Below are 57671 nucleotides of genomic sequence, written 5' to 3'. Positions count from 1 at the left end.
CGAGGACTTCGAGATCTGCGCGACGGCGCAGGTGGTCATCACCGACGATCGGGCGGCCGCGTTTGCCGGAATCAAGCCGTTCCTGGCGCTCTACATGGGCGGGATGGGCGCCGAAGAGACCAACTTCCACGCCGACGTCTATCGCCGGATGGGGTACACGCAAGTGGTCGATGAGGTCACCAAGTTATTTCGGTCTGGCCGCAAGGACGAGGCCGCCGAGATCATCCCGGACGAGCTCGTCGACGACGCCGTGATCGTCGGTGACATCGACCACGTGCGTAAGCAGATGGCCGTCTGGGAGGCCGCCGGGGTCACCATGATGGTGGTGACCGCCGGCAGCGCAGAGCAGGTCCGCGACCTTGCCGCCCTGGTCTGATCGATCCTTGCCAGCGGGCTAGAACGCGTTCTAGATTGGGCTGATGGCTTCGCTTTCTTGCGGTTCAGATCGGGTGACCGTCGCCGAAGGTCATTTCTACGTTGGCCGCCGACTGGGACAACAGAGCCCGCTTCGGCAGGCCCAGCGATGCCAGTTCTTTGGCGTAGGGATGGTCTCCCAACCGCAGTCGGGCGCCGCCGAGCCGGGCGCGCAGGCCCGAGACTTTCATTTCCCAGGGAATCTCGCGAGTTACGCCGTCATGGTGGGAGTAGGTCTTCAACATTTGCCACCCGAGGGTCGGCACCGGCAGGCCGGTGCTGAACTCGATCCCGGCGATCAACCGTCCGTCGGCGCTGACGTCGAAGCCGAACCTCCGGCCGTCGGTGACGTTGAAGTCCGCCATGATCTTCGGGAAGCCCCAGATGGTGCGCCCGGCCTCAAGCGTGAACACCTGATCTACCGGCAGATGATGGATGAACGCGGCGGCTCGGGTGAGGGCTCTGGGCCCGCGGCGTTGGGTGCCGGGCGGGTTCACCATGATCGCGGTGCCGTACTCGTGGTATCGCCCCAAATCCCCGTCGACGTAGCGCACCAGCATCTGCATCACGATTGCCTTACCGGGCAGGTATTCGCACACCCGCAGCCCGCTGTAGTCGATGAGGCGCTGCGCTGGGTCGGCGGGCACCGAGAACATCGCGGAATGCAGGTTGGCGGTGCGAATGCGCACCGGCATGGTGAGCACCGTGCCGGCGATGGTGTGTTGCGAGACGGGCATATCGCCCACTGTAGTGCGGAGGATCGCGATGACTGAAGCTCCGGACGTGGATCTGGCCGACGGCAACTTCTACGCCAGCCGCGAGGCGCGGGCCGCGTACCGGTGGATGCGGGCCAACCAACCGGTGTTCCGCGATCGCAACGGCCTGGCGGCCGCGTCGACGTACCAGGCGGTGATCGACGCCGAACGTCAACCCGAGCTGTTCTCCAACGCCGGCGGCATCCGCCCCGACCAGCCCGCCCTGCCGATGATGATCGACATGGACGATCCCGCACATCTGTTGCGGCGCAAGCTGGTTAACGCCGGCTTCACCCGCAAGCGGGTGAAGGACAAGGAGGCGTCGATTGCCGCGCTGTGTGACACCCTGATCGACGCCGTGTGCGAACGCGGCGAGTGTGACTTCGTGCGGGACCTGGCCGCGCCGCTACCGATGGCGGTGATCGGCGACATGCTCGGGGTGCGTCCAGAGCAGCGGGACATGTTCTTGCGGTGGTCCGACGATCTGGTGACATTCCTCAGTTCGCATGTGTCTCAAGAGGATTTCCAGATCACCATGGACGCCTTCGCGGCCTACAACGACTTCACCCGGGCCACCATTGCGGCACGGCGAGCGGACCCCACCGACGACCTGGTCAGCGTGCTGGTGAGTTCCGAAGTTGACGGCGAGCGGCTAAGCGACGACGAGCTGGTCATGGAGACGCTGCTGATCCTGATCGGCGGCGACGAGACCACGCGGCATACCTTGAGCGGTGGTACCGAGCAGCTGCTGCGCAACCGTGACCAGTGGGACCTGCTGCAGCGCGACCCGTCGTTGCTGCCCGGGGCCATCGAGGAGATGCTACGTTGGACCGCCCCGGTAAAGAACATGTGCCGGGTGTTGACCGCGGATACCGAGTTTCACGGCACGGCGTTGTGTGCCGGCGAGAAGATGATGCTGCTCTTCGAGTCGGCGAACTTCGACGAGGCGGTTTTCTGTGAACCGGAAAAGTTTGATGTTCAGCGAAATCCAAACAGCCACTTGGCGTTTGGCTTCGGCACGCATTTCTGCCTGGGCAATCAGCTGGCCCGGTTGGAGCTGTCGTTGATGACGGAACGGGTGTTGCGGCGGCTACCCGACCTGCGGTTGGTCGCCGATGACTCCGTGTTGCCGCTGCGGCCGGCGAACTTTGTCAGCGGCCTGGAATCCATGCCGGTGGTGTTCACGCCGAGCCCGCCGCTGGGCTGAGCCACGCCGAACGTGAACTGAGGGCGGAATATCGGCCGAATCTCCGCCGTGAGTTCACGTTCGGCGCTGCCAGGCCGCTGACACCCGCCAGATGATGCCACCCTCGGTGTCCTCGACCGTCACGCGTACGTCGGTCCACCCAAGCTCGGTCAACGCTTCGGCACGCTTGATGTCCTTGTTGAACGTTCTGCGGTCGGTCCGGTGATGGTCGCCCTCGTAATCCACGCCGACCTTGATTCCTGCCCAACCCATATCGATAACCGCGACCAGCTGGCCGTACTCGTCGTAAACCGGGATCTGGGTCTGTGGTCTTGGAAAGCCCGCTCGGATGAGTAGCAGACGCAGCCACGTCTCGCGAGGTGACTCGGCACCTGGATCCACCAGATCCAATGCGATACGAGCATTTCGGATGCCGCGGCTTCCCCGGTAGCGTTCGGCGAGCATCTCGACATCGGCCAGCTTGAGGTCCGTCGCGCGGGCGAGCGCATCGATGGCCGCGACGGCCTTGCCGACCGGATAGCGGCGGGCGAGGTCGAGGGCGGTGCGCGCCGGTGTGGTCGTATTCATGCCGGAGATTGGCTGGATCTCGTCGTCGGCGACACGGTCCGACCAGGTGTGGATGCCGGCCGGCGGGCGACGGTGGTCGTAGAGCAGCTCGGCCGCCTGTCGCGCGTCGACCCATTTGGCGCCGTGCATCGCCGCCGCCGACTGCCCGGCGATGACGCCGCGCCGCCGCGACCATAGCCAGGCGGCCTGAGCGCGACTCCATGCGGTCAGGTCGGCGCCGGGGGAGACATAGACGTCGGGGTGGATCGTGGCGTATGCGCTTCGCAGCCGGTGCCGCGTCAACGCGCCGGAGGCAATCGCTTCGCTGCCGAGGAATGGTTCGATCACGATCGCAGTGTGCCGTCGTGCACCGACACCGCCGTCCAACGTGAACTGAGGGCGGAAAATCGGCCGAAATCTCGCCCTCAGTTCACGCTCGGCGCCTAGCGGTTCTGGAAGTTGGGTGCGCGCTTCTCGGCGAACGCGCGCGGGCCTTCCTTGGCGTCGTCGGACAGGAAGACCTTGATGCCGATCTGGGTGTCGATCTTGAACGCCTCGTTTTCGGGCATGCACTCGGTCTCGCGGATGGACCGCAGGATGGCCTGCACGGCCAGGGGTCCGTTAGCCGAGATGGCGTCGGCAAGTTCTAGAGCCTTGGTCAGCGCCTGGCCGTCGGGCACCACGTGGCCGATCAGGCCCATTTCCTTGGCCTCGGCGGCGGTAATGTGCCGTCCGGTCAGCAGCAGGTCGCAGGCCAGAGTGTAGGGGATCTGCCGGACCAGCCGCACGGCCGAGCCGCCCATCGGGTACAGGCTCCACTTGGCCTCGGAGATGCCGAACTTCGCACTTTCACCGGCGACCCGGATGTCGGTGCCCTGCAGGATCTCGGTGCCGCCGGCGATCGCGGGCCCCTCGACGGCGGCGATCAGCGGTTTGGTCAAGCGGCGCCCTTTGAGCAGGGCATCGATGCGCGACGGGTCGTAGCTGCCGTCCTTGAAAGAGTCGCCCGGCGGTTTCTGGGTTGCCGCCTTGAGGTCCATGCCGGCGCAAAAGTAGCCACCGGCTCCGGTGAGGATGCAGCAACGGATGTCGGGATCGTTGTCGACGCGATCCCAGGCCTGCACCATGATTCGCATCATTTCGGTGCTCAGCGCGTTGCGGGCGGCCGGCCGGTTCATGGTCACGATCAGGGTGTGGCCGCGCCGCTCCACCAGCGCGTCGGGTCCGGATTCCACGGTTGCCACGGCCGCCACCTCTTTCTGCCCGTCGGGTGTGAGCTTGTCAAGAAATGTAACACGTTCTAGTTTGGTGGCCGTGGCCCTGAATATTGCCGATCTCGCCGAGCACGCCATCGACGCCGTGCCTGACCGTGTCGCCGTTATCTGCGGCGATGAGCAGTTGACCTACGCCCAGCTGGAGGATAAGGCCAACCGCCTCGCGCACCACCTGATCGATCAAGGCGTGCAAAAGGACGACAAGGTCGGCCTGTACTGCCGCAACCGCATCGAGATCGTGATCGCGATGCTGGGCATCGTGAAGGCGGGCGCCATCTTGGTGAACGTCAACTTCCGTTACGTGGAGGGCGAACTTCGCTACCTGTTCGACAACTCCGACATGGTCGCGTTGGTGCACGAACGCCGCTACGCCGACCGGGTCGCCAACGTTCTCCCCGACACGCCCCATGTAAGGACGATCTTGGTCGTCGAGGACGGCTCGGACCAGGACTATCGGCGCTACGGCGGCGTCGAGTTCTATTCCGCGATCGCGGCGGGCTCGCCGGAGCGTGACTTCGGCGAACGCAGCGCCGACGCCATCTATCTGCTCTACACCGGCGGCACCACCGGTTTCCCCAAGGGTGTGATGTGGCGTCACGAGGACATCTATCGTGTGCTGTTCGGTGGAACCGACTTTGCGACAGGAGAGTTCGTCAAAGACGAATACGACCTGGCCAAGGCGGCCGCGGCGAATCCACCGATGATCCGCTACCCGATCCCGCCGATGATCCACGGCGCCACCCAGTCGGCCACCTGGATGGCGCTCTTCTCGGGCCAAACCACGGTACTGGCACCGGAATTCAACGCCGACGAGGTGTGGCGCACGATCCACAAACACAAGGTGAACCTGCTGTTCTTCACCGGTGATGCGATGGCCCGCCCGCTGGTCGACGCGCTGGTCAAGGGCAACGACTACGACCTGTCGTCGTTGTTCCTGTTGGCCAGCACCGCGGCGCTGTTCTCGCCGAGCATCAAGGAGAAACTCCTTGAGCTGCTGCCGAATCGGGTGATCACGGACTCAATTGGCTCGTCGGAGACGGGTTTTGGCGGTACCAGCGTCGTTGCTGCCGGGCAGGCGCATGGCGGCGGGCCCCGGGTGCGGATCGACCATCGCACCGTCGTGCTCGATGACGACGGCAACGAAGTCAAGCCCGGCTCGGGGATGCGGGGCGTCATCGCCAAGAAGGGCAACATTCCCGTCGGCTACTACAAGGACGAGAAGAAGACGGCCGAGACGTTCCGGACGATTAACGGTGTGCGCTACGCCATTCCGGGGGACTACGCCCAAGTCGAGGAGGACGGCACGGTCACCATGCTGGGTCGTGGCTCGGTGTCGATCAACAGCGGCGGCGAGAAGGTCTACCCCGAAGAGGTCGAGGCCGCTTTGAAGGGGCATCCCGACGTGTTCGACGCTCTGGTGGTCGGGGTGCCCGATCCGCGTTACGGCCAGCAGGTGGCCGCCGTGGTGGAGGCCCGGCCGGGTTGTCGGCCGTCGTTGGCCGAGTTGGACTCGTTCGTGCGCTCCGAGATCGCGGGCTACAAAGTGCCGCGCAGTCTGTGGTTTGTCGACGAGGTGAAGCGTTCGCCCGCCGGTAAGCCGGACTACCGCTGGGCCAAGGAGCAGACCGAGGCGCGGCCAGCCGATGACGTGCATGCGGGACACGTGACGAGCGGTGGGTGATGGGTGCGGCTGCGACCGGCTCCGGACACCCCGCACGGAAGGTCGACATGGGTCGGCTGTCGTGCCTCTCGGGGGCCGAGCCGACATCGATGTGGATGGAAGTAAGGCACGGGTGTTCTCGCGCGTCGCGAAATAGCTGCGGAGGGTTCGCCGAAGCCGGACCGCACTTGATCGACGGCCATCGTGCGGCACTCCCTGGGGTAGCCATCGGCTAGGCCGGCCGGAGTCCGTCGGGGACATCCGCTTACGGGTGTCGGGCGCGCTGCCCACGGAGGGCAGGAGAACACATCCGCTTGCGGGGCCGGGCGATCGCCTGGGCTTGGCGACGATGCAGGTGACATGTTGCCGCTGACGGTTCGGTCGGGGAGCTGCGGCGGCCATTCGGTCAGCCAGCCCAGGGTGTCCGTCGAACCTACCGTGTATGCATCCACTGCGGCGCTGGGACGGTCGCTCGGCATGAGTCGAACCAGGTAATCACCTGGCTGGTCAGGATCGCACCGATTTGCCTTGCGCACGCCGGAGCGCCACATCGACGGCGTTGTCTGGTGGCAGGTGGTGCTTCAGCTGCCGTTGTTGCCGGGTTGGCCGTCGTCGCCATCATCGCCGTCGGCTCCGCCGCCTGCACCGGCGCCGCCGAGGCCTCCAGTGCCTCCTGCCCCGCCGAGGCCGCCGGGCGAGCCGACGCCCGTGCCGCCGTTACCACCGTTACCACCGTTACCACCGTCGCCGCCGTCGCCGACGCCGGTGGCTGCCCCTCCGTCGGCGCCATCGCCGCCGTCACCGCCGGCGCCGCCTTTGCCGCCGGTGCCGCTGCCGGTGGGCGCGCCGCCGCTGCCGCCGGGCCCGCCTGTGCCGCCGGTCCCGCCGCTGCCGCCGTTGCCGTTGGTGCCGCCTTTTCCTCCGACCCCGGCGTTGCCGCCGTCACCGCCGGGCCCGCCGTCGCCAGCGATGCCGCCCATGCCGCCTTTGCCGCCGGTGCCGCCGGTGCCGCCGGTGCCGCCGGTGCCGCCGTTGAAGTTGGCCCCGCCGCTACCGCCGGCCCCGCCGCTGCCGCCGGTGCCGCCGGTGCCGCCGGTGCCGCCTTTGCCGGGGTCGCCGGCGCCGGTGCCTGCGTTGCCGCCGTCGCCCCCGGTGCCGCCCACGCCCCCGGTGCCGCCGGTGCCGCCGTTGCTGCCGTTGCTGAAGCTGATGCCAGCACCCCCGGCGCCGCCTTGTCCGCCGGCCCCGCCGGCGCCGCCGGAGCCGTTGGTGCCGCCGGTGCCGGCGTTGCCGCCGGCCCCGCCTTTGCCGCCGGGGCCGCCGGCAAAGCCGGGCTGGCCGCCCAATCCGGAACCGCTGTCTCCTTGGCCGCCGTTACCGCCTTGGCCGCCGTCACCGCCGATGCCCGCGTTGCCTGCGGTGCCGCCGGTGTTGGCTAGGCCGCCGGCGCCGGCGTTGCCGCCGGCCCCGCCTGTGCCGCCGGTCCCGCCGGCGGAGTCGTCGCCGGCCCCGCCGGTGCCGCCTTTGCCGCCGGTGCCGCCGGTGCCGCCGGTGCCGCTGGTGGCGCTGCTGAGTCCGTCGGTGTTTAGGCCGCCTTTGCCGCCGGTGCCGCCGGTGCCGCCGGTGCCGCCGGTGCCGCCGTTGAAGTTGGCCCCGCCGCTACCGCCGGCCCCGCCGCTGCCGCCGGTGCCGCCGGTGCCGCCGGTGCCGCCTTTGCCGGGGTCGCCGGCGCCGGTGCCTGCGTTGCCGCCGTCGCCCCCGGTGCCGCCCACGCCCCCGGTGCCGCCGGTGCCGCCGTTGCTGCCGTTGCTGAAGCTGATGCCAGCACCCCCGGCGCCGCCTTGTCCGCCGGTGCCGCCGGCGCCGCCGGAGCCGTTGGTGCCGCCGGCACCGCTGCTACCGCCGGCCCCGCCGGCCCCGCCGGCTCCACCGGCGAACCCGGTGCCGCCGGTGGCGCCGGGCTGGTCGGCGTCGGCGCCGGCCCCGCCGGCTCCGCCGTCACCGCCTTGGCCGCCGGCCCCGCCGACACCGGCGTTGCCTGTGGTGCCGATCATGCCGCCGGTGCCTCCGGTGCCGGCCGCTCCGCCGGCCCCGCCGGCTCCGGCCGCTCCGCCGGTGCCGCCGTCACCGCCGGTGCCGCCGATGCCGGTGGGGTTATCGGCGCCGGCCCCGCCAGCACCCCCGGCGCCGCCTTGTCCGCCGGTGCCGCCGGCGCCGCCGGAGCCGTTGGTGCCGCCGGCACCGCTGCTACCGCCGGCCCCGCCGGCTCCGCCGGCTCCACCGGCGAACCCGGTGCCGCCGGTGGCGCCGGGCTGGTCGGCGTCGGCGCCGGCCCCGCCGGCTCCGCCGTCACCGCCTTGGCCGCCGGCCCCGCCGACACCGGCGTTACCGGCCGCTCCGCTGGCGCTGAAGAGCTGGCCCGCGGCACCACCGGCCCCGCCCTCACCGGCGCTACCGCCGGTGCCGCCGTCACCGCCGGTGCCGCCGATGCCGGTGGGGTTATCGGCGCCGGCCCCGCCAGCACCCCCCATCCCGCCTTGTCCGCCGGCGCCGCCGAGGCCGCCCTGTCCGCCAGCGCCCAGCAGCAGTGCGCCGCGACCGCCGGCGCCACCGGCGCCGCCGGTACCGCCCGTCCCGCCGGTACCACCCAACGCGCCACCATCGCTGCCGGCACCACCTGCCCCGCCTTGCCCGCCGGCCCCGCCGGCCCCGCCGGGTGCCAGCCATCCGCCGTCGCCGCCGACTCCGCCGTGTCCGCCGGTCCCGCCGGTAGCACCGGGCCCGCCGTCGGTGCCCGCCCCACCCGCGCCGCCCGCACCGCCGGCGCCGAACAGCAGCTCGGCGCGGCCGCCGGCCCCGCCGGTGCCGCCACCGGCCCCACCGACACCGCCGGCCCCGCCGCCGCCCCAGATCAAACCACCGGGCCCACCCGCCCCGCCGGTGCCGCCACCGGCCCCACCGACACCGCCGGCGCCGCCAACCCCGAACAGCCACCCACCGGCGCCGCCGGCACCGCCGGTGCCCCCACCGCTGCCGCCGGCCCCGCCGGGCCCGCCGTTGCCCCACAATCCGGCGGGCCCGCCAGGCCCGCCGGCCTGGCCGGGCGCCCCGGCTGCCCCGGCCCCGCCGTTGCCGAACAGCAGACCGCCGGCCCCGCCGGCCCCGCCGGGAGTCGTCGCATTGGCGCCGTCACCGATCAACGGGCGCCCCAGCAGCGCCTGGGTGGGCGCATTGATCACGCCCAGCACGATCTGCTCAGCGGCGGCGGCCTCGGCCGAGGCATATGCGCCCGCGCCGGTACTCAAGGCCTGCACAAACCGCTGGTGGTAGGCCGCCACCTGCGCACTAATCGCCTGGTACTCCAGGCCAAACCCGCCGAACAGCGCCGCAATACGGGCAGACACCTCATCGGCGCCCGCAGCCAGCACCTGCGTGGTCGCACTGGCTGCCGACGCGTTGGCCGCGCTAATCGACGAACCCAGATTCGTCAGATCCCCCGCGGCTGCTGTCACGAATTCCGGTGCGATCAACACGAACGACATGGGCGAACTCCCAACCATCTTTGCGCCGGTGCAACCACGGCCGATATGGCGGCATCTTTAAGTGAGAACCTTAGTTGCCACTCATCTAATATGTGCCGGCTTTCTGGTAATGCCGCAACGAACCTGGAGCGCCCTGGGGAGGAGCCGCCCGGCGACCGGTGCACCAGGCGCCAAGCAGTGCGACCCGCGCGCACGCTCGCCAAGAAGGGCAACATTCCCGTCGGCTACTACAAGGACGAGAAGAAGACGGCCGAGACGTTCCGGACGATTAACGGTGTGCGCTACGCCATTCCGGGGGACTACGCCCAAGTCGAGGAGGACGGCACGGTCACCATGCTGGGTCGTGGCTCGGTGTCGATCAACAGCGGCGGCGAGAAGGTCTACCCCGAAGAGGTCGAGGCCGCTTTGAAGGGGCATCCCGACGTGTTCGACGCTCTGGTGGTCGGGGTGCCCGATCCGCGTTACGGCCAGCAGGTGGCCGCCGTGGTGCAGGCCCGGCCGGGTTGTCGGCCGTCGTTGGCCGAGTTGGACTCGTTCGTGCGCTCCGAGATCGCGGGCTACAAAGTGCCGCGCAGTCTGTGGTTTGTCGACGAGGTGAAGCGTTCGCCCGCCGGTAAGCCGGACTACCGCTGGGCCAAGGAGCAGACCGAGGCGCGGCCAGCCGATGACGTGCATGCGGGACACGTGACGAGCGGTTCCTGATTGCGCGGGTCGCGGCTATGGCGCCGCGGCTGGGGGATACCGCTGGGTCGCCGTTTGTCGTCAAATCTGGCTGGACCACTCGCCGGCGGACGCCCGGCGCACCATCGCGGCCGCTGGGCCCATCGCGACTAGACGCCGCCGCTGCCGCCCTTGCCGCCCGCTCCGCCGTCGCCGCCGGCGCCGCCGGTGCCACCGGCTGGTGCCTTACCACCGTCTCCGGCGCCACCGCCGCTGCCGGTGTCTCCCTTGCCGCCATTCCAGCCGGTGCCGCCGTTCCCACCACCGCCGCCGGTGCCGCCATCGCCGCCGGTGCCGCCCGAGCCGGTGCCACTGCCGTTGCCGCCGGTGCCACCCTTGCCGCCGGTGGTGCCGGCGCCGCCAGCACCACCGGCTCCCGGGGGCACTCCGGGCTCGGCGTCGCCGCCATTGCCGCCGGTGCCGCCGATACCGCCGGCCCCACCGGTGCCGCCGTTGCCATTGCCTCCCGCGCCGGCGTTGCCGCCGTTGCCGCCATTGCCGGCCGCACCGCCGCTGCCGCCGGTGCCGCCGTCGCCGCCGGATCCGCCGACCCGGGGGTCGCCGAGGCCGCCGGTGCCGCCGGTGCCGCCGGTGCCGCCGGCGCCCCCGTCCCCGCCGCCGGTGCCGCCGGTGCCGCCATCGCCGCCATTGCCGGCCGCACCGCCGGTGCCGCCGGCGCCGCCGACCTCGCCGCCCTCGCCGCCGGTACCGCCGTTGCCGCCGTTGCCGCCATCGCCGCCAGTGCCGCCGCCAAGGCTGCCGATGCCCGCGCCGCCGGTGCCGCCGGTGCCGCCGTTGCCGCCGGTGCCCCCGTTGCCGCCGGGGTCGTCAGTGAGTGGGCCGTGGCCGCCGATGGCCCCGTTGCCGCCATCGCCGCCGGCGCCGCCTTGCCCGCCGGTGCCGTTGGCGCCAGCGGTCAAGCCACCGCCGCCGGCCCCGGCCCCGCCGCCGAAGCCACCGTCGCCGCCGTTGCCACCGTCACCGCCCGCCTGCGCAGTCATGTTTGCGGTGTTATCTGCTCCGTTGCCGCCGTTACCGCCGTCACCGCCGGTGCCACCGCTGCCGCCGGTGCCGCCAGTACCGGTGAGGCCGCCGTCGCCGCCGGTGCCGCCCGTGCCCGCCGCGCCGCCGTTCCCGCCGGCACCGCCGTCGCCGCTGCCGGTGCCGCTGTTGCCGCCCATGCCGGCGTTGCCGCCGTTGCCGCCGCTGCCGCCGTTGCCGCCGTTGCCGCTGCCCGTCCCGGCACCGCCGTTGCCGCCCATGCCGGCGATGCCGCCGTTGCCGCCGTTGCCGCCGTTGCCGGTGCCGTTGCCGTTGCCGCCGTTGCCGGCGTCGCCGGCGTCGCCGCCAGCGCCGCCGTTGCCGCCGGTGCCGCCGCCGCTGCCCCCAGCGCTGCCGGCGCCACCGTTAGCACCACCACCACCGTTGCCGCCAGCGCCGCCGGTGCCATTGCCGGAATTACGGTTGCCGCCGTTACCGCCATTGCCACCTGTGCCGGCGTCGCCGCCGTCGCCGCCGCTGCCGCCGTCGGCTCCACCCTGCCCGCCGGCCCCACCACCGCCAGCGTTACCGCCTTGTCCACCGGAGCCGGCGGGGACCGTGCCACCGCCGACGGTGCGGTCGCCGCCGGTGCCGCCGGCACCGCCGTCGCCGCCGGCGCCACCCTGACCCCCGGTCCCGCCACCGGTGCCGCCTTGGCCGCCGGCGCCACCCTTTCCGGCGGCGCCGCCGTTACCGGCGGCCCCCGCGGTGCCCGCGGTGCCGCCGGTGATATTGCCGCCGTTGCCGCCGGTCCCGCCGGCACCGCCGGCACCACCTTGACCACCGGCACCGCCGCCGGCGCCGCCCTGGCCACCTTGTCCGCCGTCGCCGGCCGCCCCGCCGGTGCCGCCGGCTGCGAGGAAGGAGCCGGAACTGCGGTTGTTGCCGTTGGCGCCGTTGCCACCGTCTCCGGCGTCACCGCCGTGGCCACCATTGCCGCCGCCGGCGCCGCCGACGCCATCGCCACCAGCGCCGCCGGTGCCGCCGGCGCCTCCGGTGCCGCCGGCGCCGCCGCTGCCGCCGTTGGTAGCTGAGGAGGCTGCGCCGGCGCCGCCGGTGCCGCCGGCACCGCCTTGGCCGCCGTTGCCAGCGGTGCCGTTAGCGCCGCCACCCGCGCCGCCAGCCCCGGCCGCCCCACCGGCACCACCGCTGCCGCCTTGACCTCCTTGCCCGCCGTTGCCGCCGGGACTGGTGTTGGGCCCGCTGCCGCCGGCGCCGCCCGCACCGCCGACTTCGCCGTCCGCGCCGTTGCCGCCCTTGCCGCCGCCGACGCCACCGATACCGTCGCCGCCGGCGCCACCACTGCCGCCTCTGCCGCCGGTGCCGCCGTTGCCGCCGGCCGAGCCGGTGCCGGCCCCACCGTTGCTGCCAGCCGTGGCGGCCCCGGCAGCGCCGCCGTTGCCGCCGTCGCCGCCGGTACCGTTGGCGCCGACGGTACCGCCGTTGCTGCCCGCGGCACCACCGGCACCGGCGTTTCCGCCCTTTCCGCCAGTCCCACCGTTTCCGCCGCTATTTCCGCTACCACCGGCGTCTCCGCCAGCGCCGCCGATGGCGCCGTTGCCGCCGTTGCCGCCGGTACCTCCGGTCCCGCCGCCGACGCCGTCGATGCCGCTACCGCCAGCACCGCCGGTTCCACCGTTGCCGCCGGCCCCGCCGGTTCCGCCATGCCCGCCGTCGCCAGCGCCGGTTGCGCCGGAGATGCCGACGGCACCAGCCGCGCCATCTCCGCCGTCGCCGCCATTGCCAGCGATACCATTGGCGCCCGGAGTGGCACCGGCGCCGCCCGCGCCCGCGTCTCCGCCCTTTCCGCCGCTGCCGCCCGCGCCGCCGCTGTTGCCGGCGGTGCTGCTGGTGACGCCTGCTCCACCGTCGCCGCCTTTGCCGCCATTGCCTCCCGCCCCGCCAGCCCCGGCGGTGCCGCCGTTGGCGGCGCCGCCGTCACCGCCGGTTCCGCCGGCGCCACCACTACCACCGGTGCCGCCGGACGCGCCGGTGCCTACGGGGCCGGTTGTGCCGGCAGCGCCAATGCCGCCGTTGCCGCCCTTACCCCCATCGCCGCCGGTCCCCGCCGTGCCAGGAGCGGAGCCGGTACCGGCCTTGCCGGCGTCGCCGCCGTTGCCGCCTTTACCGCCGGCACCACCGCTGCTGCCTGCGAGTGCACCGTCGCCGCCGGTGCCGCCTTTGCCGCCGGTGCCGCCGTTGCCGCCGTTGCCGCCGTTGCCTTGTTGGCCGCCGGTGCCGGTGCCGGCGGCGGCGGTGGTGGTGTTGTCTGCGCCGTTTCCGCCGTTGCCGCCGACCCCGCCGTCACCGCCGTTGCCGGCGTTGCCGTCGGCGCCTTGGGTGAAGCCGGTGCCGCCGGCGCCGGCGTTGCCGCCGGTGCCGCCGGTGCCGCCTTGGCCGCCGTCTTGGGCGGCTAGCAGCGGGTCGAGGCTGTTCATGCCGGCCCCGCCGGTGCCGCCTTTGCCGCCGGTGCCGCCGTTGCCGCCGTTGCCGCCGTTGCCTTGTTGGCCGCCGGTGCCGGTGCCGGCGGCTCCGCCGGTTCCGCCGGTTCCGCCGGCCCCGCCGGCCCCGCCGTCGCCGCCTGTGGTGCCGGCGGCGGCGGTGGTGGTGTTGTCTGCGCCGTTTCCGCCGTTGCCGCCGACCCCGCCGTCACCGCCGTTGCCGGCGTTGCCGTCGGCGCCTTGGGTGAAGCCGGTGCCGCCGGCAGCGCCAATGCCGCCGTTGCCGCCCTTACCCCCATCGCCGCCGGTCCCCGCCGTGCCAGGAGCGGAGCCGGTACCGGCCTTGCCGGCGTCGCCGCCGTTGCCGCCTTTACCGCCGGCACCACCGCTGCTGCCTGCGAGTGCACCGTCGCCGCCGGTGCCGCCTTTGCCGCCGGTGCCGCCGTTGCCGCCGTTGCCGCCGTTGCCTTGTTGGCCGCCGGTGCCGGTGCCGGCGGCGGCGGTGGTGGTGTTGTCTGCGCCGTTTCCGCCGTTGCCGCCGACCCCGCCGTCACCGCCGTTGCCGGCGTTGCCGTCGGCGCCTTGGGTGAAGCCGGTGCCGCCGGCGCCGGCGTTGCCGCCGGTGCCGCCGGTGCCGCCTTGGCCGCCGTCTTGGGCGGCTAGCAGCGGGTCGAGGCTGTTCATGCCGGCCCCGCCGGTGCCGCCGGTGCCGCCGTTGCCGCCGTTGCCGCCGTTGCCTTGGCTGGCACCGCTCCCGCCGCCGTTACCGCCGTCACCGCCGGCGCCGCCAGCAAAGCCAGTGCTACCCATCGCGCCGGAGCCTGCGGGGGCGTCGGCGCCGGCACTGCCGGCCCCGCCGTTGCCGCCGGTGCCGCCGGCACCACCTTTGCCGCTAGCACCGGCCACGCCGCTATGGCTCAACAACTGGCCGGCACCCCCGGCGCCACCGTTGCCGGGGGCGCCGCCGTCACCGCCGGTGCCGCCGCTGCCACCGGTACCACCCAGGCCGGCCATCGTGCCGTCGAAGCCGTCACCGCCGCCACCGCCATCGCCGCCGTAGCCGCCGGCTCCGCCGGTGCCGCCGCGCCCGAACAGCAGGGCGGCTTGACCCCCGGCGCCGCCGTTGCCGCCGGCCCCGCCGGCCCCGCCGGCGCCGCCACCGTCGACACCGGCACCGCCCGCGCCGCCAGTGCCACCGTGCCCGCCGGCGCCGGCGCCCATTAACAGGCCGCCACGCCCGCCGGTCCCGCCGTCGCCGCCGGTGCCCCCAGAGCCGCCACCTGCAGTACCGGTGCTGCCGGCGCCACCGTTGCCGCCACCCCCGGCTGTGCCCAAGAGCCACCCGGGATTCCCGCCGTTGCCGCCGTGGCCGCCGCCAGTACCGCCGTCACCGTCACCGCCGAGGCCGCCGTTGCCGCCGTTGCCGAGCAGCCACCCGCCGTTGCCGCCGTGCCCGCCGTTGCCACCACCGATTCCGCCGGCGCCGCCGGTACCACCACCGCCGAGCAGCCACGCGGCGTTGCCACCGGTGCCGCCCGCTCCGCCGCCGGTTCCGCCCGCTCCGCCGATACCGCCGTTGCCGAGCAGCCACCCGCCGTTCCCGCCAGCGCCGCCGCTGCCGCCACCGATTCCGCCAGCGCCGCCATGTCCGCCGTTGCCGAGCAGCCACCCGCCGTTGCCGCCGGGCCCGCCACCGATACCGCCGGTTCCCCCGTGGCCGAACAGCCACGCGTGCCCGCCGGCCCCGCCTGTTCCGCCGCCGATTCCCCCGGCGCCGCCGACTCCGCCGCGGCCGTATAGCCAACCGGCATTGCCGCCGTTTCCGCCGGGCGCGCCCGTCCCGCCGGCTCCGCCGCTCCCGCCGTTGCCCAGTAGCCCGGCAGACCCACCGGCACCGCCAGCCTGGCCGGGTGCACCGGGCGCGCCGTTGCCGCCGCTGCCAAACAGCAGCCCGCCGTCTCCGCCGGCCCCGCCCGGCGTCGTCGCGTTGGCCCCGTCTCCGATCAGCGGGCGCCCGAGCAGCGTCTGGGTCGGCGCGTTGATGAGGTTCAGTAGATTTTGCTCGACGTTGGTGGCCTCGGCCAACATGTACGAGGCCGCTCCGGTGCGCAACGTCTGCACGAACTGCTGGTGATACGCGGCAACTTGCGCACTGATCGCCTGATATTCCAGGCCGTACATACCAAACAGCGCCGCGATGCGCGCTGACACCTCATCGGCGCCCGCGGCCAGCACCTGCGTGGTCGCAGCCGCTGCCGCCTTGTTGGCGGCGCTGATTGTCGATCCCACGTTCGCTAGATCCCCGGCGGCGGCGGACACAACTTCGGGTGAGATCAACACGAACGACACGGACCAGCTCCAAACCGTCGGCGGATAGCATCACGACGCGGCTAAATTGATGCAGTTGTGTCGGGATCATAATTCAGCACCCGCCCAATACGTCCAAGCTTTCTCGTGAGTACCACCCGTGTAATTTGGGATGGGCAAAAAGGCGAAGCACCGCGTGGCCACGAACGCCGGGAGGGACAATCTCGGGCGGCTAGGGCTTCTCGCGGGAAGGCCCGAACGTACGGCGTTTCAACACGTCGCGTCGCCCTCCGACCGCGAACATTCGGGGATGGCAGCAACCTGGTAGCACCCTGGCCGGGCGATGATCTGCAGCGTCGCCGCGGGTAGTCGCCGCCCGGGCGGCTACAGTCTGAAACGCGATGACCATCGATGTGTGGATGCAGCATCCGACGCAACGGTTCCTACACGGCGATATGTTCGCCTCGCTGCGCCGGTGGACCGGTGGGTCTATCCCGGAGACCGACATCCCGATCGAAGCGACCGTCTCCTCGATGGACGCCGGCGGCGTCACCCTGGGTTTGCTCAGCGCCTGGCGTGGCCCCAACGGCCAGGACCTCATCTCTAATGACGCTGTTGCGGAATGGGTCCGGTTGTACCCCAACCGTTTTGCCGGTCTGGCGGCGGTCGACCTGGATCGCCCGATGGCGGCCGTCCGGGAGTTGAGGCGCCGAGTCGGTGAGGGGTTCGTCGGCCTGCGGGTGGTGCCTTGGCTATGGGGCGCCCCGCCGACCGACCGCCGCTACTATCCGTTGTTCGCCGAATGCGTGCAGTCCGCGGTGCCGTTCTGCACCCAGGTTGGTCACACCGGCCCGCTGCGGCCGTCGGAGACCGGACGCCCCATTCCCTACATCGACCAGGTGGCGTTGGACTTTCCGGAACTGGTGATCGTGTGCGGACATGTCGGCTATCCGTGGACCGAGGAGATGGTCGCGGTCGCCCGCAAACACGAGAATGTCTACATCGACACCTCGGCCTACACCATCAAGCGGCTGCCCGGGAAGCTGGTGCGGTTCATGAAAACCGACACGGGACAGCGCAAGGTGCTGTTTGGTACCAATTACCCGATGATCGCCCACACGCACGCCCTGACCGGTCTTGACGAACTGGGGCTAAGCGACGAAGCTCGTCGCGACTTTCTGCACGGCAACGCTGTGCGGGTATTCAAGCTGGACCCACGAGGAAAGGTGCAGACGTGAACGGTGCTCAGGCCCTGATCAACACCCTGGTCGACGGGGGTGTCGATGTGTGCTTCGCCAACCCTGGCACGTCGGAAATGCATTTCGTGGCGGCGCTAGACGCCGTCCCGCGCATGCGTGGCATGCTGACCCTGTTCGAAGGCGTGGCTACCGGGGCCGCCGACGGTTATGCCCGCATTGCTGGCCGGCCGGCGGCGGTGCTGCTGCATCTGGGCCCCGGACTGGGCAACGGCCTGGCCAACCTGCACAACGCGCGCCGTGCCCGGGTGCCGATGGTGGTGGTTGTCGGAGACCACGCGACTTACCACAAGAAGTACGACGCCCCGCTGGAATCCGATATCGATGCGGTCGCTGGCACCGTTTCGGGATGGGTGCGCCGGACGGAGGCTGCCGCCGACGTCGGGGCCGACGCTGAAGCGGCCATTGCGGCCAGCCGGTCAGGTTCACAGATCGCGACGCTGATTCTGCCCGCGGATGTGTGTTGGAGCGACGGTGCCCACGCGGCCGCGGGCGTGCCGGCTCAGGCGGCGGCGGCGCCAGTGGACGTGGGGCCGGTGGCTGGGGTGCTGCGCTCAGGGGAACCCGCCATGATGCTGATCGGTGGGGATGCCACCCGCGGGCCGGGGCTGACCGCGGCTGCGCGGATCGTGCAGGCAACCGGGGCCCGTTGGTTATGCGAGACGTTTCCGACGTGCCTGGAACGTGGCGCCGGTATCCCCGCCGTCGAACGGCTGGCCTATTTCGCTGAAGGTGCCGCGGCCCAGCTGGACGGGGTCAAACATCTCGTGCTGGCCGGGGCCAGGTCGCCGGTGTCGTTTTTCGCCTACCCGGGTATGCCCAGTGACCTGGTGCCGGCCGGTTGTGAGGTGCACGTGCTTGCCGAACCCGGTGGTGCGGCCGACGCACTGGCCGCGTTGGCCGACGAGGTAGCGCCCGGGACGGTTGCCCCGGTGGCGGGCGCGTCACGTCCGCAGCTGCCGACGGGTGACCTGACGTCGGTGTCGGCGGCCGATGTGGTCGGTGCGTTGCTGCCGGAACGGGCGATTGTTGTCGACGAGTCGAATACTTGTGGTGTCCTGCTGCCGCAGGCCACCGCCGGGGCCCCGGCCCATGACTGGCTTACGCTGACCGGCGGGGCAATCGGTTACGGCATCCCGGCTGCGGTCGGTGCCGCGGTCGCCGCGCCCGACCGCCCGGTGTTGTGCCTGGAATCCGACGGGTCGGCAATGTACACGATTTCAGGATTGTGGAGCCAAGCGCGGGAGAACCTCGACGTCACCACCGTCATCTACAACAACGGCGCCTACGACATTCTGCGGATCGAGCTGCAACGTGTCGGCGCGGGGTCGGATCCTGGCCCGAAGGCCCTGGATCTCCTTGATATATCGCGTCCCACAATGGATTTCGTCAAGATCGCCGAAGGTATGGGTGTTCCTGCACGTCGTGTCACCACCTGCGAGGAATTCGCCGACGCCCTGCGCGCGGCCTTCGCCGAGCCCGGGCCGCATCTGATCGATGTAGTGGTGCCATCGCTTGTGGGGTAGTGCTCCCCCGTCGTGCATAAGCCCGCGAGGACAGCTGGTTGTGCTGGGGATGCGATGGCCCGGGTGTTATCGGTCGGACGGCCATCGCCAGCCTGTGCTGCCAACGGGCCATGGGTAGCCGCCCAGCGTTGTCGGGTGGCTGCTGGCGCTTTGGGCTGCCGTTAGCTTAGCTGCCGTCGGCGCCGGGGCTGCCGCCGTTGCCGTCGTCGCCGTCGGTGCCGCCGCCGGCGCCGGAGCCGCCCAAGCCGCCGGCGCCAGCGCCGCCACCGAAGCCGCCGGGTGCGCCGTTGCCGCCGTCGCCGCCGTTGCCGCCATCACCGCCGTTACCGCCGTTACCGACGCCGGTGGCAGAGCCGCCGTTGCCGCCGGCGCCGGCATCTCCACCGTCGCCGCCGGTCCCCTCGGTGCCACTGCCGGTGGGCGTTCCCCCGGCACCGCCGGCTCCGCCGTTGCCGCCGCCTCCGCCGAGGCCGCCGTTGCCGTTGGTGCCGCCTGTGCCACCGCCCCCGCCGAGCCCGCCGGCTCCGCCGTTGCCGCCATCGCCCCCGGCGGCGTTGTCGCCAACGCCGTTGGCGCCATTGCCGCCAGCACCTCCTCGGCCACCGGCACCGCCTTGGCCGCCAGCGAAGTTAGTCCCGCCGGTCCCGCCGGTCCCGCCGTCACCTCCCTTACCGCCGTTGCCGCCGGCGCCGGCGGCGCCGGCTACGCCGCTGCCGAATCCCGCGCCGCCGCCTTCGCCGCCGTCCCCACCGTCACCGCCTTGGCCGCCGGCGCCGCCCTCGCTCGCCACGCCTGTCGTTCCGTTCTGGCCGTCACCACCGGCCCCGCCGGTGCCGCCGGTGCCGCCGGCCCCGTTGATGCCGCCGGCGCCGGCGTTGCCGCCGGCCCCGCCTTGGCCGCCTTGGCCGCCGGCGAAGCCGTTGCCGTCTTGGGAGAGGGCGCCGCTGTCGCCGGCCCCGCCGTCGCCGCCGCGGCCGCCGGCCCCGCCGATACCGGCGTTGCCCGCGGTTCCGCCGGTGTTGGCCAGGCCGCCGACGCCGGCGTCGCCGCCGGTCCCGCCGGTGCCGCCGGACCCGCCGATAAAGCCGTCGCCGTCGCCGCCGTTGCCGCCGGCCCCGCCGGCCCCGCCGTTGCCGCCGTCACCGCTGGCGGCGCTGGCTAGCCCGGTGCTGTTCAGGCCGCCTTTGCCGCCTTGGCCGCCGTGGCCGCCGGCACCACCTTGGCCGCCGTCAATGCTGGGGTCCCCGTCGGCGCCGGCGCCGCCGGCGCCCCCGGCCCCGCCGGTGCCGCCGATCCCGCCGTCGCCGGGAACACCGGCGCCGAATCCGGCGTTGCCGCCGTCCCCGCCGATGCCGCCTTGGCCGCCGTCACCGCCGTCGGGTCCGCCGATCAGGGTCGCCGGGGCGCCGTCACCACCGGCCCCGCCGGTGCCGCCGGTGCCGCCGGCCCCGTTGATGCCGCCGGCGCCGGCGTTGCCGCCGGCCCCGCCTTGGCCGCCTTGGCCGCCGGCGAAGCCGTTGCCGTCTTGGGAGAGGGCGCCGCTGTCGCCGGCCCCGCCGTCGCCGCCGCGGCCGCCGGCCCCGCCGATACCGGCGTTGCCCGCGGTTCCGCCGGTGTTGGCCAGGCCGCCGACGCCGGCGTCGCCGCCGGTCCCGCCGGTGCCGCCGGACCCGCCGATAAAGCCGTCGCCGTCGCCGCCGTTGCCGCCGGCCCCGCCGGCCCCGCCGTTGCCGCCGTCACCGCTGGCGGCGCTGGCTAGCCCGGTGCTGTTCAGGCCGCCTTTGCCGCCTTGGCCGCCGTGGCCGCCGGCACCACCTTGGCCGCCGTCAATGCTGGGGTCCCCGTCGGCGCCGGCGCCGCCGGCGCCCCCGGCCCCGCCGGTGCCGCCGATCCCGCCGTCGCCGGGAACACCGGCGCCGAATCCGGCGTTGCCGCCGTCCCCGCCGATGCCGCCTTGGCCGCCGTCACCGCCGTCGGGTCCGCCGATCAGGGTCGCCGGGGCGCCGTCACCACCGGCCCCGCCGGTGCCGCCGGTGCCGCCGGCCCCGTTGATGCCGCCGGCGCCGGCGTTGCCGCCGGCCCCGCCTTGGCCGCCTTGGCCGCCGGCGAAGCCGTTGCCGTCTTGGGAGAGGGCGCCGCTGTCGCCGGCCCCGCCGTCGCCGCCGCGGCCGCCGGCCCCGCCGATACCGGCGTTGCCCGCGGTTCCGCCGGTGTTGGCCAGGCCGCCGACGCCGGCGTCGCCGCCGGTCCCGCCGGTGCCGCCGGACCCGCCGATAAAGCCGTCGCCGTCGCCGCCGTTGCCGCCGGCCCCGCCGGCCCCGCCGTTGCCGCCGTCACCGCTGGCGGCGCTGGCTAGCCCGGTGCTGTTCAGGCCGCCTTTGCCGCCTTGGCCGCCGTGGCCGCCGGCACCACCTTGGCCGCCGTCAATGCTGGGGTCCCCGTCGGCGCCGGCGCCGCCGGCGCCCCCGGCCCCGCCGGTGCCGCCGATCCCGCCGTCGCCGGGAACACCGGCGCCGAATCCGGCGTTGCCGCCGTCCCCGCCGATGCCGCCTTGGCCGCCGTCACCGCCGTCGGGTCCGCCGATCAGGGTCGCCGGGGCGCCGTCACCACCGGCCCCGCCGGTGCCGCCGGTGCCGCCGGCCCCGTTGATGCCGCCGGCGCCGGCGTTGCCGCCGGCCCCGCCTTGGCCGCCTTGGCCGCCGGCGAAGCCGTTGCCGTCTTGGGAGAGGGCGCCGCTGTCGCCGGCCCCGCCGTCGCCGCCGCGGCCGCCGGCCCCGCCGATACCGGCGTTGCCCGCGGTTCCGCCGGTGTTGGCCAGGCCGCCGACGCCGGCGTCGCCGCCGGTCCCGCCGGTGCCGCCGGACCCGCCGATAAAGCCGTCGCCGTCGCCGCCGTTGCCGCCGGCCCCGCCGGCCCCGCCGTTGCCGCCGTCACCGCTGGCGGCGCTGGCTAGCCCGGTGCTGTTCAGGCCGCCTTTGCCGCCTTGGCCGCCGTGGCCGCCGGCACCACCTTGGCCGCCGTCAATGCTGGGGTCCCCGTCGGCGCCGGCGCCGCCGGCGCCCCCGGCCCCGCCGGTGCCGCCGATCCCGCCGTCGCCGGGAACACCGGCGCCGAATCCGGCGTTGCCGCCGTCCCCGCCGATGCCGCCTTGGCCGCCGTCACCGCCGTCGGGTCCGCCGATCAGGGTCGCCGGGGCGCCGTCACCACCGGCCCCGCCGGTGCCGCCGGCCCCGCCGGCCCCGTTGATGCCGCCGGCGCCGGCGTTGCCGCCGGCCCCGCCTTGGCCGCCTTGGCCGCCGTCAAAGCCGGAGAGGCCCAGGCCGAGACCGCTGGCTCCCTCGCCGCCGTCACCGCCAACACCGCCGTTTCCGCCGCCGCCGGCCTTACCCGCGGCCCCGCCGAAGCCGCCGCCACCACCAGCGCCCGCATCGCCGCCGTCCCCGCCGGTGCCGCCGGAGCCGCCGACGCCCAGGGTTCCCGCACCACCGGCGCCGCCTTTGCCGCCGGTGCCGCCGTTGCCGCCGGCGCCGCCGTTGGCGTTGATCGAGGTGGTGCTTGCCCCGCCCAGGCCGCCTTGGCCGCCTTGGCCGCCGGCACCACCCTGGCCGCCGTTGAAATTGTTGTCGCCGGCCCCGCCAGCACCGCCGGCGCCCCCGTTGCCGCCATTGCCCGCGGCGCCGCCGTCGCCGGCCTTGGCTGTCAGGCCGACGCCCGCGTTGCCGCCGTTGCCGGCGGCGCCACCGGCCCCACCGTCACCGCCGACCCCGCCGTTGTCGCCGAGACCTGCGGCACCGGTTGCGCCGTCCCCGCCGTCGCCGCCGTCGCCGCCGGCCCCGCCGGCCCCGTTGATGCCGCCGGCGCCGGCGCTGCCACCGTCACCGCCTTGGCCGCCTTGGCCGCCGTCAAAGCCGGAGAGGCCCAGGCCGAGACCGCTGGCCCCATCGCCGCCGTCACCGCCGCGGCCGCCGGCCCCGCCGATGCCTGCACTACCGGTGGCGCCGACAACGCCGCCGGTGCCGCCGGTACCGGTCGCCCCGCCGGCCCCGCCGGCGCCGGCCGCGCCACCTGTGCCGCCGGCGCCACCGGCGAAACCAGCACCGGTGGGGTTGTCCGCGCCGGACCCGCCGGCACCTCCGGTGCCGCCCTTGCCGCCTGCACCGCCGGCGCCGCCGGAGCCGTTGGTGCCGCCCACACCGCTGTTGCCGCCCGCTCCGCCTTCTCCGCCGGCGCCGCCGGCGAACCCGGCGCCACCGGTAGCGCTGCTGCCAGCGGCCGCAGCCGCACCTGCACCACCAGCACCACCGACACCACCCGTACCGCCGGTACCGCCGATCCCGGCGTTACCGACGCTGCCCACCGCGCCGCCGGTGCCGCCGGTACCGATGGCGCCACCGGCCCCGCCGGCTCCGGCCGCTCCGCCGGTGCCGCCGGTGCCGCCGGCGCCGCCGATGCCGGTGGGGTTATCGGCGCCGGCCCCGCCAGCGCCCCCGGCGCCGCCTTGTCCGCCGGTGCCGCCAGCGCCACCAGAGCCGTTGGTGCCGCCGGCACCGCTGCTACCGCCCTGCCCGCCGGCCCCGCCGGCGCCACCGGCGAACCCGGTGCCGCCGGTGGCGCCGGTAGCGGTCGCGTCCGCGCCGGCGCCACCCGCGCCGCCGGCGCCGCCTTTCCCGCCGGTGCCGCCGATCCCTGCGTTACCAACGTCGCCTACAACGCCACCGGTACCACCGGTGCCAACCGCTCCGCCGGCCCCGCCGGCGCCGGCCGCGCCGCCGGTGCCGCCGGTGCCGCCGGTGCCGCCGATGCCGGTGGGGTTGTCGGCGCCGACACCGCCAGCACCACCGGCGCCGCCCGCGCCGCCGGTGCCGCCTTGCCCGCCGGAGCCGTTGGTGCCGCCAACCCCGGTGTTGCCGCCGGCCCCGCCGGCCCCGCCGGCTCCACCGGAAAACCCGGTGCCGCCGGTGGCACCGGTAGCGGTCGCATCCGTGCCGGCGCTGCCCGCGCCGCCGGCGCCGCCTTGGCCGCCGGTGCCGCCGATACCGGCCTTGCCCGCGGCGCCGACAACCCCGCCGGTTCCTCCGGTGCCGGCGGCCCCGCCGGCCCCGCCGGCGCCGGCGTTACCGCCAGTCCCACCCGCGCCGCCGTCGGCGCCAATCCCGCTGGCATTATCAGCACCGGAGCCACCCATGCCGCCGGCGCCGCCTTGGCCGCCGGTGCCGCCGGCACCACCGGAGCCGTTGATGCCGCCGGCAATGGCGTTGCCGCCCTGGCCGCCGACGCCGCCGGCCCCGCCAGCGAACCCGGTACCACCGGTTAGACCTGTGCTGGCGGGGGCGTCGGCGCCGGCCGCTCCGGCACCGCCAGCCCCACCCTGGCCGCCGGTGCCGCCAACCCCAACGACACCCGCCGCGCCTCCGGCGCTGAAGAGCTGGCCCGCGGCACCACCGGCCCCGCCGAGGCCAGCCACGCCGCCGACACCGCCCTTACCACCAGTGCCACCGACACCCCCCAGAACGCCATCTCCGCCGGCCCCGCCGGTGCCGCCTTGTCCGCCGGCGCCGCCGAGGCCGCCCTGTCCGCCAGCGCCCAGCAGCAGTGCGCCGCGACCGCCGGCGCCACCGGCGCCGCCGGTACCGCCCGTCCCGCCGGTACCACCCAACGCGCCACCATCGCTGCCGGCACCACCTGCCCCGCCTTGCCCGCCGGCCCCGCCGGCCCCGCCGGGTGCCAGCCATCCGCCGTCGCCGCCGACTCCGCCGTGTCCGCCGGTCCCGCCGGTAGCACCGGGCCCGCCGTCGGTGCCCGCCCCACCCGCGCCGCCCGCACCGCCGGCGCCGAACAGCAGCTCGGCGCGGCCGCCGGCCCCGCCGGTGCCGCCACCGGCCCCACCGACACCGCCGGCCCCGCCGCCGCCCCAGATCAAACCACCGGGCCCGCCCGCCCCGCCGGTGCCGCCACCGGCCCCACCGACACCGCCGGCGCCGCCAACCCCGAACAGCCACCCACCGGCGCCGCCGGCACCGCCGGTGCCCCCACCGCTGCCGCCGGCCCCGCCGGGCCCGCCGTTGCCCCACAATCCGGCGGGCCCGCCAGGCCCGCCGGCCTGGCCGGGCGCCCCGGCTGCCCCGGCCCCGCCGTTGCCGAACAGCAGACCGCCGGCCCCGCCGGCCCCGCCGGGAGTCGTCGCATTGGCGCCGTCACCGATCAACGGGCGCCCCAGCAGCGCCTGGGTGGGCGCATTGATCACGCCCAGCACGATCTGCTCAGCGGCGGCGGCCTCGGCCGAGGCATATGCGCCCGCGCCGGTACTCAAGGCCTGCACAAACCGCTGGTGGTAGGCCGCCACCTGCGCACTAATCGCCTGGTACTCCAGGCCAAACCCGCCGAACAGCGCCGCAATACGGGCAGACACCTCATCGGCGCCCGCAGCCAGCACCTGCGTGGTCGCACTGGCTGCCGACGCGTTGGCCGCGCTAATCGACGAACCCAGATTCGTCAGATCCCCCGCGGCTGCTGTCACGAATTCCGGTGCGATCAACACGAACGACATGGGCGAACTCCCAACCGGACGGCGCGGCCACCGCGGCATAATTGACGCAGTAGTTAGGCCAGGATCTTATTCGTCACCCGCCCAACACGTCTACGTTTTCCAGTACCGCCACCTGCGCAATACGGGTCGAACGCCAAAACAGTTGCTCCACGTATCAGAACTCGAGCATAAGTCTCGACGAGTGCCGTGAAGCGTTGTGTAGCGCGAGTGGCGACACCACCTGAACGACGAGGGTGGCGTGCCGGACCGGTGTCACGGGCCGTGCTGGCTACGGTGATCGCCGGTCAACCTCACGCGACGCCGCCCAGCCCGGCAGCGCCGCCGTCGCCGCCGGTGCCGCCGTTGCCGCCGGTACCGCCGGTGGCGCCGCTGCCAGCGTTGCCGTTGTCGCCGTCCTCGCTCGCGCCGCCGGTGCCGCCATTGCCGCCGGCATTGCCGTTGCCGGCGAACCCGCCCGTGCCGCCGGCGCCGCCGGCCCCGCTGGCGCCGCCGTTGCCGCCGGTCCCCCCGCCGCCGGCGATAACGCCGGTGCCGCCGTTGCCGCCGCCCCCGCCGGTGCCGCCGTCGCCGCCGGCCCCGCCCGTGCCGCCGGAACCGCCATTGCCTGCGGTGCCGCCGAAACCGGCGAAGCCGCCGGTGCCGCCGTTGCCGCCATCGCCACCAGCCGCGCCAACCGAGCCGACCCCGCCGGTGCCGCCGTTGCCGCCGTTGCCACCGGCGCCGGTGCCGTTGTTGCTGCCGCCGTTGCCGCCGTCACCGCCGAACCCGCCGTCGATGCCCTTGCCGCCACGCCCGCCGGCCCCGCCGGCGCCGCCGGCGCCGCCGTCGCCGCCATTGGCGCCGCCGCCACCGGCGTTACCGCCGTTCCCGCCGGAGCCGCCGGTGCCGGCGTTGACGGCGCCGTCGTTGCCGTTGCCGCCGTTCCCGCCGTTGCCGGCGGTGCCGGTGGCACCGGCGGCGATGTTGCCGCCGTCGCCGCCTTTCCCGCCGGCCGAGCCGTTGCCGCCGGCGGGTTGGACTGCGATGGTGCCGTTGGTTGCGTTGCCGCCGTTGCCTGCGGTGCTGCCGGCGGATCCGTCGGTTACGCTGCCGCCGGCACCACCGTTGCCGCCGGCCCCAAACTGGCCGCCGTCGCCACCCTTGCCGCCATTCCCGGCGTTGGCCACCCCGTTGGTGCCGGTTGCCGAGGCGTTGCCGCCAGTTCCGCCGTTGCCGCCGGGCCCGCCGAGAATGCTGCCGACTCCGCCTTCTCCGCCCTTTCCGCCGGTGGCTGTGCCGTCGTTGGCGTTGGTGGATCCGGTGCCCCCGGCGCCACCGTCACCGCCCTGTTGGACTTGAGTGATTGGCGTTGGCGGGGGCGGGGCAACCATGGGGCTGCCGGGAGTGCCGGGCCCTCCGTTACCGCCGGTGGGGTCACCGGCGCTGCCGGCAGTGCCGGTCGCGGCCTGTGGCTCAGTCGGCATGAATACGACGTTGACAGCGTCGGCGCCGTCACCGCCTTTACCGCCGTCGCCGCCGTTGCCCCCGTCGCCGCCGATGCCCTGGCTGCCAGCGTTACCGCCGGTAGTGGGGCCGGGCGCCCCGGCGGGGCCGGGCGCGCCGCCGTTGCTTCCGGTGCCACCGTTGCCACCGGCCCCGCCGTTGGGTGTGGGCAAGCTGGTGGCCGGGACGAACTGGGCGCCGACGGTGCCGTGGGCGCCGTTACCGCCGTCACCGCCGTTGCCGCCGTTGCCGCCGTTGCCACCGTTGCCGCCGCTAAGGCCGGTGCCGCCGGTTCCGCCCGCACCGCCGCTACCCGCGGTGCCGGCGTTGCCGCCGTTGCCGCCGCTGCCGGAGGCGCCGCTGGTGGTATTGCCACCGAAGTCGCCGGAGCCGCCGTTTCCACCGGCGCCGGCGTTGCCGCCGTTGCCGCCGTCGCCGCCGTTGCCGGCTGGCGTGCCGGTGGCGCCGTCGCCGCCGGTGCCGCCCGCGCCGCCGCCACCGCCGTTGCCGCCGTCGCCGGCGTTGCCGCCGTTCCCGGGCACGGTGATGGTGGTGCCCTGTGCGCCGATGCCGCCGGCGCCACCCTTGCCGGCGTGTCCGCCGGACCCTCCGGTGCCTCCGGCGCCGCCACCGATCGGGGCACCGGATCCGCCGGTGCCGCCACTACCGCCCTGGCCGCCTTTGCCGCCGTCTCCGCCGCTGCCGCCCGCGCCGCCGTGCGGCGCCTTCCCGACGCCGTCGCCGGGAATCACGGCGTTGCCGCCCGCACCGCCGGCGCCACCCTGGCCGGCATTGCCGCCCTGGCCGCCGGCCCCGCCGTTACCGCCGGCCCCGCCGGCATTGCCGCCTGCGCCGCCGGCGCCACCGTCGCCGCCGTCTCCACCTTTGGCGCCGGTGCCCCCGGCAGGCTCTGTGCCAGTGCCCGGTATGCCGTTGCCGCCGGCCCCGCCAATGCCTCCCGCACCGCCGTCACCGCCATTACCACCGCTGCCGCCGGTTCCGCCATTGGCGCCGGCGGCCCCGCCTACGCCGCCGTTGCCACCGGCGCCGCCGCTGAAGCCGGCTTCGCCGTCCACCCCAAAGTTGCCGCTGTTGCCGGTGCCAGCCTTGCCGCCGCCGCCGTTGCCGCCCGCGCCGCCGTCGCCGCCGACGCCCCCAGTGCCCTGGCTGCCCGCGGTGCCGCCGTTGGCGGCCCCGCCTGCGCCGCCGGCGCCGCCGTCGCCGCCGGCGCCGCCTTCGCCACCGACTGGGGCATTGGTGCTGTTGTTGCCGGCATTGCCGCCGTTGCCGCCGTTGCCGCCGTTGCCGCCGTTACCGCCGGTACCGCCGGTACCGCCCGGGCCGCCGGCGGCCCCGCCGGCCCCGCCGGCCCCGCCGGCCCCGCCGGGCTCCCCGGCGCCGCCGGGGGTGTCGGGGTTGAGGGTGTTGTCGGCGCCGTTCACGCCTCCGGTGCCGTTGCCGCCGTTACCGCCGGTCCCGCCGTCGCCGCCGTCACCTGTGTTGCCGGCATGGCCGCCGTTGCCGGTGCCGGCCGCGCCGCCGGCCCCGCCGGCACCGCCGATCCCGCCGTCGCCGCCCTTACCGCCGGGATTGCCGGTGCTGCCGGCGTCGTTGCCGGCGCCGCCGGCACCGCCGGTGCCACCTTTGCCGCCGGTGCCGCCGTCGCCGGCGACCCCGCCTGTCACCGCGGCCCCACCTATTCCGCCGTTACCGCCTTTGCCGCCAGCGAAGCCAGGGTCGCCGTTCGCGCCGAAGCCCACCACAGCAGCGGCGTCAGCGCCGTTGCCGCCGGTACCGCCGGTGCCGCCGGTGCCGCCGGCCCCGACGCCGCCGGCTAGGCCGCCGCTGGTGAGAGCCCCGCGAGCGCCTGCGGCTCCGCCGGCGCCGGCCGCGCCGCCGGTGCCGCCCTCCCCCCCGGTACCGGCCGCGATGACGGTGGTGCCGTCTCCGCCGGCGCCGCCCATTCCACCGGTGCCGCCTTGGCCGCCCATGCCGCCGGCGCCGCCGTGGCCGAACAGCACTGGGCCTGCGCCGCCGGCCCCTCCGGTGCCGCCGTCGCCGCCTTGACCGCCGGCGCCGCCGTCGCCGCCGTTCATGAACAACCCCCCGGCGCCGCCGTTGCCCCCGGTGCCGCCGGCGCCGGCGGCACCGCCGGCGCCGGTACCCTGGCCACCGATCCCGCCAGCACCTCCGACACCACCAGCGCCGATCAGCAGCGCGCCGTTGCCGCCGTTGCCGCCGGTGCCGCCGGTGCCGCCGCCGGTGCCACCCATGCCGCCGGCGCCGCCGAGGCCGCCGCCGCCGATCAGCAGCGCGCCGTTGCCGCCGTTGCCGCCGGTGCCGCCGGTGCCGCCGCCGGTGCCACCCATGCCGCCGGCGCCGCCGAGGCCGCCGCCGCCGATCAGCAGCGCGCCGTTGCCGCCGTTGCCGCCGGTGCCGCCCATGGCGCCGGGAGCACCGGTGCCGCCGATACCGCCGGTGCCGCCGGCGCCGAACAGCCACCCGCCGTTACCGCCGTTGCCGCCGGCGGCGCCGCCGCTGCCGCCGGCGCCACCCGCGCCGCCGTTACCCCACAGTCCGGCTGACCCGCCGTTACCGCCGGACTGGCCCGCCGCGCCGGGCGCGCCGTTGCCGCCGCTGCCGAATAGCCATCCGCCGTCGCCGCCGTTACCGCCCGGCGTCGTCGCATTGGCGCCATTGCCGATCAACGGGCGCGACAACAGCGTCTGCGCAGACGCGCTTACCGCACCCATGGCTGACTGTAGCGGCGACGCGTTGGCCGCCTCGGCAAATGCGTACGCCCCGGCACCGGCCGTCAGGGCTTGCACAAACCGGCTATGAAACGCTGCTACCTGAGCGGCCGCCGCTTGGTAGCCCTGGGCGTGTTGGGAGAACAGAGCGGCGACCGCCGTCGATACCTCGTCGGCGGCCGCGGAGACCACCGCCGTCGTCGAAGCGGCCGCCGACGCGTTTTCGTGGGCCAGCGAGGCGCCGATGCGCTTGAGATCCGTGGCCACCGCCGCCACGGTCTCCGGCGAAACCAACACAAACGACATCCGGTACCTCGCACCAGCCCAAGCCGAACCCGGCCGCGGCCGTGCATCATCGGTGCAATTGCTAGGAATGGATCGTATCGCGATCCGGGCAGCTCATTCGGCGGTTCTACCCGATTATTCGGGTCCACCATCCGGCCAGATCCCGGTGAGCATGGTGGCGCGCCGTGAGGCTACCGGCGAATCGGCCACACCGGATCGGCGCAGGCGACACCTTCGGCCGACAACTGGCGCTTGATCACCTTGAAGGTCATGGTGCGCGGCAGCCCCGCGCTGACCCGCACATACGACGGCCACTGCTTGTGCCCCAGGTCGGGCTGCTCGGTCAGAAACGCCCGGAACTTGTCGGCATCGAATTTGGTGCCGGGCGCCAACACTAACGCGGCCATCACCTGATCACCCACCACCGGATCGGGTACCGGATACACAGCGACCTCGGTGGCGTCCGGGTAGCGCATCAGCACCCGCTCGATCGGTGCGGTGCCTAGATTTTCACCGTCGACTCGCATCCAGTCGCCGAGCCGACCGGCGAAATAGGCGTAGCCGGCGTCGTCGCGATAGGCGAGGTCGCCACTGTGGTAGACGCCGCCGGCCATCCGCTCGGCCTCGGCGGCCTCGTCGTTGTAATAGCCTTCGAAACCGCACGGCCCGGCGGTGTTGACCAGTTCGCCGACCACTCCTGTCGGGCACGGTTCGCCGGTGTCGGGGTCGACGATTTGGATTCCCCCCGGCAGTGGGCCCAGGGCGCCCGCCGGGGTGTCGAGTGTCCGCGTGATCGCCACCCCGCCTTCAGTCGAGCCGAAGCCGTCCATGACAACGCAGCCGAACCTGCGCCCGAAACGGTCGATGTCACCGGGTACTCCCTCGTTGCCGTACACCGCCCGCAGCGGGTTGTCCGCGTCGTCGGGAAGCTCCGGTGTCGCAAGCACATACGAAAGAGGCTTGCCCACGTAGTTGGCGTAAGTGGCGCCATAACGGCGGACGTCGGCCAGGAACTGCGACGCCGAAAATTTGCGTCGCAACGCCATTGAGCCTTGGCAGGCCGCAGCCACCGCCCAGCCGACCAGCACCGCGTTGGAATGGAACAACGGCATCGAGACGTAGCAGACGTCGTCGCGGCCCAGACTGAAGCGCTGCGTGATCGTCACGCCGGCGATCGCAACCTTGCGGTGGCTGCACTTCACCGCCTTCGGGTCGCCGCTGGTGCCCGAGGTGAAGATCAGCATGAAAAGGTCTGCGAGATCCGCGGATCGAAAACGCACCTCGGTATCCCGGTGTGCGGCCACCTCGTCGGTCCATTCGGGGGAGTCGACATTGATGTGCTCGACATCGGCCGGTACCTCCGCCGATCCCGAGCCGGTGAGCACCAACTGGCAGTCGGCTTTAGCGATGTCGCCGGCCAGTGCCGCGCCGCGGCGCACCGGGTTGAGGCCCACCGGGACGATCCCCGACAGCGCGCCGGCCACCAGTGTCGCCGAGAAGAACGGCGTGTTCTGCAGTAACACACCGACGTGTGGCGGCCGCGCCGGGTCCAGGCGTTCCCGCAGCGCTGCGGCGATTGCGGCACCGTGCCGGATGTGGTCGCGCCAACTGGTGAACGAGTCCTCGAAATAGACGCCCCGATCGTCGATTTCGGATAGCGGCAGCAGAAGTTCGGTGACGGTCGGGTGAGTGGGAGTCATCGGTGGGTTCGATTCGCCCGCTCCTTCTCGGTCCGCTGCGCGGACCGCATCGTCGCCGGGCTAGGCAGGGCTAGGCAGGGGTTTCCGCCAGTTCACGGCCGATTCGGCGGAGCTGACCGGTGGCGCCGCCCAACGCGAACTCGGTCTGCTTGGCGGCCAGGAAATACCGGTGTACGGGATGATCGGTGTCGACGCCGACGCCGCCATGCACATGCACGATGGTATGCGCCACCCGATGCCCGGCTTCGGCGGCCCAGAACCCCGCGGTGGCGACGTCGATGTCGGCTGGCTGGGGGCACTCCCGGCTTGCCAGGGAATCTTCGGCCACCCGCCAGGCCGCCTGGGTAAGCGTCAGTCGCAATCCCTTGACGTCGATGTAGCCGTCAGCCAACCGTTGCCCCACCGCCTGGAAGCTGCCGATCGGGCGGTCGAATTGTTCACGGGTGCGCGCATATTCGGCCGTCATTTGCAGTCCGCGCTCGAGCACACCGAGCTGAAAAGCGGTGCGGCTCAGGGTGGAAAGCGTGCCGAGCCAAACCGCGACATCGGTTCCGCCGACCCTGCGGGCGGCGTCCACTTTGGCCCCGTTTAGCTCGAGGTGTCCGACGCTGCCCAGTCCGGTGGTGGCCAGTGCGGTCACCGCAACCCCTGGGTCGCCGGCGGCAACCAGGAAAACGGCTGCACCGGAATCGGTTTCGGCGGGTACCAGAAATGCGTCGGCCACCGGGCCGTACCCGACCTGGGTGCGTGTGCCGGTGAGGCGGTAGCCATGTCCGGTGCCGGCGGCCTGCACCGGACCCTCGCCCATCTCACCGTCGAGGGCGACGGTGAGGATCCGATCGCCGGAGACCGCCGACACCCCCCAGCCCTGCTGCAGTTCCGGCGAGCCGAACCGGGCCAGGGCGCCGGCGGCGAGCACCACCGACTCCAGGTACGGCACCGCGGCCAGTTGATGCCCCAACGCCACCAGCACCGCAACCTGCTCGAGCACGCCGAAGCCATCGCCGCCCAGCGACTCCGGCGCCGCACTGGACAGGATGCCGGCGTCTATCAGCTTGCGCCACAGCTCGCGGTCGAACCGCTGCTCGAGCTTGTCCAGCTCACGTTGATGCTCCGGCGTGCACACCGCGTCCACGATGGTGTCGACCAGACCACCAAGATCCTGGGCGGCTTCGGTTGTCGTGAAATCCATGACGTCTTGTCCTCTCAGGTCCGCTCAGCGGTTGGCTCGCGGCAGTCCCAGCGCGACCATGCCGATGATGTCGCGCTGGACTTCGTTGGTGCCGCCGCCGAACGTCAGGATCAGGCACGCCCGGTGCATCCGTTCGACGCGGCCGCGCAGCAACGCGCCTGGCGAATTCTGGCGCAGGGTCGCCGCAGTGCCCAACACCTCCATCAGCAGCCGGTAGGCCTCGGTGGCCAGCTCGGTACCGAACACCTTGGCCGCCGACGCATCGGCCGGTGACGGTCCAGCGTCCTTCGGCCCACTTTGCGAGGAAGCCAGCTCCCAGTTGATCAGCTTGAGGACTTCGGCCTTGGCGTGTACCCGGGCCAGGTTGAGCTGCACCCACTCCGAGTCGATCAGCCTGGTGCCGCCGGCGTCCTTGGTGTTTTGTGCCCATTCGCGGACCTCGCGCAGGCATCCGAAAATCGGTGCCGGCGACACCAGGGCGACCCGCTCGTGGTTGAGCTGGTTGGTCACCAGCTTCCAGCCGGCGTTTTCCTCACCGACCCGGTTGGCCACCGGTACCCGCACGTCGGAGTAGTAGGTGGCGCTGGTGTCCGGACCGGCCATGGTGTGCACTGGAGTCCAGGAGAAGCCCTCAGCGGTCGTCGGCACGATTAACACCGATATGCCACGGTGTTTTTTGGCCCCAGAAGACTCCGGGTTGGTGCGTACCGCTAACCAGACGTAGTCGGCGTACTGAATCAGGCTGGTCCACATCTTCTGGCCGTTGACCACATAGTCATCGCCGTCGCGAACCGCGGTGGTGCGCAGGTTGGCCAGGTCGGTGCCGGCGCCGGGCTCGGAGTAGCCGATCGAGAAGTGCAGGTCCCCGGCGGCGATCCGGGGCAGGAAAAACCTCTTCTGCTCGTCGGTTCCGTAGGCCATGATCGTCGGCGCCACGCTGTTGATGGTCAGGAACGGCACCGGTGCACCGGCGATGGCGGCTTCATCGGTGAAGATCAGCTGGTCCATCGCCGAGCGGCCCTGGCCGCCGTATTCCTTGGGCCAGCCCAGCGCAAGCCACCCGTCGCGGCCCATTTGCGCGATCGTCTCCCGGTAGACATTGCCGACGCCGTATTCACCCTGGACCGAGCTCAGCGCCTCCCGGCGTTCCGGCGTCATCAACGTGGCAAAGTACGAGCGCAGCTCGCGGCGCAGCTCCTCCTGCTGCGGGGTGTAACTGATGCGCATCTCAGCTGCCTCCGATTGAATGATCGCGTCTTTATCACTGGCCGTCAGCAGCCGTCCACTAGCTGTCGACAACCAACGCCAACGGCAACCCGGCCGTCTTCCCGGTTGTAACACGTTCTAGTCTCTGAATCCAGCGACCGTTTCCTCGGATGTAGCAGGGCCTTATGGTGGAACTAGCAGCGACCGGGGGGATGGTCAGGGTAAGGAGGGTGCCGTGCGGGTGATCGTGGACCGAGACCGATGTGAAGGCAACGCGGTGTGCTTGGGAATCGCACCGGATATCTTCGACCTGGACGACGAGGACTATGCCGTGGTCAAGACCGATCCGATCCCGGTTGATCAGGAGGATCTGGCCGAGCAGGCCATCGCGGAATGCCCGCGTGCGGCGTTGTCGCGTGGTGAGTAGGACGGAACTAGAGGTATTCATAAATTGAAATTGACTGAGTCCAATCGCTCGCCGCGTACCACGAACACGACCGATCTGTCCGGAAAGGTGGCGGTGGTCACCGGCGCGGCCGCGGGTTTGGGTCGGGCCGAAGCGCTCGGCCTGGCCCGGTTGGGCGCCACCGTCGTCGTCAACGATGTTGCTTCCGCCCTGGATGCTTCCGACGTCGTCGACGAGATCGGCGCCGCCGCTGCCGATGCTGGTGCTAAGGCCGTCGCGGTAGCCGGTGATATCAGCCAGCGCGCGACGGCCGACGAACTGCTCGCCAGCGCCGTCGGGCTGGGCGGACTGGACATCGTGGTGAACAATGCCGGCATCACCCGCGACCGGATGCTGTTCAACATGTCCGACGAGGAGTGGGACGCCGTGATCGCGGTGCACCTGCGCGGCCATTTTCTGCTCACCCGCAACGCCGCTGCCTACTGGCGGGACAAAGCCAAGGATGCCGAAGGGGGATCGGTCTTCGGCCGGCTCGTCAACACCTCGTCGGAGGCGGGTCTGGTGGGCCCGGTGGGGCAGGCGAATTACGCCGCCGCCAAGGCTGGCATCACCGCGCTAACCCTGTCGGCGGCGCGGGCGCTCGGGCGCTACGGCGTTTGCGCCAATGTGATTTGTCCGCGGGCGCGCACCGCGATGACGGCCGATGTCTTCGGCGCCGCACCCGATGTCGAAGCGGGCCAGATCGACCCGCTGTCGCCGCAGCATGTGGTAAGCCTGGTCCAGTTTCTGGCGTCCCCGGCTGCCGCGGAAGTCAACGGTCAGGTGTTCATCGTCTACGGTCCGCAGGTGACGCTGGTGTCACCGCCGCACATGGAGCGCCGGTTCAGCGCGGACGGCACGTCCTGGGATCCCACCGAGCTCACCGCGACGCTGCGGGACTACTTTGCTGGTCGGGATCCGGAACAGAGCTTTTCGGCGACCGATCTGATGCATCAGTGACCCGTGGATATAGGCGGCCGATTATTGGAATCGGTGTCCGAATCACCACGCCAACATAGGGCTTAACCAGCGAAATTGACCCAGTTGATCCGGTGTGCGGTTCGTTGACACCGCAAACTCGTTCTGGGTTAGGATGGGCCGGCTCACACCGTGCAACGTGCGGGCCCTAAGCGCGTTCAGGAGACTCACAGACTTCGCCGCGAGCAGTAGACGGGGGGACCCCAGTTGATCCAACAACTTGCGGTTCCGGCCCGGGCCGTCGGCGGGTTCTTCGAAATGTCGATGGACACCGCGCGTGCCGCTTTCCGGCGGCCGTTCCAGTTCCGCGAGTTTTTGGACCAGACCTGGATGGTGGCCCGCGTTTCGCTAGTCCCGACGTTGCTGGTGTCCATTCCGTTCACGGTCCTGGTGGCGTTCACCCTCAACATTCTGTTGCGTGAAATTGGGGCCGCCGACTTGTCCGGCGCCGGAACGGCGTTCGGCACCATCACCCAGCTGGGCCCGGTCGTGACTGTGCTGGTGGTGGCAGGTGCTGGCGCCACGGCGATCTGCGCCGACCTGGGCGCTCGCACCATCCGTGAGGAAATCGACGCGATGCGGGTGCTGGGCATCGACCCAATTCAACGGCTCGTGGTCCCCAGGGTGTTGGCGTCCACATTGGTTGCGCTGCTGCTCAACGGCTTGGTGTGCGCCATTGGCCTGTCCGGCGGCTACGCGTTCTCGGTCTTTCTTCAGGGCGTCAACCCGGGTGCGTTTATCAACGGTCTGACCGTGCTCACCGGACTGCGCGAATTGATACTGGCGGAGATCAAGGCGCTACTGTTCGGGGTCATGGCCGGGCTGGTCGGGTGTTACCGCGGTCTGACGGTCAAGGGTGGGCCCAAGGGGGTGGGCAATGCGGTCAACGAGACCGTCGTCTACGCGTTCATCTGCCTTTTCGTGATCAACGTAGTCATGACCGCTATAGGTGTGCGAATATCGGCGCAGTAACAAACGACGGTGAGCGAGCGATGGTGATGAAGCGATGAGCTACGACGTCACTATCCGGTTTCGCCGTTTCTTTTCGCGGCTGCAGCGGCCGGTCGACAACTTCGGTGAGCAGGCGCTGTTCTACGGCGAAACCATGCGCTATGTGCCCAACGCCATCACCCGCTACCGGAAGGAGACGGTCCGGCTGGTCGCCGAGATGACGCTGGGCGCCGGAGCGCTGGTCATGATCGGCGGCACGGTCGGGGTGGCGGCCTTTTTGACCCTGGCGTCCGGTGGCGTGATCGCCGTGCAGGGGTATTCGTCGCTGGGCGACATCGGTATCGAGGCGTTGACCGGGTTCCTGTCGGCGTTTTTGAACGTCCGCGTTGTCGCGCCGGTGATCGCGGGTATCGCGCTGGCGGCCACCATCGGGGCCGGAGCCACCGCGCAGCTGGGTGCCATGCGGGTCTCTGAGGAGATCGACGCCGTCGAATGCATGGCGGTGCACTCGGTGTCCTATTTGGTGTCAACCCGGCTGATCGCCGGCCTGGTGGCGATCATTCCGTTGTATTCGTTGTCGGTGCTGGCCGCGTTCTTCGCCGCTCGTTTCACCACGGTGTTCGTCAATGGGCAGTCCGCGGGCCTTTATGACCATTACTTCAACACCTTCCTCATCCCCTCCGACCTGTTGTGGTCGTTTATGCAAGCCATCGCTATGTCGATCGCGGTAATGCTGGTGCATACCTACTACGGCTACAACGCCAGCGGCGGGTCGGTTGGGGTCGGGGTCGCGGTCGGGCAGGCCGTACGGACCTCGCTGATCGTGGTTGTTGTCATCACCTTGTTCATCTCGCTCGCCGTCTACGGCGCGTCCGGTAACTTCAACCTCTCGGGGTAAAAACCTTCAGAAAGGAAACATGTCCGGCGGCGGATCTCGACGCACCAGTGTCAGGGTGGCAGCGGCGCTGCTGGCCGGGCTGATGGTGGGATCCGCAGTGCTGACTTATCTTTCGTATACGGCGGCTTTCACGTCTACGGACACCGTCACGGTATCGTCGCCGAGGGCCGGCCTGGTTATGGAGAAGGGCGCCAAGGTCAAATACCGTGGCATCCAGGTAGGCAAGGTCACGGATATCAGCTACAGCGGCAACCAAGCACGGCTCAAGCTGGCCATCGACAGCGGCGAGATGGGTTTTATCCCCTCCAACGCGACGGTGCGCATCGCCGGAAACACCATCTTCGGCGCCAAATCGGTGGAATTCATTCCGCCAAAGACGCCGTCGCCCAAGCCGCTAAGTCCGAATGCGCACGTGGCGGCGTCTCAGGTACAGCTTGAGGTCAACACGTTGTTCCAATCGCTCATCGACCTGCTACACAAGATCGATCCGCTTGAAACGAACGCGACGCTGAGCGCGCTGTCCGAAGGCCTGCGCGGCCACGGCGATGACCTGGGTGCGCTGTTGTCGGGACTGAACACGCTGACCCGCCAAGCGAACCCAAAGTTACCCGCCCTTCAGGAGGATTTCCGCAAGGCGGCGGTGGTGGCCAACGTCTATGCTGACGCCGCCGGGGACCTGAACACCGTGTTCGATAACCTGCCGACGATCAACAAGACGATCGTCGACCAGAAGGACAACCTCAACGACACGCTGCTAGCCACCATCGGTCTGTCTAATAACGCCTATGAGACGTTGGCGCCCGCCGAACAGAATTTCATCGACGCCATCAACCGGCTCCGAGCCCCGCTCAAAGTGACCTCCGACTACTCCCCGGTATTCGGCTGCCTTTTCAAGGGCATCGCGCGCGGTGTCAAGGAGTTTGCCCCGCTAATCGGTGTCCGTAAGGCTGGGCTGTTCACCTCGTCGAGCTTCGTGTTGGGTGCGCCGTCGTACACCTATCCGGAGAGCCTGCCGATCGTCAACGCCTCCGGCGGTCCGAACTGCCGAGGGTTGCCCGATATCCCGACCAAGCAGACGGGCGGGTCGTTCTACCGCGCGCCGTTCCTGGTCACCGACAACGCTTTGATCCCATACCAGCCGTTCACCGAGTTACAGGTTGACGCGCCGTCGACGCTGCAGTTCCTGTTCAACGGTGCGTTCGCGGAACGGGACGACTTCTGATGGCGGGCTCGGGCGTTCCCTCGCACCGGTCGATGGTGATCAAGGTCAGCGTCTTCGCGGTGGTCATGCTGCTGGTGGCCGCCGGTCTGGTGGTGGTCTTCGGGGACTTCCGGTTTGGTCCCACAACCGTCTACCACGCCACCTTCACCGACGCGTCGCGGCTGAAGGCAGGCCAGAAGGTTCGCATCGCCGGTGTGCCGGTCGGTTCAGTGAAGGCGGTCAAGCTCAACCCAGACCACAGCATCGACGTGGCATTCGCGATCGACCGCAGCTACACGCTGTACTCGTCCACGCGTGCGGTGATCCGGTACGAAAACCTGGTGGGCGACCGGTTCCTGGAGATCACGTCGGGTCCGGGTGAACTGCGCAAGCTGCCGCCGGGTGGCACCATCAACGTGGCCCACACCCAGCCCGCACTGGATCTCGATGCGTTGCTGGGTGGGCTACGGCCGGTGCTGAAAGGCTTTGACGCTGACAAGATCAACACCATCACCAGTGCGGTCATCGAGTTGCTGCAGGGCCAGGGTGGTCCGTTGGCGAACGTGCTCGCCGACACCGGTGCCTTCTCGGCGGCGCTGGGCGCACGCGACCAGCTGATCGGCGAGGTAATCACCAACCTCAACGCGGTGCTGGCGACCGTCGATGCAAAGAGCGCGCAATTTTCGGCCAGTGTCGACCAGCTGCAGCAGCTGGTCAGCGGCCTGGCCAAGAACCGGGATCCGATCGCGGGCGCCATTTCGCCGCTGGCGTCGACGACGACGGATCTTACGGAACTGTTGCGGAATTCGCGCCGGCCGCTGCAAGGCATCCTGGAAAACGCCCGGCCGCTGGCTACCGAGCTGGACAACCGAAAGGCCGAGGTCAACAACGACATCGAGCAGCTCGGCGAGGACTACCTGCGCCTGTCCGCGCTGGGCAGTTACGGAGCATTCTTCAACATCTACTTCTGCTCGGTGACGATCAAGATCAACGGACCGGCCGGCAGCGACATCCTGCTGCCGATCGGCGGCCAGCCGGATCCCAGCAAGGGGAGGTGCGCCTTTGCTAAATAGGAAGCCAAGTAGCAAACACGAACGCGACCCGCTCCGCACCGGCATCTTCGGCCTGGTGCTGGTGATCTGCGTCGTCCTGATCGCATTCGGCTACAGCGGGTTGCCTTTCTGGCCACAGGGCAAAACCTACGACGCGTATTTCACCGACGCCGGTGGGATCACCCCCGGTAACTCGGTTTATGTCTCGGGCCTCAAGGTGGGCGCGGTGTCGGCCGTGAGTCTGGCCGGAAACAGTGCAAAGGTCACCTTCAGCGTGGACCGCAGCATCGTCGTCGGCGACCAGTCCCTGGCCGCGATCCGCACCGACACCATCCTCGGCGAGCGCTCCATCGCGGTCAGTCCGGCTGGCTCCGGCAAGTCGACCACGATTCCGTTGAGCCGGACCACCACGCCCTACACGCTCAACGGGGTGCTGCAGGATCTGGGCCGCAACGCCAACGACCTGAATAGGCCGCAGTTCGAGCAGGCCTTGAACGTGTTCACCCAGGCCTTGCATGACGCCACCCCGCAGGTGCGTGGTGCCGTGGACGGGCTGACGTCGCTGTCGCGCGCCCTGAATCGTCGCGACGAAGCGCTGCAAGGCCTGCTGGCGCACGCCAAGTCGGTGACATCGGTGTTGTCCGAACGCGCCGAACAGGTCAACAAGCTGGTCGAGGACGGCAACCAGTTGTTTGCGGCGCTCGATGCCCGGCGGGCCGCGCTCAGCGCGTTGATCTCTGGGATCGACGATGTTGCAGCGCAGATTTCCGGCTTTGTCGCCGACAACCGTAAGGAGTTCGGCCCGGCTTTGAGCAAGCTCAACCTGGTGCTGGCCAACCTCAACGAGCGCCGCGACTATATCACCGAGGCCCTCAAGCGGCTGCCCACGTACGCGACCACGCTGGGGGAGGTGGTCGGATCCGGACCCGGATTCAATGTCAACGTCTACAGCGTGCTGCCCGGGCCGCTGGTGGCGACCGTGTTCGACCTGGTCTTTCAGCCGGGCAAGCTGCCGGATAGCCTCGCCGATTACTTGCGCGGGTTTATCCAGGAGCGCTGGATCATCAGACCGAAGTCGCCGTGATGGGCCGGGTCGCCATGTTGACGGGGAGCCGGGGATTGCGCTACGCCACGGTGATCGCGCTGGTGGCCGCGCTGGTGGGCGGCGTGTACGTTCTCTCGTCCACCGGTAATAAGCGCACCATCGTGGGCTACTTCACCTCTGCTGTCGGGCTCTATCCCGGTGACCAGGTCCGCGTCCTGGGCGTCCCGGTGGGTGAGATCGACATGATCGAGCCGCGGTCGTCCGACGTCAAGATCACTATGTCGGTGTCCAAGGACGTCAAGGTGCCCGTGGACGTGCAGGCCGTGATCATGTCGCCGAATTTGGTGGCGGCGCGCTTCATTCAGCTCACCCCGGTGTATACCGGCGGGGCGGTACTGCCCGACAACGGTCGGATCGATCTGGATCGCACCGCGGTGCCGGTGGAATGGGACGAGGTGAAAGAGGGGCTCACCCGGTTGGCCGCCGACCTGAGTCCGGCGGCGGGCGAGCTGCAGGGGCCGCTGGGCGCGGCGATCAACCAGGCCGCGGACACCCTTGACGGCAACGGAGACTCGTTACACAACGCGTTGCGCGAGCTTGCGCAGGTCGCCGGGCGGCTGGGGGATTCGCGCGGCGACATCTTCGGCACCGTCAAGAACCTGCAGGTACTGGTCGACGCGCTATCGGAGAGCGACGAGCAGATTGTGCAGTTCGCCGGCCACGTGGCATCGGTGTCGCAGGTGCTCGCCGACAGCTCGGCCAATCTGGACCAGACCCTGGGCACGCTCAACCAGGCGCTGTCCGACATCAGGGGGTTCTTGCGCGAGAACAACTCGACGCTGATCGAAACGGTGAATCAGCTCAACGACTTTGCGCAGACGTTGAGTGACCAGAGCGAGAACATCGAGCAAGTGCTGCACGTGGCTGGGCCGGGGATCACCAACTTCTACAACATCTATGACCCTGCGCAAGGCACCCTCAACGGTCTGTTGTCGATACCCAACTTCGCTAACCCGGTGCAGTTCATCTGCGGCGGTTCCTTCGATACCGCCGCGGGCCCGTCGGCGCCGGACTACTACCGGCGCGCCGAGATCTGCCGTGAGCGGCTGGGGCCGGTGCTGCGCCGGCTCACGGTGAATTACCCGCCGATCATGTTCCACCCGCTTAACACGATCACGGCGTACAAGGGCCAGATCATCTACGACACCCCGGCCACCGAGGCCAAGTCGGAGACGCCGGTTCCGGAATTGACTTGGGTACCCGCGGGAGGAGGAGCGCCTGTGGGCAACCCCGCGGATCTGCAGAGCCTACTCGTCCCACCGGCGCCCGGTCCGGCACCGGCCCCGCCGGCGCCGGGGGCAGGACCGGGCGAGCATGGGGGCGGCGGATGAACCGAATCTGGTTGCGCGCCATCATATTGACGGCCAGCAGCGCGCTGCTTGCCGGCTGTCAGTTTGGCGGGCTGAACTCGCTGCCGCTGCCTGGCACCGCCGGGCACGGTGAAGGTGCCTACTCGGTCACCGTCGAAATGGCTGATGTGGCGACGTTGCCGCAGAACTCACCGGTCATGGTCGATGACGTCACCGTCGGCAGCGTGGCCGGCATTGTCGCGGTCCAACGACCCGACGGATCCTTTTATGCCGCCGTGAAGCTGGACCTGGACAAGAATGTGTTGCTGCCGGCCAACGCCGTGGCGAAGGTCTCCCAGACCTCGCTGCTGGGTTCGTTACATGTAGAGCTGGCGCCACCGACGGACCGCCCGCCGACCGGGAGGTTGGTTGACGGCTCGAGAATCACCGAGGCCAACACCGACCGATTCCCCACCACCGAGGAGGTTTTCTCGGCGCTGGGGGTGGTGGTCAACAAGGGTAACGTCGGTGCGTTGGAAGAGATCATTGACGAGACCCACCAGGCGGTGGCGGGTCGGCAGGCCCAGTTCGTCAACCTGGTCCCCAGGCTCGCGGAGTTGACGGCGGGCCTGAACCGGCAGGTTCACGACATCATCGATGCGTTGGATGGGCTGAACCGAGTCTCCGCGATCCTGGCACGTGACAAGGACAACCTGGGCCGAGCACTGGACACGCTGCCCGACGCGGTTCGCGTGCTCAACCAGAACCGGGACCACATCGTCGACGCGTTCGCCGCGCTCAAAAGGTTGACGATGGTCACGTCGCACGTGCTGGCTGAGACCAAGGTGGATTTCGGTGAAGACCTCAAAGACCTCTACTCGATCGTCAAGGCCCTCAACGACGACCGAAAGGATTTCGTCACCTCGCTGCAGCTGTTGCTGACGTTCCCATTTCCCAACTTCGGTATCAAGCAGGCGGTGCGCGGCGACTATCTTAACGTGTTCACCACCTTCGACCTCACCCTGCGCCGGATTGGTGAGACGTTCTTCACCACGGCGTACTTCGACCCGAACATGGCGCACATGGACGAGATCCTCAACCCGCCCGACTTCCTGATTGGCGAACTGGCCAACCTGTCCGGGCAAGCGGCCGACCCATTTAAGATTCCACCCGGTACGGCGTCGGGACAGTAGGGGCCCGGACATGATCGACCGACTCGCCAAGATCCAGTTGTCCATTTTTGCGGTGATCACCGTCATCACCCTGAGCGTGATGGCGATCTTTTATCTGCGTCTGCCCGCCACGTTCGGCATCGGAACCTACGGCGTGAGTGCCGACTTCGTCGCGGGCGGTGGCCTGTACAAGAACGCCAACGTCACCTACCGCGGTGTCGCGGTCGGGCGGGTGGAGTCGGTGGGGCTAAATCCCAATGGCGTTACCGCGCACATGCGACTGAACAGTGGCACCGCCATTCCGTCGAACGTCACCGCCACCGTACGCAGCGTTTCGGCCATCGGTGAGCAGTACATCGACCTAGTGCCGCCGGAGAACCCGTCGTCGACCAAGTTGCGCAACGGCTTCCGGATCCAGCGGCAGAACACCCGAATCGGGCAAGACGTCGCCGACCTGTTGCGTCAGGCCGAGACGCTGCTCGGCAGCCTTGGCGACACCCGGCTGCGGGAGCTGCTGCACGAGGCGTTCATCGCGACCAATGGCGCCGGTCCGGAACTGGCCCGGCTGATCGAGTCGGCCCGGTTGCTGGTGGATGAGGCCAACGCCAACTATCCACAGGTTTCGCAGTTGATCGATCAGGCCGGCCCGTTCCTGCAAGCCCAGATCCGCGCCGGCGGGGACATCAAGTCACTCGCCGATGGGCTGGCGCGGTTCACCTGGCAGCTCCGTGCGGCAGACCCGCGGCTGCGCGACACGTTGGCCGACGCCCCGGATGCGATCGACGAGGCCAACACCGCGTTCTCCGGGATTCGTCCTTCGTTTCCCGCGCTGGCGGCCAGTCTGGCCAACCTGGGCCGGGTGGGCGTGATCTATCACAAGTCGATCGAACAGCTCCTGGTGGTTTTCCCGGCGCTGTTCGCCGCGATCATCACCTCGGCGGGCGGCGTACCCCAGGACGAGGGCGCCAAGCTGGACTTCAAGATCGACCTGCACGACCCGCCGCCCTGCATGACCGGGTTCTTGCCCCCGCCGCTGGTCCGGTCGCCGGCCGACGAGTCGGTACGCGAGATTCCCCGGGACATGTACTGCAAGACCGCGCAGAACGACCCGAGCACGGTGCGCGGCGCTCGCAACTACCCGTGCCAGGAATTCCCCGGTAAGCGGGCACCGACGGTGCAGTTATGTCGGGATCCGCGTGGCTATGTGCCAGTTGGAACCAACCCGTGGCGCGGTCCGCCGATCCCGTACGGCACCGAGGTGACGGATGGGCGAAACATTCTGCCGCCCAACAAGTTCCCTTACATCCCGCCGGGCGCGGATCCCGACCCGGGCGTGCCCATCGTCGGACCGCCGCCACCCGGCCAGGTGGCCGGCCCCGGGCCGGCGCCGCACCAGCCGGCGCAGCCTGCGCCGCCGCCCAACGACAACGGTCCGCCTCCACCGTTCACGTCATGGATGCCGCCCGGGTACCCGCCGGAGCCACCCCAGGTGCCATACCCGGCGACCATTCCGCCGCCGCCACCACCGGAAGGCACCGGGCCTCCGCCCGGGCCGGCGCCTGGCCCCCAACCGCAGGCCAGCGGTCCGGCCTACACCATCTATGACCAACTCAGCGGAGCCTTCGCGGACCCGGCCGGCGGCACTGGTATCTTCGCGCCCGGGATGACGGGCGCATCCAGCGCCGAGAATTGGGTGGATCTCATGCGCGATCCGAGGCAGCTGTAGTGGCCGCAGATACCGGTGTAGCCGGCGGACAGCAGTCGACGACGCGGCGCGCTCGTCGTAAGGCGTCCCGCCCCGCGGGTCCGGCGGAAGGCGAGTCGAGCCGTCCCGCCCAGGGTGCGGCGACGGTGAGGGCCGCGGCGCGGACCGAATCGAAGCCGGCGAAAGCCGCCAAGCCCGCCCTGAGGCCGGTCAAACCGCCGCCACGCCGGCCGGCACACCGCGTCCTGGTCGGCTGGCTTTCGCTGGCGGCAGGCCTATTGGCGATTGCCGCGCTGGCATGGGGTGTGACCGCACTGGTTATGCAGAACCGGGATGCGGACGCCCGGCAAGCCCGCAACCAGCGTTTTGTCGATGCCGCCACCCAGACCGTGGTCAACATGTTCAGCTACACGCCGGACACCATCGACGAGAGCGTGAACCGGTTCGTCAACGGCACCAGTGGGCCGCTACGCGGCATGCTGAACGCCAACAACAACGTGGACAACCTCAAGGGTCTATTCCGGGCCACCAACGCGACATCGGAGGCCGTCGTCAACGGCGCCGCGTTGGAGGGCATTGACGAAATCAGCGACAACGCATCGGTATTGGTGTCGGTGCGGGTGACGGTCGCCGATATCGACGGCGTCAACAAGCCGTCCATGCCCTATCGTCTTCGGGTCATCGTGCATGAGGACGAGAACGGCCGGATGACCGGCTACGACCTGAAGTACCCGGACGGGGGCAACTGATGAGACGGTTGATTTCCGTCGCCTACGCGCTGATGGTCGCCACCATCGTGGGTTTGTCCGCGGCCGGTGGCTGGTTCTACTGGGACCGGGTGCAGACCGGGGGCGAAGCGTCGGCGCGGGCACTGTTACCGAAGCTGGCCATGCAGGAAATCCCACAAGTCTTCGGTTACGACTACCAAACTGTCGAGCGCAGCCTCACCGCGGTGTACCCGCTGCTGACGCCGGACTATCGCCAGGAGTTCCAGAAGAGCGCCAATGCGCAGATCATCCCGGAGGCGAAGAAGCGTGAAGTGGTGGTCCAGGCCAATGTCGTCGGTGTGGGAGTCATGGATGCCAAACGCGATTGCGCATCGGTGATGGTCTATTTGAACCGCACCGTGACCGACAAGACGCGACAGCCGCTCTACGACGGCAGCCGACTGCGGGTGGATTTCCAGCGGATTGACGGCAAATGGCTGATCGCCTACATCACGCCGATTTAATAGCACATCGCAATGTTGTTGCAGTACAACGGATAACGCTGGACCGGGCTGGGTGGCGGGCCGATGAGCTGCAGTGAAAACGGTTGTTTGCTCAACTTTGGCTGCAGGCCACACACGGCGCCATGCACGGTGGTGTGCGTCCCGGTCAGCGTCTCGTCGCTGAACGCATAGGTTTCGCTGGACGGTGCCGTGCTGCCGTCCGGACACGCCACGCCGTCTGCCTGATTCACCTGGAAGGTCCACAGCATGCTACTCATCCGAGCCCTGCCGCTGAAGTTCTGCAGCCGGTCCGTACGGGTGATCTGTTGGGGCGTCGTACTCACCACGTTGAGAGCGCAGTTGAACGCCCAAACGATGGGGTCAGAATAGTCGTTCATGTTACGGGTTCCCGACGGCTGATCGCACAGCGCGGTAATCGTCCACGTCACCCCGGACACTCCGGCCTGGTTGAAGGAGTAACTGCCATCCGGCGGCGGTCCGAGCGCACGCGCCGGGTCACCGGAGTGCAGCGCAATTCCCAGTGCGACGGCCGAGCAGATGACGGCCCCAGCGGCCAGTCCGCAACGGATGTTCACATGCCCTCCTTCGGGCCTTCGCGCTCCATCGAGTATCACAGCCTTTGGGCAGCCGCACCAGCTTCCAGGGCGCGAGCAGACGCAGAATCGCCCAATTTCGTGCCGAAATGGGCGATTCTGCGTCTGCTCGCGAGCGGGAGCGGCTTGACCGTTAGCCTTGGCCCCTCGGGTGTGCCCCGGCGAGAGCGTCGAGAAACGACTGTGCCCAGCGGTCCACGTCGTGGGCGAGCACTTGGCGTCGCAGCGACCGCATTCGCCGCCGGCCCGCCTCCTCCGTCTGGTTGAGCGCTTCCTCTATCCCGTCCTTGACGCCTTCCAGGTCGTGCGGGTTGACCAGGTATGCGTGCCGGAGTTCGGCTGCGGCCCCGGTGAATTCGCTGAGCACCAGGGCACCGCCAAGATCGCTGCGGCAAGCGACGTACTCCTTGGCCACCAGGTTCATCCCGTCGCGTAGTGGGGTGACCAGCATGACGTCGCTGGCCACGAAGAAAGCGATAAGCTCGTCGCGCGGAGCCGGTCGATGCAGGTAATGCACTACCGGATGGCCAACCTCACCGTACTCGCCGTTAATGTGGCCGACCTGGCGTTCGATGTCGTTGCGCAGCGTCTGGTAGCTCTCCACCCGCTCGCGGCTCGGGGTAGCCAGCTGGACCAGGACGGTGTCGTCGCGTTTGACGCGGCCCTCGGCCAGCAGCTCGGAAAAGGCCTTCAGCCGTACGTCGATGCCCTTGGTGTAGTCGAGCCGGTCAACACCGAGCAGGATCTTGCGCGGATTTCCCAGTTCGGTGCGAATCTCGCGGGCCCGGCGCCTGATGTTGCGGTCGCGGGCAGCGTGGTCGAGCGCGCCGGAGTCAACCGAGATAGGAAAGGCGCCAACTCGTATGGTGCGGGACCCGAGCACCGCCGCACCGAACCGCGACCGCACACCGACGGTTCCGCGGGAAGTGTCGGTGCCGACCAGACGCCGGGACAGGATCAGGAAATTCTGGGCACCGCCCGGAAGATGGAAGCCCACCAGGTCGGCGCCCAGTAGGCCCTGGATGATCTCGGTGCGCCACGGCATCTGCATAAACAGCTCTACCGGCGGGAACGGGATGTGCAAAAAGAAACCGATGGTCAGATCGGGCCGCAGCATGCGCAGCATCTTCGGTACCAGCTGCAGCTGGTAGTCCTGTACCCACACGGTTGCGCCGTGGGCGGCGGCGCGCGACGCGGCCTCGGCAAAGCGCTGGTTGACGTCGACGTAGCGATCCCACCATTCGCGGTGGTAGAGCGGCTTGACGATGACGTCGTGGTACAGCGGCCACAGTGTGGCGTTGGAGAATCCCTCGTAGTACTGAGCTATGTCCGTGGTGCTCAGCCGTACCGGATGAAGTTCCAGCTCGTCTTGGATGATGGGGCCGTCCAGCACGTGGAGGTCGGGTTCGGCCCCGTCGTCGTTAACGCCGGGCCAGCCGACCCAGGCCCCGCGCCGACGCCGCAGCACCGGCTCCAAGGCGGTGACCAAGCCTCCGGGGCTGCGTTTCCAGGTTGTGCTGCCGTCGGGAAGACGCTCCAGATCGACGGGCAGTCGATTGGCTACCACCACGAAGTCAGAGTCCCCGAAGGTCTCCGAATCGCAAATCTGCGCCTCCTGGCCTCCCGAGGGAGCCATTAGCTCTCGAGTTTGGCCGGTCCAATACCGAGCATGGACAGGAAGATCCGACACTCGTCGGCGTCGTTCGCATATGCGGCGACGACTCGCCTGGCCTGGCTCGCGGTGCTGTCTGCCAGCGGTTCGACGTCACCGATTTCGCCGTGGTCAGATTTGGTAGACATTACATAACTGTAAGCCAAGCCCGCATTGCGCTGCAGACGTCGTCACGGTTTGGCCCCGGCGATGGGTACCGTCGACGCGGTTCAGGTCCCGTTACCAGCGGTGTGCGATTGCCCGCCGAGGACTTCGCGGGCCAGCTCTTCCAGTGCCCGGCGATCCTCGGTCAGTGCTGCCCGGCCAGCCGGGGTAGCCCGGTAGACGCGGCGCGCGCGGCCGTCGACGACCCGTTGCTCGGACACCAGCAGGCCGTCGGCTTCGAGCCGGTGCAGGGTCGGGTACAACGTGCCGGGGCTGACCCGGTAGCCGTGCCGGCTCAGTTCTTGGGTCAGCCACGCGCCGTGCACCTCGTTGTCGGCAGCGTGGTGCAGGATGTGCAGGCGCACCGCGGCCCGCTGAAACTCCCGCATAGAACACCTCAGGTGACCAAGCCGATATCGGCTTGCGATTCTACGGGGTGCGGGTAGCCGGCGGCGAATTCGCACTTACCAATAGACGTACAGCAAACTCCCAGTCATACACCGATGCATTTCAAGGTGCCTGTGATCCCCTAAATGCAGGTAGTTCGCGTGAGCGTGTCCGGGACTCTGGTGAACTTCGCGCCACCGAATGATTGATGGGGGGAGGAGCCCGAATTGGGCTGCGTCTGGTTGGAGCAACTACGTAAACGGGAAGTGCGAGATTTGCGATTGATAAATCGGGCGGTGACGGCGGGCCAGCTCAGGCGCTTCCGTGCAGCTAACGCCAACCACCGGCCACATTCCGGCGAAACGTGCTGAAAATGTCCTCGTATTACGCACGCCGGCCCCTGCAATCGTCGGGATGCTCGAATTCCGATTCGTGCTGGGACGGGGCTCCCATCGAGATCACCGAAAGCGGCCCTAGTGTTGCAGGTCGGTTGGCGGCACTGGCATCGCGCATGACGATCAAGCCACTTATGACTGTGGGCAGTTACCTATCGCCCCTGCCTCTGCCGTTGGGGTTCGTCGACTTCGCATGCAGGGTTTGGCGCCCCGGGCAGGGCACGGTCCGAACAACGATAAATTTGCCGAATGCTACCGCCCAGTTGGTGCGTGCGCCTGGGGTGCGGGCGGCCGACGGCGCTGGGCGGGTGGTGCTCTATTTGCACGGCGGCGCGTTTGTCATGTGCAGGCCGAATTCGCACAGCAGGATCGTCAACGCGCTGTCAGGATTTGCCGAATCACCCGTGTTGATAGTCGACTATCGGCTGATCCCTAAGCATTCGCTGGGGATGGCGCTCGACGACTGCCACGATGCATACCAATGGTTGCGGGCGCGCGGATACCGGCCGGAACAGATCGTGTTGGCCGGTGATTCCGCGGGTGGTTACCTTGCGCTCGCGCTTGCGCAGCGGCTGCAGTGCGACGACGAGAAACCGGCGGCAATAGTGGCCATCTCTCCGTTGCTGCAGCTGGCCAAGGGGCCCAAGCAGGACCATCCCAACATCGGGACCGACGCGATGTTTCCGGCGCGGGCATTCGATGCCTTGGCGGCATGGGTCAGGGCGGCCGCTGCCAAGAACATGGTCGACGGCAGGCCCGAAGACCTCTATGAGCCGCTCGACCATATCGAATCCAGCTTGCCGCCGACACTTATTCACGTTTCCGGCTCCGAAGTGCTGCTGCACGACGCGCAGCTGGGCGCCGGCAAGCTGGCGGCGGCAGGCGTCTGTGCCGAGGTACGGGTTTGGCCCGGTCAGGCTCATCTTTTCCAACTCGCCACACCGCTGGTGCCCGAAGCGACCCGTTCGTTGCGTCAGATCGGGCAGTTCATTCGCGACGCCACCGCTGACTCGTCGTTGAGTCCGGTGCATCGGTCGCGCTACGTCGCGGGTTCACCTCGCGCCGCAAGCCGTGGCGCGTTTGGACAGTCGCCTATCTAGTGACCACCGGCCGGGGCCGGACCACAGCAGGAAGATCAATCCGAGCAGCATCGACAGGTCGGTCCGGGCAGCGTGGGCCATGCCCCAGAAGCCCTCTACCCCGAGAAACCCGCCCGGCTGCAGTGCTCGGAGTTTGGTCAGCACGATCGCTCCCACCATGTCGATGAGCAACGGCACCGCCGCGACCCGGGTCAGCAGGCCGAGGAGGACCAGTGTGCCGCAGACAATCTCGACCACCCCGTCCAGATCGGCGAAGAACGTGGCGGCGGGGATGCCGATCCGCTCGAAGCGGCCCGGACCCAGCTGATCTGGATACATGAATTTCTGGATTCCCTCACTGAGAAACACCAACCCCACCAACAGCCGTATACAAATGACGGAAGGGGGGCCCTCGGCGTGCAATAGTCGCGGCCATGACGGTGCGGCCGAACCAGTTATTGCCAACTCCGACTCCGATATCGTTGCCCGATAATTCGTGGTTGAAGCCTACCGTGGACGCGCACCCGGCGGCGCACACTGGCCGCAATGTGGCAACAAGCCGCAACCTATGGAATCCCTCCACGATGGCGGCACCGTTGATCACGAACGTCGAACGTGAACTGAGGGCATGAATTCGCGAGCGCCGCGAAACCTCGCCGTGAGTTCACCTTCGGCGCAAGTGACGGGCCGCATGGTCCAAAATGGCGAGAACCTGTTTCAGTTTCGGCGTGAGGGGCCTCAAGTGCAGCTTTCTTTCCAAGACCGGACCTACCTGGTCACCGGAGGTGGCAGCGGAATCGGCAAGGGGGTGGCCGCCGGGTTGGTCGCGGCTGGAGCCGCCGTCATGATCGTGGGACGAAATCCAGACAAGCTGGCGGCGGCTGTCAAAGACATCGAGGCGCTCAAGACCGGAGCGATCGGCTATGAGCCGGCCGACATCACCGACGAGGAGCAGACCCTGCGTGTGGTGGACGCGGCAACCGCGTGGCATGGCCGGCTGCACGGTGTGGTGCATTGCGCGGGCGGGTCTCAGACCATTGGGCCAATCACCCAGATCGACTCGCAGGCCTGGCGGCGCACCGTGGACCTCAATGTCAATGGCACCATGTACGTGCTCAAGCACGCCGCGCGGGAATTGGTACGCGGCGGCGGCGGTTCGTTCGTCGGCATCTCCTCGATCGCGGCCAGCAACACCCATCGCTGGTTCGGCGCCTACGGGGTCACCAAGTCGGCCGTTGACCACATGATGAAACTGGCCGCTGACGAACTCGGGCCGTCGTGGGTACGGGTCAACAGCATCCGCCCGGGCCTGATCCGTACAGATCTGGTTGTGCCCGTCACAGAGTCGCCGGAGCTGAGCGCGGACTACCGGGTCTGCACGCCATTACCGCGGGTGGGTGAGGTCGAAGACGTCGCGAACCTAGCAATGTTTTTGCTCAGCGACGCGGCCAGTTGGATCACCGGACAGGTCATCAACGTCGACGGCGGCCACATGCTGCGAAGGGGCCCGGACTTCTCGCCCATGCTGGAGCCGGTGTTCGGCGCCGACGGGCTGCGTGGAGTGGTCGGATAACTTACCTAGTTCACGCAGGGCACGCCGCCGCCATCGATGGGCGCCCCTTGGTCCGGTGTCGGGTCGGTGGTGGTGCCGCCGCCGTACAGCGGATATGTGCTGGTTTCGGTGGACGTCGCGGCGGCGGTGGCCTCGTCGGGTGCCGGTAGGGAGAAGTTGGTATCCACCGTCACACGGATGTGTCCGGGCGCGACGGCGGGATCGGGATGGTTGGGGGCGTCGATACCGAGCAGGTCTGCCACGTTCTGGGCGTCCGTTTCCGCGCCGGCACCGTACTCGATGGCGGTGGTGAACGGATCGCCGGATTCGCGGTCACGCACCTGACCCGCGGTGTAGCCGCGCTTCAGCAGCGCACCGGAGACCTGGCTGGCCAGTCCGCTGATGCTGCCGGCATTGACCACATCGACGACGGTGGATGGGTTAGGTTTGGCGGCCGCGGCGGTCTGCGACGTTGGCGGCGCGCTGCCAAATGCCGCCGCTACCTCGGCCCGGATCGCGGTCGGGTCGATAATGTTGACATCCTGGCCGTCGATGTTGTCGTAGCGCACCACGGGCAGCGTCCGGAATTCGACGTTACCGCCCGCCAGGTCGCCCATCCGGCGGAACAGGTCCTCGTCCCAGCCGGCCGACAGCACCACATCTTTGCGTGCCACGGCCATCAGGTTGTCGAGCCTGTCCAGGTTGGTGAAGGTGCCCGAATCCTGAAGTTCGCGCATGACCGACGACAGGAATGCTTGCTGGCGGTGGGTGCGGTCCAGGTCCCCGTTGTCTAGGCCATGACGCTGCCGGACAAACGCCAGCGCCTGCGCGGCATTCAACCGTTGACGCCCGGCGGGGAAGTCGGCTCCGGAGTACGAGTCGTAGACGGCATGGTTCAGGCACACATCAACGCCGCCGAGGGTCTGGGCCAAATCGTAGAAACCGGCCAAATTGATCTCGGCGAAGTAGTCGATCGGGACGCCGGTCAGGCTTCGCACCGCCCGCAGGGTCGCGGCCCGGGCAGCTTCACGGCCCCGGGTCTCGAGCTCTTTCCGGTCGCTCACACCCTGGTTGGCCAGCTGTTCTGCCACGTATTGCTTGGTCAGCCCGTACGCCTCTTTGATCTTGATGTGGTTGTATCCCGGAACGCCGGTGAAGGGCACCCAGTCGTCGCGGGGGATCGAGAAGGCCACCACTTTGCCATCGGCACCGACGTGCACAAGTATCAGCGTGTTCGTGTTGTAGCCGCCGTCGTCGGAATCGCCCGCGTGTAGCTGCTTCAAGACCGACCAGGGCAGGTCGTTGCCTTCCTGGTCTTTGCGCGAGTCCAGCCCGATGAGCAAGATGTTCATGTTGTTGCCGCTGGAACGGGGATCCTCGGGGGTTAGGGCCTGCGAAATGGTGATGCCGCCCAGCGCGCCGTGGGCTACCCAATACCCTGCGCCGGTCATCAGCAGGGCAACCACCGACACGAGCGTCATAACGCCCCGCGACAGCCGCTTGCGGATCCGCGACGGCTGAGGCACAGCGCGATGGCGTGGGCGATTGCCCTCAGAACGCGCCATCATATGCCTCGGCCAGGCGCCGTCGAACCAACTGGCGCGCTGCCAGCGGTTGCGGTGCCGTCGCTTGCTGCATGACGTCTAGTATGGGGCCAGATTGCTGTGAAGCCAGCTATCAGAATGCTGGATGTGGTCAGCCTCACCGGCCGGCGGGGCCCCTCGAGACGGCCCGCTTGTTTCCGCTACCTGCACGTTCTGGCTACAATTCGGCAAGCTCGGCAAGTATCGCACAGCCAGCGGGCGGGTACCGGGAGGGTTAGCGGGTTAGGTGTCTGACGAGATTGACCCCGACTGGCCTGCGCCGGCATACCAGCCGTCCGATGACGTCGATACCACTCCGCCCGCCCCAGGCGGGTCTTGGCCCACCGCCTGGCTGGTGGCGCTCGTGGTCCTGGCCTGTGTGGCTGCCGCGGTCGTTGCGTACGCCGGTATGCATCGGGTCCGACCAGGTGCCAACCAGGCGGCGCCGGCAACGACGTCCGCACCGGCGCGCCCCACTTCCCCGGCATCCCAGGTTGGCCCGTGTGGGCCGGACGAGGCAACGGCCGTGCGCGCCGCGCTGGCCCAGCTTGCCCCCGATTCCAAAACCGGCAGGCCGTGGAATAGTACGCCGGAGGACAGCAACTACGACCCGTGCGCGGACCTGTCCGCGGTGCTGGTGACGGTGCAAGACGCCACCAACAGCTCCCCGGACCAGGCGCTGATGTTTCATCGGGGAACGTTCGTCGGAACCGCAACGCCGAGGGCCTACCCGTTCACCAATTTGATCGGTCCGGCATCCACAAACGACATCGTGGTGCTGAGCTATCGGACACGTCAAAGCTGTGACGGCTGCCAAGATGGCATCTTGACGATTGTGGGGTTTGCGTGGCGCGGCGACCACGTGCAGATCCTCGATTCGCTACCGGAGTTGTTCGATGCGCCGCCGTAGTCCGCGAGGAGCGGCACCGCAGCTGATCCTTACCGACTGTTGAATGGAGCACGACGTGGCGACTTCGCCGCCGGCAGGATGGTATACCGATCCTGACGGTTCAGCGGGGCAACGATATTGGGACGGTGACCGCTGGACCAGACATCGTCGACCCAACCCCTCTGCACCACGATCACCGCTGGCCCTGCGTGTCGACGGTCTCCGGAGCCGCTGGCTGGGCATGCCGGCCGGCCTGCGGTTGACAGTTCCGGTCGCGGCAGTGCTGACGATGGTAGGTGTCGCGGTCTACGCCTGGATCAGGCCGCTGCCAGACGACTGGTCGCAGCTGCCGAAGCGACTCAGTTGCCAGTTGCGGCCCGGGCCGACACCGCCCGCGACCATTACCGTGGCCTCCGTGGACGTCTCGCATCCCCGAGGCGCGGTCCTTCGGCTGGTAGTTCGATTCGCCGAGCCGCTGCCACCGTCGCCATCGGGCTCGTTTGCGTCGGGCTTTGCCGGTTACCTGCTGACCTACACCATCGCCAACAATGGCAAGGAGTTCGCCGAGCTGGGCCCGCAGCAGGACACCGATGAACTTGCCATCAGAAAGCCCGGCGAAAGCAGAGGCACCGAGCCGAACATGCGGCCGGACCGGAACACCAATGCGCGCAGAACTGCCCCCGATACCGTGGAGATCAACCTCGAGACAAAGCGACTGGGGCTCGATCAGGCGCCGGTGGATCCCCAGCTCACCTTCGCCGCTCAGTTCCGCACGCCGTCGACCGTGACGGTGGACTTCGGGTCGCAATTCTGTCAGGGCGAGCGTTTGGCCGGGCAGCGTCGTTAATCGTCGGCTCACCAAGCCGCCGTCTTTGCACGTACGTTTCGGCGATCGACGTCTCGCGATGGCTATCAACAGCCCGAACGGCGGTTGGGTGCGCGCAATTTCGTCGAATTGGGGCGCTCGGTGGTCACCGAGGCGGTGTCAATGCGAGGATTGCTGCCCGTGGCAGGTCATTGGGTCTCCGTGCTCACCGGGCTCGTGCCGCTGGCGTTGGTCATTGCGCTCTCGCCGTTGTCGGTGATCCCAGCGGTACTGGTCGTACACTCGCCGCAGCCGCGGCCGAGCAGCCTGGCCTTCCTGGGCGGCTGGCTGTTGGGCTTGGCCGTGGTGACCGCCGTCTTTGTTGCGGCCTCCGGCGCACTTGGCGGTTTGAGCACAACATCGCCGGCCTGGGCATCCTGGCTACGGGTGGTCCTCGGGTCGGCACTGATCGTGTTCGGCGTGCTTCGGTGGCTGACCCGGCATCGCCACACCGAAATGCCGGGCTGGATGCGCGCATTCGCCAGCTTCACCCCGGCACGCGCCGGATTGGTAGGGGCCGTGCTGGTGGTGGTGAGACCCGAGGTGCTGATCATTTGCGCGGCGGCCGGATTGGCCATCGGCAGCGGCGGCCACGGCGCCGCGGGTTCCTGGATTTACACGGCATTCTTTGCCATGTTGGCTGCATCCACGGTCGCGATCCCGATATTGGCCTACGTGGCTGCCGGTGACCGACTCGACGATTCGCTGGAACGACTTAAAGACTGGATGGAGAAGAACCATGCCGGGATGGTCGCGGCCATTCTGGTCGTGATCGGTTTACTGCTGCTCTACAACGGAGTTCACGCGATGTGATGCGGCGTACAACGCACGGCCGCGATCATCTACGGTAGTTATCTGGCGGCGCTAGACGGCCTGAGAATGCCTCCAACGAAGGAGTGGCCCGTGAGCCAGACGGCCCGGCGGTTGGGTCCGCAGGACATGTTTTTCCTGTACTCCGAATCGTCGACCACGATGATGCACGTTGGTGCGTTGATGCCGTTCACGCCGCCCTCGGGTGCGCCGCCGGACTTGCTGCGCCAACTCGTCGACGAAAGCAAGGCCAGCGAGGTCGTCGAACCCTGGAGCCTAAGACTGAGCCATCCGGAGCTGCTATACCATCCCACGCAGTCCTGGGTCGTTGATGACAACTTCGACCTGGACTACCACGTGCGCCGGTCGGCGCTGGCCAGCCCTGGCGACGAGCGTGAACTCGGGATCCCGGTGTCCCGCTTGCATAGTCACGCCCTGGACCTACGCCGTCCGCCGTGGGAAGTGCATTTCATCGAAGGCCTCGAAGGTGGCCGGTTCGCGATCTACATCAAGATGCACCACTCGTTGATAGACGGCTATACCGGCCAGAAAATGCTGGCCCGCAGCCTGTCCACCGACCCGCACGACACCACCCACCCGTTGTTCTTCAACATTCCCACACCTGGCCGATCACCCGCCGACACTCAAGACTCCGTCGGCGGCGGTTTGATAGCTGGGGCCGGTAACGTGCTCGATGGCCTGGGCGACGTGGTGCGGGGGTTGGGCGGGCTGGTCAGCGGGGTCGGTAGCGTCTTAGGTTCGGTGGCCGGTGCGGGACGATCGACGTTCGAGCTCACCAAGGCGCTGGTCAACGCCCAGCTGCGCAGTGATCACGAGTACCTCAACCTCGTCGGCTCGGTGCAAGCGCCGCACTGCATACTCAACACCCGCATCAGCCGCAACCGCCGCTTCGCCACCCAGCAATATCCGCTGGATCGACTGAAAGCCATTGGGGCTCAATATGATGCCACAATCAACGACGTCGCGTTGGCGATCATCGGAGGCGGCTTACGACGTTTTCTGGACGAGCTGGGTGAGCTGCCCAACAAGTCGCTGATCGTGGTCTTGCCGGTCAACGTGCGACCCAAGGACGACGAGGGCGGCGGCAACGCGGTCGCGACCATCCTGGCGACGTTGGGTACCGACGTTGCCGATCCGGTGCAGCGGCTGGCGGCGGTCACGGCGTCAACCCGCGCGGCCAAGGCTCAGCTGAGGTCCATGGACAAGGACGCGATCCTGGCCTATAGCGCCGCGTTGATGGCGCCGTACGGGGTGCAGTTGGCCAGCACGCTCAGTGGGGTGAAGCCACCCTGGCCGTACACGTTCAACCTGTGTGTCAGCAATGTGCCGGGGCCCGAGGACGTGCTCTACCTGCGGGGCAGCCGGATGGAGGCGTCCTATCCGGTCTCCCTGGTGGCGCACAGCCAGGCTCTCAACGTTACTTTGCAGAGTTACGCCGGCACGCTGAACTTTGGATTCATCGGCTGCCGTGACACACTGCCACACCTGCAGCGGCTCGCCGTCTACACCGGCGAAGCGCTCGATCAGTTGGCGGCGGCTGACGGCGCCGCGGGCCTCGGTTCCTGAATTCCGGATCACCGCACGCATCGTCACCGTCGTCCTGGGTTGGCCGCTGCGATCATGATGGCCACCAGTGCGATGAGCCCGACGACGACCAGGGGGTGCCACCATTGGGCGCCAAGCCAATACGCGTGAGTGCCTACCCAGCCGGGCTGCTGCTGGGTGCCGAACAGCCATTCGCGTACGACGGGCGTCGCCAACGCGAGTACCGCGCCGACAACCGAGAAAGACAGCAGTGCAAAA

At 69.9% G+C, this 57671-nt stretch carries 40 protein-coding genes and 2 pseudogenes (2 of these 42 running past the window's edge); 24 read left to right on the top strand and 18 right to left on the bottom strand.

Features of this window, described 5'->3' with window-relative positions:
* Positions 1–376, top strand: the 3' end of a protein-coding gene (locus tag FF952_RS18545; protein ID WP_003419192.1) for an LLM class F420-dependent oxidoreductase. 656 nt of this gene lie to the left of the window's left edge; the window shows 376 of its 1032 coding nt (coding positions 657–1032); its start codon lies beyond the left edge, outside the window; it ends in the stop codon at positions 374–376.
* A gap of 64 nt (positions 377–440) precedes the next feature.
* On the opposite strand, the gene FF952_RS18540 is transcribed toward FF952_RS18545, so the two are convergent.
* A complete protein-coding gene (locus tag FF952_RS18540) occupies positions 441–1151 on the bottom strand; it encodes an acetoacetate decarboxylase family protein (protein ID WP_003419190.1) in 711 nt (236 codons plus the stop codon).
* A 28-nt stretch (positions 1152–1179) separates the two neighbouring features.
* On the opposite strand from FF952_RS18540, the gene cyp142 reads away from it, so the two are divergent.
* Entirely contained in the window at positions 1180–2376 is a 1197-nt protein-coding gene (gene cyp142, locus FF952_RS18535; protein ID WP_003900082.1) for a steroid C26-monooxygenase Cyp142, read from the top strand.
* Between the two features lie 54 nt (positions 2377–2430).
* Here the strand turns inward: cyp142 and FF952_RS18530 are convergent, their stop codons facing one another.
* Positions 2431–3270 (bottom strand): type IV toxin-antitoxin system AbiEi family antitoxin, encoded by an 840-nt coding sequence (locus FF952_RS18530; RefSeq protein ID WP_003419184.1) that lies wholly within the window; start codon positions 3268–3270, stop codon positions 2431–2433.
* 95 nt (positions 3271–3365) lie between these two features.
* A complete protein-coding gene (locus FF952_RS18525; protein WP_003419179.1) occupies positions 3366–4157 on the bottom strand; it encodes a crotonase/enoyl-CoA hydratase family protein in 792 nt (263 codons plus the stop codon).
* A 73-nt stretch (positions 4158–4230) separates the two neighbouring features.
* Here FF952_RS18525 and FF952_RS18520 point away from each other — a divergent pair, with 73 nt between their 5' ends.
* Positions 4231–5877 (top strand): acyl-CoA synthetase, encoded by a 1647-nt coding sequence (locus FF952_RS18520; protein ID WP_003905103.1) that lies wholly within the window; start codon positions 4231–4233, stop codon positions 5875–5877.
* Positions 5878–6437: 560 nt separating this feature from the next.
* Here FF952_RS18520 and FF952_RS18515 read toward each other — a convergent pair.
* Complete coding sequence (locus FF952_RS18515) at positions 6438–9398, bottom strand: PE family protein (RefSeq protein WP_096362052.1); 2961 nt, start codon at positions 9396–9398, stop codon at positions 6438–6440.
* Positions 9399–9593: 195 nt separating this feature from the next.
* Between FF952_RS18515 and FF952_RS18510 the strand changes: the two are divergent.
* A pseudogene (locus tag FF952_RS18510) lies at positions 9594–10100 on the top strand (AMP-binding enzyme); the annotation flags it as partial.
* Between the two features lie 128 nt (positions 10101–10228).
* Here the strand turns inward: FF952_RS18510 and FF952_RS21030 are convergent.
* Both FF952_RS21030 and FF952_RS18505 read right to left on the bottom strand, forming a co-directional pair.
* Entirely contained in the window at positions 10229–11380 is a 1152-nt protein-coding gene (locus tag FF952_RS21030; RefSeq protein ID WP_015628983.1) for a hypothetical protein, read from the bottom strand.
* A gap of 2428 nt (positions 11381–13808) precedes the next feature.
* Positions 13809–15949: pseudogene (locus tag FF952_RS18505) on the bottom strand (PE family protein).
* Between the two features lie 359 nt (positions 15950–16308).
* Here FF952_RS18505 and FF952_RS18500 point away from each other — a divergent pair.
* Complete coding sequence (locus tag FF952_RS18500) at positions 16309–17145, top strand: amidohydrolase family protein (RefSeq protein WP_003421145.1); 837 nt, start codon at positions 16309–16311, stop codon at positions 17143–17145.
* Positions 17142–18689: an acetolactate synthase large subunit gene (locus tag FF952_RS18495; RefSeq protein ID WP_003900872.1), complete on the top strand. Its 1548-nt coding sequence runs from the start codon at positions 17142–17144 to the stop codon at positions 18687–18689. The genes FF952_RS18500 and FF952_RS18495 overlap by 4 nt, the downstream gene beginning before the upstream one ends.
* A 166-nt stretch (positions 18690–18855) precedes the next feature.
* Here the strand turns inward: FF952_RS18495 and FF952_RS18490 are convergent, their stop codons facing one another.
* From FF952_RS18490 to FF952_RS18470, 5 genes are all read right to left on the bottom strand, one after another.
* Positions 18856–25236: a PE family protein gene (locus FF952_RS18490; RefSeq protein ID WP_154080013.1), complete on the bottom strand. Its 6381-nt coding sequence runs from the start codon at positions 25234–25236 to the stop codon at positions 18856–18858.
* A gap of 290 nt (positions 25237–25526) precedes the next feature.
* A complete protein-coding gene (locus FF952_RS18485) occupies positions 25527–29774 on the bottom strand; it encodes a PE family protein (protein WP_031680082.1) in 4248 nt (1415 codons plus the stop codon).
* A 170-nt stretch (positions 29775–29944) separates the two neighbouring features.
* The gene (gene fadD17, locus FF952_RS18480; RefSeq protein ID WP_031656844.1) at positions 29945–31453 is read right to left on the bottom strand and encodes a long-chain-fatty-acid--CoA ligase FadD17; all 1509 of its coding nucleotides are present in this window, start codon (positions 31451–31453) and stop codon (positions 29945–29947) included.
* A 70-nt stretch (positions 31454–31523) separates the two neighbouring features.
* Positions 31524–32645: an acyl-CoA dehydrogenase family protein gene (locus FF952_RS18475; protein ID WP_003419000.1), complete on the bottom strand. Its 1122-nt coding sequence runs from the start codon at positions 32643–32645 to the stop codon at positions 31524–31526.
* Positions 32646–32669: 24 nt separating this feature from the next.
* Positions 32670–33872, bottom strand: coding sequence for an acyl-CoA dehydrogenase (locus FF952_RS18470; RefSeq protein ID WP_003418997.1), 1203 nt, complete (start codon positions 33870–33872; stop codon positions 32670–32672).
* A 214-nt stretch (positions 33873–34086) separates the two neighbouring features.
* On the opposite strand from FF952_RS18470, the gene FF952_RS18465 reads away from it, so the two are divergent.
* From FF952_RS18465 to FF952_RS18410, 12 genes are all read left to right on the top strand, one after another.
* A complete protein-coding gene (locus FF952_RS18465; RefSeq protein ID WP_003418993.1) occupies positions 34087–34278 on the top strand; it encodes a ferredoxin in 192 nt (63 codons plus the stop codon).
* A 24-nt stretch (positions 34279–34302) separates the two neighbouring features.
* On the top strand, positions 34303–35256 hold the full coding sequence (gene chsB1 / locus FF952_RS18460; RefSeq protein ID WP_003905097.1) for a hydroxyacyl-CoA dehydrogenase ChsB1: 954 nt from the start codon (positions 34303–34305) through the stop codon (positions 35254–35256).
* 225 nt (positions 35257–35481) lie between these two features.
* A complete protein-coding gene (locus FF952_RS18455; RefSeq protein WP_003418986.1) occupies positions 35482–36246 on the top strand; it encodes an MlaE family ABC transporter permease in 765 nt (254 codons plus the stop codon).
* 34 nt (positions 36247–36280) lie between these two features.
* Positions 36281–37123 (top strand): ABC transporter permease, encoded by an 843-nt coding sequence (locus FF952_RS18450; RefSeq protein ID WP_003418983.1) that lies wholly within the window; start codon positions 36281–36283, stop codon positions 37121–37123.
* 19 nt (positions 37124–37142) lie between these two features.
* Positions 37143–38345 carry a virulence factor Mce4A gene (mce4A, locus tag FF952_RS18445; protein WP_003418979.1) on the top strand — a complete coding sequence of 401 codons (1203 nt, stop codon included), beginning with the start codon at positions 37143–37145 and terminating at the stop codon, positions 38343–38345.
* Entirely contained in the window at positions 38345–39397 is a 1053-nt protein-coding gene (locus FF952_RS18440) for a virulence factor Mce family protein (RefSeq protein WP_003418972.1), read from the top strand. The genes mce4A and FF952_RS18440 overlap by 1 nt, the downstream gene beginning before the upstream one ends.
* Positions 39387–40460: a virulence factor Mce family protein gene (locus FF952_RS18435; protein ID WP_003418967.1), complete on the top strand. Its 1074-nt coding sequence runs from the start codon at positions 39387–39389 to the stop codon at positions 40458–40460. Before FF952_RS18440 ends, FF952_RS18435 begins: the two co-directional genes overlap by 11 nt.
* Positions 40457–41812 carry a virulence factor Mce family protein gene (locus tag FF952_RS18430; RefSeq protein WP_003418966.1) on the top strand — a complete coding sequence of 452 codons (1356 nt, stop codon included), beginning with the start codon at positions 40457–40459 and terminating at the stop codon, positions 41810–41812. The genes FF952_RS18435 and FF952_RS18430 overlap by 4 nt, the downstream gene beginning before the upstream one ends.
* The gene (gene lprN, locus FF952_RS18425) at positions 41809–42963 is read left to right on the top strand and encodes an Mce family lipoprotein LprN (RefSeq protein ID WP_003418964.1); all 1155 of its coding nucleotides are present in this window, start codon (positions 41809–41811) and stop codon (positions 42961–42963) included. The genes FF952_RS18430 and lprN overlap by 4 nt, the downstream gene beginning before the upstream one ends.
* Positions 42964–42973: 10 nt before the next feature.
* The gene (locus FF952_RS18420) at positions 42974–44668 is read left to right on the top strand and encodes a virulence factor Mce family protein (protein WP_003418963.1); all 1695 of its coding nucleotides are present in this window, start codon (positions 42974–42976) and stop codon (positions 44666–44668) included.
* Positions 44668–45396: an Rv1363c family protein gene (locus FF952_RS18415; RefSeq protein WP_003418960.1), complete on the top strand. Its 729-nt coding sequence runs from the start codon at positions 44668–44670 to the stop codon at positions 45394–45396. The genes FF952_RS18420 and FF952_RS18415 overlap by 1 nt, the downstream gene beginning before the upstream one ends.
* A complete protein-coding gene (locus FF952_RS18410; protein WP_003418958.1) occupies positions 45396–45878 on the top strand; it encodes an Mce associated protein in 483 nt (160 codons plus the stop codon). Before FF952_RS18415 ends, FF952_RS18410 begins: the two co-directional genes overlap by 1 nt.
* Here the strand turns inward: FF952_RS18410 and FF952_RS18405 are convergent.
* The 4 genes from FF952_RS18405 to FF952_RS18390 all read right to left on the bottom strand — a co-directional run bounded on the left by FF952_RS18405 (position 45875) and on the right by FF952_RS18390 (position 48676).
* Entirely contained in the window at positions 45875–46453 is a 579-nt protein-coding gene (locus tag FF952_RS18405; RefSeq protein ID WP_003418954.1) for a hypothetical protein, read from the bottom strand. The genes FF952_RS18410 and FF952_RS18405 overlap by 4 nt on opposite strands.
* A 151-nt stretch (positions 46454–46604) precedes the next feature.
* On the bottom strand, positions 46605–48107 hold the full coding sequence (gene otsA / locus FF952_RS18400) for a trehalose-6-phosphate synthase (RefSeq protein ID WP_003418951.1): 1503 nt from the start codon (positions 48105–48107) through the stop codon (positions 46605–46607).
* Complete coding sequence (locus FF952_RS18395; RefSeq protein ID WP_003418950.1) at positions 48107–48271, bottom strand: hypothetical protein; 165 nt, start codon at positions 48269–48271, stop codon at positions 48107–48109. Before FF952_RS18395 ends, otsA begins: the two co-directional genes overlap by 1 nt.
* A gap of 81 nt (positions 48272–48352) precedes the next feature.
* Complete coding sequence (locus tag FF952_RS18390) at positions 48353–48676, bottom strand: Rv3488 family transcriptional regulator (protein ID WP_003418948.1); 324 nt, start codon at positions 48674–48676, stop codon at positions 48353–48355.
* 371 nt (positions 48677–49047) lie between these two features.
* Between FF952_RS18390 and lipF the strand changes: the two genes are divergently transcribed.
* Entirely contained in the window at positions 49048–50169 is a 1122-nt protein-coding gene (lipF, locus tag FF952_RS18385; RefSeq protein ID WP_205850679.1) for a carboxylesterase/phospholipase LipF, read from the top strand.
* Here the strand turns inward: lipF and FF952_RS18380 are convergent.
* On the bottom strand, positions 50122–50571 hold the full coding sequence (locus FF952_RS18380; RefSeq protein ID WP_003418942.1) for a DoxX family protein: 450 nt from the start codon (positions 50569–50571) through the stop codon (positions 50122–50124). The two genes, lipF and FF952_RS18380, sit on opposite strands and share 48 nt — an antisense overlap.
* 319 nt (positions 50572–50890) lie before the next feature.
* Between FF952_RS18380 and FF952_RS18375 the strand changes: the two genes are divergently transcribed.
* Positions 50891–51721, top strand: coding sequence for an SDR family oxidoreductase (locus tag FF952_RS18375; RefSeq protein ID WP_003912250.1), 831 nt, complete (start codon positions 50891–50893; stop codon positions 51719–51721).
* A gap of 5 nt (positions 51722–51726) precedes the next feature.
* Here FF952_RS18375 and FF952_RS18370 read toward each other — a convergent pair whose 3' ends face one another.
* Complete coding sequence (locus FF952_RS18370; protein WP_003900866.1) at positions 51727–53265, bottom strand: LCP family protein; 1539 nt, start codon at positions 53263–53265, stop codon at positions 51727–51729.
* Positions 53266–53530: 265 nt separating this feature from the next.
* Here FF952_RS18370 and FF952_RS18365 point away from each other — a divergent pair, with 265 nt between their 5' ends.
* The 4 genes from FF952_RS18365 to FF952_RS18350 all read left to right on the top strand — a co-directional run bounded on the left by FF952_RS18365 (position 53531) and on the right by FF952_RS18350 (position 57434).
* Positions 53531–54193: an LppP/LprE family lipoprotein gene (locus FF952_RS18365; RefSeq protein ID WP_003418931.1), complete on the top strand. Its 663-nt coding sequence runs from the start codon at positions 53531–53533 to the stop codon at positions 54191–54193.
* 43 nt (positions 54194–54236) lie between these two features.
* Positions 54237–55019: a DUF2510 domain-containing protein gene (locus FF952_RS18360; RefSeq protein ID WP_003418925.1), complete on the top strand. Its 783-nt coding sequence runs from the start codon at positions 54237–54239 to the stop codon at positions 55017–55019.
* A gap of 141 nt (positions 55020–55160) precedes the next feature.
* The gene (locus FF952_RS18355; RefSeq protein WP_003418922.1) at positions 55161–55850 is read left to right on the top strand and encodes a GAP family protein; all 690 of its coding nucleotides are present in this window, start codon (positions 55161–55163) and stop codon (positions 55848–55850) included.
* 90 nt (positions 55851–55940) lie between these two features.
* Positions 55941–57434 carry a WS/DGAT/MGAT family O-acyltransferase gene (locus tag FF952_RS18350; RefSeq protein ID WP_003905092.1) on the top strand — a complete coding sequence of 498 codons (1494 nt, stop codon included), beginning with the start codon at positions 55941–55943 and terminating at the stop codon, positions 57432–57434.
* Positions 57435–57457: 23 nt separating this feature from the next.
* Here FF952_RS18350 and FF952_RS18345 read toward each other — a convergent pair whose 3' ends face one another.
* Positions 57458–57671: the 3' end of a patatin-like protein gene (locus tag FF952_RS18345; RefSeq protein ID WP_116198332.1), read on the bottom strand. It continues 3035 nt past the right edge of the window; 214 of the gene's 3249 nt are visible here — the last part of the coding sequence; its start codon lies beyond the right edge, outside the window — the gene reads right to left on this strand; its stop codon occupies positions 57458–57460.

It is taken from the genome of Mycobacterium tuberculosis complex sp. N0072 (assembly GCF_030323725.1).
GTDB lineage: Bacteria > Actinomycetota > Actinomycetes > Mycobacteriales > Mycobacteriaceae > Mycobacterium > Mycobacterium tuberculosis.
This window is presented reverse-complemented; position numbering and strand designations above follow the sequence as displayed.

Excerpts from the sequence above, each read along its gene's own strand:
- FF952_RS18540 (WP_003419190.1), bottom strand. The coding sequence starts at position 1,151 with ATGCCCGTCTCGCAACACACCATCGCCGGCACGGTGCTCACCATGCCG.
- cyp142 (WP_003900082.1), top strand. The coding sequence starts at position 1,180 with ATGACTGAAGCTCCGGACGTGGATCTGGCCGACGGCAACTTCTACGCC.
- FF952_RS18515 (WP_096362052.1), bottom strand. The coding sequence starts at position 9,398 with ATGTCGTTCGTGTTGATCGCACCGGAATTCGTGACAGCAGCCGCGGGG.
- FF952_RS21030 (WP_015628983.1), bottom strand. The coding sequence starts at position 11,380 with ATGGGCGGCAACGGCGGTGCCGGGACGGGCAGCGGCAACGGCGGCAAC.
- FF952_RS18500 (WP_003421145.1), top strand. The coding sequence starts at position 16,309 with ATGACCATCGATGTGTGGATGCAGCATCCGACGCAACGGTTCCTACAC.
- FF952_RS18490 (WP_154080013.1), bottom strand. The coding sequence starts at position 25,236 with ATGTCGTTCGTGTTGATCGCACCGGAATTCGTGACAGCAGCCGCGGGG.
- FF952_RS18485 (WP_031680082.1), bottom strand. The coding sequence starts at position 29,774 with ATGTCGTTTGTGTTGGTTTCGCCGGAGACCGTGGCGGCGGTGGCCACG.
- fadD17 (WP_031656844.1), bottom strand. The coding sequence starts at position 31,453 with ATGACTCCCACTCACCCGACCGTCACCGAACTTCTGCTGCCGCTATCC.
- FF952_RS18475 (WP_003419000.1), bottom strand. The coding sequence starts at position 32,645 with ATGGATTTCACGACAACCGAAGCCGCCCAGGATCTTGGTGGTCTGGTC.
- FF952_RS18470 (WP_003418997.1), bottom strand. The coding sequence starts at position 33,872 with ATGCGCATCAGTTACACCCCGCAGCAGGAGGAGCTGCGCCGCGAGCTG.
- FF952_RS18450 (WP_003418983.1), top strand. The coding sequence starts at position 36,281 with ATGAGCTACGACGTCACTATCCGGTTTCGCCGTTTCTTTTCGCGGCTG.
- mce4A (WP_003418979.1), top strand. The coding sequence starts at position 37,143 with ATGTCCGGCGGCGGATCTCGACGCACCAGTGTCAGGGTGGCAGCGGCG.
- FF952_RS18440 (WP_003418972.1), top strand. The coding sequence starts at position 38,345 with ATGGCGGGCTCGGGCGTTCCCTCGCACCGGTCGATGGTGATCAAGGTC.
- lprN (WP_003418964.1), top strand. The coding sequence starts at position 41,809 with ATGAACCGAATCTGGTTGCGCGCCATCATATTGACGGCCAGCAGCGCG.
- FF952_RS18420 (WP_003418963.1), top strand. The coding sequence starts at position 42,974 with ATGATCGACCGACTCGCCAAGATCCAGTTGTCCATTTTTGCGGTGATC.
- FF952_RS18410 (WP_003418958.1), top strand. The coding sequence starts at position 45,396 with ATGAGACGGTTGATTTCCGTCGCCTACGCGCTGATGGTCGCCACCATC.
- otsA (WP_003418951.1), bottom strand. The coding sequence starts at position 48,107 with ATGGCTCCCTCGGGAGGCCAGGAGGCGCAGATTTGCGATTCGGAGACC.
- FF952_RS18395 (WP_003418950.1), bottom strand. The coding sequence starts at position 48,271 with ATGTCTACCAAATCTGACCACGGCGAAATCGGTGACGTCGAACCGCTG.
- FF952_RS18390 (WP_003418948.1), bottom strand. The coding sequence starts at position 48,676 with ATGCGGGAGTTTCAGCGGGCCGCGGTGCGCCTGCACATCCTGCACCAC.
- lipF (WP_205850679.1), top strand. The coding sequence starts at position 49,048 with ATGTCCTCGTATTACGCACGCCGGCCCCTGCAATCGTCGGGATGCTCG.
- FF952_RS18370 (WP_003900866.1), bottom strand. The coding sequence starts at position 53,265 with ATGGCGCGTTCTGAGGGCAATCGCCCACGCCATCGCGCTGTGCCTCAG.
- FF952_RS18360 (WP_003418925.1), top strand. The coding sequence starts at position 54,237 with ATGGAGCACGACGTGGCGACTTCGCCGCCGGCAGGATGGTATACCGAT.
- FF952_RS18355 (WP_003418922.1), top strand. The coding sequence starts at position 55,161 with ATGCGAGGATTGCTGCCCGTGGCAGGTCATTGGGTCTCCGTGCTCACC.